Genomic DNA, 57,671 nt, shown 5'->3' on the forward strand with positions numbered 1-57,671 from the left:
TTTGCTGCTGCGATGGCAGGGTCCATCGCGGCAGCTTACGTTTTGAGTGTATCCGGAGATATCGGATGAGGCGCGTCGTCGTTACCGGCCTCGGCATGGTGACGCCGCTTGGATGCGGCGTGGACGTTACCTGGGAGCGGCTTCTGGCCGGGGCAAGCGGTGCACGCCGCGTCGCGAATTTCGACGTGTCGGACCTGCCCGCCAAGATCGCCTGCCAGATCCCGCGTGGGGATGGCACCGAAGGCACCTTCAATCCCGACCAGTGGATGGAGCCGAAGGAGCAGCGCAAGGTCGACGAGTTCATCGTCTATGCGATGGCCGCCGCCACTCAGGCGCTCAATGATGCGGATTGGCATCCCTCGACCTATGAGGACCAGTGCGCCACCGGCGTCATGATCGGTTCGGGCATTGGCGGCCTGCAGGGCATCGCCGAGACCAGCCTCGTGCTGCAGGAGCGGGGCCCGCGCCGCGTGTCCCCTTTCTTCATTCCCGGCCGCCTGATCAACCTTGCCGGCGGCTATGTCTCGATCGAGCACGGTCTCAAGGGGCCGAATCATGCCGTCGTCACGGCCTGCTCGACGGGCGCTCACGCCATTGGCGATGCCTCGCGGCTCATTGCGCTCGGCGATGCCGACGTGATGGTGGCTGGCGGAACCGAATCGCCGATCAATCGTCTGGCGCTGGCCGGCTTTGCCGCCTGCCGCGCGCTCTCGACCGGCTATAACGACACGCCCGAGAAGGCCTCGCGCCCCTATGACAGGGACCGCGACGGGTTCGTGATGGGCGAGGGCGCCGGCGTGGTCGTCGTCGAGGAACTGGAGCACGCGCTGGCGCGCGGCGCCAGGATCTATGGCGAGATCGTCGGTTACGGTCTGTCGGGCGACGCCTACCACATTACCGCGCCCTCCGAGGATGGCGACGGCGCTTTCCGCAGCATGCAGGCGGCGCTGAAGCGGGCGGGCATCACCCCCTCCGAGGTGGACTACATCAACGCGCACGGCACCTCGACCATGGCCGACGGTATCGAGCTGGGCGCGGTGGAGCGCCTGCTCGGCAATTCCGCGGCGACGGTGTCGATGTCCTCGACCAAGTCGGCGATCGGGCATCTGCTCGGCGCGGCCGGGGCGGTCGAGGCGATTTTCTCGCTTCTGGCCATCCGCGACCAGATCGCGCCTGCCACGCTCAACCTCGACAATCCCTCGGTCGAGACGCCGATCGACCTCGTGCCGCACACGCCGCGCGAGCGGTCCATCGATTATGCGCTGTCGAACTCCTTCGGCTTCGGCGGCACCAATGCGTCGCTGGTCTTCAAGCGCTATGCGAACTGAGCGTTCGCGGGAACAGGTGCGGTTTCCCTATCGTACCGATTCCCGCTTTCGCCATATTTGCGGATAGTCTGCCTGTGCGTCGCACTGCCGGCGGACGCCAGGCGAGACCCAGATGACCGATCAGACACCTGAGGAGCGCGCGCTCGCGTCGCCCGCCCCATCCAACGCTCCGCCCGCTCCGGGCGAGGCCATGTCGGCTCACGCGCCACCTCCGCCGCCCCCCGTCTGGAAAGGCAAGCCGAAGCGGGTGCGCAAGCCGTCCCGCTGGGCCAATCATCCCCTTGTCGTCGCCGGCAGCATGGTCTTCACCCTGCTCGTCGTCGGCATCATCGTGGGCGGCGGCGCGCTGTGGTTCGGCCTCAAGCGCTTCCAGTCGCCCGGTCCGCTCGCCCAGGACACGGCCATCGTCATTCCCGGCGATTCCGGGGTGATCGACATTGCCGACCTGCTGGTGAAGCGCGGCGTCATTACCGATAAATGGGTGTTCGTCGGCGCGGCGGTCAGCACCCGTTCCTCCGGGAAGCTGAAGGCGGGCGAGTATGAATTCGCCCAGAACGCATCGATCCGCCAGGTGCTGGACACGATCGTGTCCGGCAAGGTGATCGAATATAACGTGACCATTCCCGAAGGGCTGACCAGCGACCAGATCGTCGAGCGCCTGCTGGCGGTGGCCGAACTGGCCGGCGGCATCCGGCAGGTGCCGCGCGAGGGCAGCCTGATGCCGGACACCTACAAGGTCACGCGCGGCACCACGCGCGAGGACCTGCTGCGCCGCATGGCGCGCACGCAGGATGTGACGCTCAAGGATGTCTGGGCCAGGCGCGATCCCAGCCTGCCGCTCAAGTCGCCGGACGAACTCGTCATTCTCGCGTCCATCGTCGAGAAGGAGACCGGCGTTCCCGAGGAGCGGCCGCAGGTGGCGGCCGTGTTCGTCAACCGCCTGAACAAGAAGATGCGGCTGCAGTCGGACCCGACCATCATCTATGGCCTGGTGCGCGGCAAGGGGCGGCTCGACCGCCCGATCACCCGCACCGACATCACCACGCCGACGCCGTTCAACACCTATACGATTCCCGCCCTGCCGCCGGGGCCGATCGGCAATCCCGGCAAGGCTTCGCTGGAGGCCACGGCCAATCCGGCCAAGACGCGCGACCTCTATTTCGTGGCGGACGGCACGGGCGGCCATGCCTTCGCCGAATCGCTGGACCAGCACAACAAGAACGTCGCGCGCTGGCGGCAGGTTGAGCGCGACCAGAAGATCGACCCCTCGCGCCTGCCCGCGGGCACCTCGGGGACGACCGGGGTAACCCCGTCGGTCGACTGAGCGGACGAACCTTCCATCTTGTCGCCCGTTCCGCTTGAGGGGCGGGCGCCCGCTCGTTATGTTCCGCCCGCCGCGCGCATTGCGGCAGGGGAGAGAGCATGGCGCTTGCCAGCATGACGGGCTTTGCCCGCACCCAGGGAAGCGCCGGCGCGTGGAACTGGGCCTGGGAACTCAAGTCGGTCAACGGCAAGGGGCTCGACATCCGCCTGCGCCTTCCCGGCGGATGGGAGGGGCTGGAAATCGGCCTCAAACAGGTGGCCGGCCGGGCGCTCGCCCGCGGCAATGTCAACGCCACCCTTTCCATGACCCGCACCGATTCGGCCGTGAGCGTGCGCGTCAACGAGGACATGCTGCGGGCTGTGGCCGCCTCGGTCAGCACGGTAGCCGCGGGGCTGGGCGCGCCGCCGGTACATCTGGAGAGCCTCCTCAACATCAAGGGCGTGATCGAGATCACCGAGGCCGAGGACAGCGAGGACCAGCGGCGTATCGTCGAGGCGGCGATCATCGCCGGCTTCGAGACCGCGCTGGCCGATCTCGTCACCATGCGCGCCCAGGAGGGGGCGGCGCTCGGCCTCGTGCTGAACGAGCGGCTGGACGGCATCGCCGCCCTCACCGCGCGGGCGGAGGCCAATCCCACCCGCCAGCCCGAGGCGATCCGCGCCAAGCTCGCCGAGCAGATCCGCGTGCTGACCGAGACAGCCGTGAATTTCGATTCCGACCGGCTGCATCAGGAGGCGCTGCTGATAGCCGCCAAGGTCGATGTGCGCGAGGAACTCGACCGTCTCGTCGCCCATGTCGCGGCCGCGCGTGCCATGCTGGGCGAGGGCGGCGCGGTCGGGCGCAAGCTCGATTTCCTGGCGCAGGAATTCAACCGCGAGACCAACACGCTCTGCTCGAAGGCGAACGACGTCTCGCTGACCGCCATCGGCCTTGAGCTCAAGGGGCTGGTGGAGCAGTTCCGCGAGCAGGTCCAGAACATCGAGTGAGGCGCATGAAGCACTCCCACGTCGCCCGCCGGGGCCTTATGCTGATTCTTTCCTCGCCCTCGGGCGCAGGAAAGTCGACGCTGGCGCGCCTGCTGCTGGAGCAGAATCCCGACATCTACCTCTCCGTCTCGGTGACGACCCGCGGCCGGCGGCCGAGCGAGGTGGAGGGGGTGCATTATCACTTCCACTCGCGGGATCGTTTCGAGCGCATGCGCGATGCCGGCGACCTGCTGGAGCATGCCGAGGTGCACGGGAATTTCTACGGCACGCCGCGCGAGCCGGTGGAGAACGCGCTGGCGTCGGGTCGCGACGTGCTGTTCGACATCGACTATCAGGGAGCGGAGCAGCTCTACGCCAAGATGCGCGAGGATATCGTCGGCGTGTTCATCCTGCCGCCGTCCGCCGCGGAGCTGAAGACGCGGCTGGAGCGGCGGGCCGAGGATGCGTCGGGCGTGATCGAGAAGCGGCTGAAGAACGCCCGCACCGAGATCGCCCACTGGCAGGATTACAATTACGTGCTGGTCAACGAGGATCTGAACAGCACCTTCGCCAATCTGCGCAACATATTGCTGGCGGAACGGCTGCGCCGCGAACGTCAGGTCGGGCTGGCTCCCGTCATCGCGCGGCTCGACGAGGAACTCGCGACGCTGACGGATTGACCGCCCGGTCGTCCGTTTCGTCGAATCGAACGACCTCATCTGGGGCCCGACCCATAAGCGTCCTCATCCCGCGTGTCTGGCGCGTCCTTCCCTCTCCCAGTTGAGCAGAGGTGGCACGCGGAGCGGGTCGGTGAGGGGCTCCAGCGATTGCGAAGCGTCGAAGACCCCTCAACCCCAACCCTCTCCGTCAAACTCGGCTGTTGCCGAGTTTGACCTTCCAAGAGATCGAACCCGGCAACAGCCGAGTTCGATGCGGGGAGAGGGAGGAAAATCATCGTTCCCGTGCACATTTGCAATTGCGAGCGAGATACTGAGGGGCTCGTTCGAGTACACCCGGACGAGCATCCTTCGAGGCCCGGCTTCAGCCGGGCACCTCAGGATGAGGGAGCGTTATCGGTCGGCGCCGTCAGGACGCGCCCGCCCGCATCGCGGCCCAGGTGTTCGCCAGCGCGACGAAGCCCTCGACCGGCACCTGCTCGGCGCGTTCGGTCGGGGCGATGCCGGTTGCTTCGAGCAAGGCCAGCGTGTCGACGCCGAGGCTCTTGAGGCTCTGGCGCAGCATCTTGCGCCGCTGGCCGAAGGCGGCCTCTGTCACCTTCTCCAGCATCTTCAGGTCGCAGGGCAGGGGCGCGGCGTGCGGCACGATGTGCACCACAGAGGATGTGACCTTGGGCGGCGGTACGAAGGCGGAGGCGGGCACGTCGAAAGCGATGCGCGCGCTCGCCCGCCATCCCGTGAGGATGGCGAGCCGGCCATAATGATTGGTGCCCGGCGCGGCGACGATGCGCTCCGCCACCTCGCGCTGGAACATCAGCGTCAGGCTCTCATACCAGGGCGGCCACGGGTCCGACGACAGCCAGCCGATCAGCAGCGGCGTCGCAATATTATACGGCAGGTTGGCGATGATCGCGGCGCGGCCGCCCGCCGGCACCAGCGCGCGGTAATCCGCCTCCAGCGCGTCGCCCTCGATCACCTCCAGCCGTCCGGGATAATGCGCCGCGACCTCGCCCAGCGCTTGGATGCAACGCGCGTCGCGCTCGATGGCGACGACCTTGTCCGGGCCTAGCGCGAGAATCGCGCGGGTGAGCCCTCCGGGGCCGGGCCCGACCTCCACCACCGTCACGCCGTCGAGCCGGCCGGCCGTGCGGGCGATCTTCGAGGTGAGGTTGAGGTCGAGCAGGAAATTCTGGCCCAGCGACTTGAGGGCCGAGAGGCCGTGCGTGCGGATGACCTCGCGCAGCGGCGGAAGTTCGTCGACGGCGCTCATCGGCGGGCCCTCATGCGCAGCGCGCGGCGGCGGCGCGCCGGGGCTCGGCCTCCGCGCGTGCGGGATTGTGCGTGGCCTGGCGCCGCGCGTCGGCATCGGCCAGCCTCCGGGCGAGGCGCAGAGCCTCGATCAGGCTGGAGGGATCGGCCTGGCCGGTGCCGGCGATGTCGAAGGCGGTGCCGTGGTCGGGCGAGGTGCGCACGAAGGGCAGGCCGAGCGTGACATTCACCGCCCGTTCGAAGGCGAGCGTCTTCACTGGCGCCAGCACCTGGTCGTGATAGGCGCCGATGACGACGTCATATCCCGCGCGTGCCCGGGCGTGGAACAGCGTATCGGCCGGGAACGGCCCGCGCGCATCAATGCCCTCGCGCTGCAACGCCGCGACGGCCGGGCGGGTGATTTCCTCGTCTTCGCGGCCGATCGTGCCCTGTTCGCCGGCATGGGGATTGAGGCCGCAAAAGGCGAGGCGCGGGCGCGCCAGCCCGAAGCGCTCGGTGAGGTCGCGCGCGGCGATGCGGCCGGTCTCCATGAGCAACTCGCGGGTGAGCCGGTGGACGATCTCGGCCACCGGAATGTGGATCGTCGCCGGGATCACCGCGAGTTCGGGAGACCAGATCATCATCACCGGCTGCAGCGCCGGGCTGCCCGCCAGATGCGCCAGATATTCGGTATGGCCGGGAAAGGTGAAACCGTCGGCATAGAGCACCGACTTGGCGATGGGGTTGGTGACGATTGCCGCCGCCCGCCCGGCCTGCACGAGGCCCACGGCGGCGTCGATGGCGGCGCGGGCGGCGGGTCCGCTGGTCGCATCCGGCAGGCCGGGCTCGGCGGTGGCGGAAGGGCCGGCTGCGACGACAGGCAGTGCCTCGCGAAAGCACCCGACCGCCTCTTCCGGCGCGCAGGGCTGCACCGGCACGGCGAGACCGAGCCGCGTGGCCCGCCGGCGCAGCACATCCGCATCGCCGGTGACGAAGAAGGCGGGCAGGCCCAGCGCGTGGCGGCCCACCCATGCCAGAAGCACGATATCCGGGCCGATGCCCGCCGGCTCACCCAGCGACAGGGCGAGGGCGGCAGACGGGGGCGCGGTGCGGAGGGGCATCGATGTCTCACGCGGTCGGAGGCGATAGGCGCAGGCAGACAGCCGATCAGCGATACTGGATCATCGAGGATCGGCGAGCTTCTTCCAGCAGGCGTTTGGACAGCGAATCGAACTGCTTGTCCTGCAGTTGCGAGCGAACTTCCTTCTTCTGCGCGCTCTCGCCCACCACTTCGCGCCGATTGCAGATGGCCACCATCTCGATGCCGGCGCGCGTGACTTCCGGGGGCGTGGTCTGGCCGACCGGTGTGTCGCTCATCACCTTGCGCACCGGCGCGCTCATATCCGCCGAGGTGCGGACCACGGGCTCACGGACCACCACTTCGCGCATGCCGCGCGCAACGCCGACGCCGGTGTCGCAATCGGTGAACTTGCGGCGCAGTTCATTCGCCTCGGCAAGACGCTGGCCACGGACAGAATCGGGCGCGGTGCGCGAGACGACCAGCACGATCTGGCGAATGGTGAATTCGGTGGTGCGCTGGGCCTGGGTGATATCCTCGCCCTTGGTCTGCAACTCGGCGAAAATGTCGGAATCGCGCACCGTGGTGGCGGAGGAGAAGCGCCCGCGCACGTAGGAGTTCCACACATAGTCCGCGCGCATCTTCTGCTTCATCGCAGTGGCGGTGATGCCGGACTGGGCGAGGGCCTGGGTCAGCTGGTCCGCCGTGCGGCCACCGCGCGAGGCCATCTGCGTGAACATTTTGTTGATCTCGTCATCATCCGCCGTGATGCCGTAGCGCTGGGCGGTGAAGATCTTCAGCCGTTCGTCGATCAGTTCGTCCAGGGCCTGCTTCTGGCTCGGCGAGCGGCGCTCGGTCAACTGGTCAAGCTTGATGCGCTGCGAGACGTCGAAATTGGTGATCGGCTGGCCTTGCACCATCACGAGGATCTGCTGCGCGGCGGCCGGTGAGGGGGACAGCGCAACGGGAAGGGCGAGCGCGCCGGCCAGCAGCAGCGGGGCGACCACGCGGGCGAGGGTGCCCGAACGGCGTTCAGAGCGGGGCCCGGATATGCCCCGCCGGCAGGCGATCTTCAGCATGTCGCGCATCATCCTCCTCTCGCCGTCGGCGCCGGGCGGTCCTGCGACCATCGGCAGCTCGCGACGAACCCGATCTGCCCGCACTTCTGAGGAGCGCTTGTGGCACCAATGCGACGCGCAGGGCATCCGCGTCGCCAGTTCACGCGGGTTTTAGTTCGAACTCGTTCCCGAGCCAACCCCGGACGAGAAGCCCGCAGAACCCAGCGTGCGCAGGGTGACCGTCACCAGCACGGTGTCGACCCGCTGGCGATTGGTGCTTTCAGTGTAGTCCGAGCGGTAGCTCAGCGCGATACCGAAGCAGTCATCGGCATAGGAGACGCCGATCAGCGAATAATCGATCTCTTCAAGCTGGATATTGTAGCGGGCGCCCGCCATCAACTTCCAGTTGTCGTTGATCTTGTATTCGCCGGTTCCCAGCACGCCTTCGCGCGCCTCGTAATAGCCGAGCAGCGGCTGGGCGGCGTAGAGGCCATAGGTCGCCGACAGGCTAAGCTGCTTCCAGGAAGCGCGGCCCTCAAGCTCGTAGCGCTCGACTTCCCAGTCGTCCTTGTCGAAGCGGAAGCGGTTGATCAGCGCGAAATCGCTGGTGGGCGCGTAATAGAGGCGGGCCACATAATCCGAGGCCGTGTCCTCCAGCCCGGATTCCGCCCCGGTATTGGCCATGTCGAGATAGGCGTAGGAGTTCTGTCCCGCCAGCTGGTACGACTGGCCGAACAGCGCATTGATCTGGCCGGCGCCCTGGATGTTGGCGGTGTACTGGATGCCGACATTGGCGCGGGTGCCGCCCTCGACGCGGTCATAGCCGGAATATTTGTTGATCTCGAACAGGTTCGTGTCGTCGAAGACCAGGCTCTGGGCGTCCTCGTTGGGGAACTTGCCGATATCGGTCTCGTTCGGTCGCACGATGATCTGGGCGATCGGCTCGATGGTCTGCGTGCCCCATTTCTCGACCGAGAGGAAGGGGTAGCGGTATTCGAGGCCCATGGCCGGCATGGCGCGGTACAGCTGCTCGCTGTCCGATTGCAGCCAGGGATAATCGACCGGATCCGCGTTGACCGCGGCAACGTCGAGCTGGACGTTCAGGAACGGCGTCCAGGACTGGCCCAGGTCGTCGATCAAGGTCTTGCGCCAGTTCGCGACGCCCGACAGGCGCGTGTAATTGCCCTGCATGCCGCGCATCAGGCACTCCGCCCGCGCCACCGCCGGATCGGCGCTCAACAGCGCGGTGTTGCAGCCATTGGAGGGGCCGTCCGAGCCATAGGGCACGGCCATCGCCTCGGACGTGGCACGCAGGTCGATCTGGTTGCGGCTGAGGCTGGTCAGGTTGAAGTCGTAGCTGAACTCGCCGCCCATCACCGACTCGCCCAGCGTCTTGCTGTAGTCGATCACCGGCGCCACGACCGGCTGCTGGTCCTGGATGTCGTAGGAGGTCAGGCCCGTGAAGTACTGCAGGCGGGCGTCGAAATAGCTGCGATCGCCCTGGCCCACGAGATAGAGCTGCGAGGTGACGGTCTTCGAACCGTCGTTCACCAGCTTGTAGTTCTGCAGGAATGTCTGGTCCGAACTCAGCCAGCCGTCCCAGCCCCAGTACCATTGCTGGTTCAGGTTGAAGCGGCCATGCGTCTCGATCATGCCGCGCTGTTCGCGATAGCCGGGCTGGCCCTGGAACTCGTCCTTGTCCAGCTGGTCGATGCCGGCGGCGCGGATCGAGTACATGCCGGTATCGAGGCGATGGCGGAATTCGCCGTCCAGCAGCACACCCTGCTTGCTCAGGAACAGCGGCGAGAACGTCACGTCCATGTTGGGCGCGATGTTCCAGAAATAGGGCACGGTCGCGCCGGTGCCGATCTGGCTGGAGCTGACGAATTTCGGGATGAGGAAGCCGGACTTGCGCTTCACCGTGGGATCGGGCGCCGACATATAGGGCACCCACGCCACCGGCACGCCCAGGAACTCAAGCCGGGCGCTCTCGAAATAGATCGTCTGCTCCTTTTCCTTGTGAATGATCCGCTCGGCCCGGATTTCCCACATGGGAGGCTTCGTGGGATCGGTCTTGCAAGGTTCGCAGGGCGTGTAGGCGCCGCTGGTGAGCACGGTCGTGTCCCCGCCCGACCGGTCGGCGCGGGCGGCGGTGAAATGCATGTTGTCGGGCGTGTCGATGCGCAGCGAGTTCACGAAGCCGTCCGTGAACTGCTGGGACAGGTCGAGATTGTCCGCGGCGATGACCTTGCCGTCCTTGTCCTTCAGCCGGACGCCGCCTTCCGCGCGCAGCCGGCTGTTGGCGCGGTCATAGACCACGCGCTTGGCCTCGAGCACGGCACCGTCGAAATAGATCTGGACGTTGCCGTTCGCGATGACCTCATTGCGATTGTAGTCGTAGACCAGCTCATCCGCGGTCACGAGCATCTTCGCATCCGGGTCGACCTCGCGCTGGGCGAGCAATTGGCCCGCCGCACCAGTTCCACCCTGAGCAAGCGCCCGCCCCGCCGGAATCAACGTTCCGAGCGCGCCTGAAACTACCGTAAAGAACAGCCAACAAGCGGAGATGCCCAAACGGCGCTTGTGCCGCTCCACCATCCGGCCCGCTTGGCCGGCCACGACGCCGCCGACCTTCATCCGTCCTCCCGGTGAAGCAGGATGAGAACCCCCATCAATGCCCCAACGACTGCTGGAAACCACGCTGCCATGACGGGGTGAACTGCCCCGACCTCCCCGAGATCCTCGGCGAGCTTGGTGAAAACATAAAGCAGAAACCCGGCGACCACGCCACCGAGAATCGTCTGTCCGATGCCGCCGAAGCGGAATACCCGCAGGCTGACCGAGGCGGCGATCAACACCATCGCCAGCAGCAGCATGGGGCGGGCCAGCAGGCTCTGGTACTGCAGCCGATAACGATCGGCCCCGAAACCGATCCGGGTCGCCGCATCGATGGCGGCCGGAAGATCCCAGAAAGACACCGTCTGCGCCTGCAGCCGGTCCTGGATCTGATTCGGGGTGAGGTTCGTTGCAACCATGTAGGTATCGTACGCCTGCAGTCCTATTTCCGGAGTTAAGACCCGCACGTCGCTGAGACGCCAGGCACCTTCCTCGAGAGTAGCCGTTCGCGCCTCGATGCGCTCCAGCAACTTGCCATCCCCACCAAACAAGAAAACGTTAACGCCGGAGAGCTGGCGGCCGCGATCGCTCTGCGCGGCGGCCTGGATGATCGCCTCGCCGTCGACGCTTTGCTGGCGAATCCAGTAGCCGCCGGTGGTCGAGGCGAAAAGGCCGGTCTGGCGATTGAAGATTTCCGCCTCGATCCGGCTCGCGCGCTCCTTGAACTCCGCCGAAAGCGGATTGTAGACAGTTGTGGAAAACACCCCGAGCAGCAGCGCGAGGATGCAGGCCGGCGCGATGAATTGCCACGCCGAGACGCCGGCCGAGCGCGCCACCACGAGTTCCAGCCGGCGCGACAGCGTGAGGAACGTGCCGATGGCACCGAACAGCACCGCGAAGGGCAGCAACTGCTCGGTGAAATACGGCACGCGATAGAGCACCAGCAGCAGCAGGGTCGCGGAATCGACGTCGCGCTCGCCCACGCGGCGGGAGAGTTCGAGGAAGTCGATCAGCATGATCAGGAAGGCGCAGCCGATGAAGATCCCGAGCACGGAGGTGAGGAAGCGCCGGCCGAAATAGATGGCGAGGGTGCGGCCTATCACGACGGGACCTCCCGGCTGGAGCGCGCGTTGAGGGCTGCCATCAGTTCACCGTGGCCCGCACGACGCGCTGCGCCATCTTGTCGATATAGCGACCGATCGCCCGCGGCATGCGCGGCCTGAACCGCGCGCTGAGCGAAAGCGCCGAGCCGATGATGAACACGACCGGCACGAGATAGACGAACGGCACCAGGCCGGCATTGTTGCGCACCTGGTTGATCAGCCCGAAGCTCACGACCTGTAGCACGATCACGAAGGGCGCCGTGGCCGCGAGAGCGAGCCCGCGTCCCTCGCGGGTCGTTCGCGGCTCGGCCAGCGCGGCCACCGCGATGGCGAAGAACGCCAGCACATAGAGTGGCAGCGACAGCCGGCGGTGGATCTCCTCGGTGAAGCGTCCGGGATCCAGCTTGTAGGCGAGGTCGTTGGGGTCCGGGCTGAGCAGTTCGCGGAACGAGCGCTCCGGCGCCCGGTAGATCGTGTTGTCGCTGTTCGAGGTGAAGGGCGACAGGTCGAAGGCGTAGCGCTGGAACTCCACCACGTTGGTGTCCGGCTTGCCCGTGGAGCGGCGGTGGATCGCCCCATGCTCCAGCACGAGGAAGGTACCTTCGGGGCTGTCCACCACCTGCCCGCGTTCGGCGAGATAGGTGCTGACCTGGTCGGGATTGCGCGCGTCGTTGATGAAGATGCCGCCCAGCACGCCGTTGGCGTTGCGCTCGCGCACGTTGAAGACCATGCCGGGCGCCAGATTGGTGAAGCGGCCGGGCTGGGCGATGAAGCCGACGAAATCGGCCCGCACGCGGCTGATCTCATAGCGGAACTGCCGCATCGCGGCGGGCACCAGCTCCAGCGAGAGCGCCGCACATCCGGCGGCCACCAGCAGCGCGAGGATGACGAGCGGCCGCAGGAATCGCCAGGTCGAGAGCCCGGCGGAACTCGCCACCACGATTTCCGAATCGCTGTTCATGCGGAAGAGCGTGTGCGCGACCGCCATGAACAGCGCCGAGGGCGCGAGGCCGAGAATCAACGCCGGCAGGGCGAGGCTGGTGATGAAGACGAAGGCCAGGATGGTCTGGCCCTGCGTCGTCATGATGTCGAGTTCACGCAGCGCCTGCGTCACCCAGATCATGCCGGCAAGCACGAGAAGGGTTCCAAGGAAGGCGATGAAGGCCGTGCGGAACACGTAGCGGTCCAGTCGGGTCATCGAGCGGCGGTCCTCTGCTGCCTTGCGACATGTCCGCCGCCCCGGCGTGACCATCGTCGCCAGATGAATAATTGGCCTCGGGCTTCCGTGCAAATCGGGCGATCGGGCGGGCGGTTCACCATGTGCGCCGCCGGGCCTCGTCGGCGTGCCCGCATTGGGCTAAAGATGATGGTCCAGAACGTCTCCCGCGCAGAATGACGTCCCGCGCGGACGACGCCAGCCAAGGTGCCCCATGCCCGATACCGTGAAGTTCAGTTTCGCCAAGCTCCCCGCCGCGCTGGAGGGCATCACCGTCCTTCTCGCCGCCGAAGGGGCCGATGGCGTGCCCGCCCTGGCGCCCGCGGTCGAGGCGCTGCTCGCGCCGGCCGGCGACCTGTTCGCGCGGGCGGCACAGGCGGACCGTTTCGACGGAAAGTCCGGCACCTCGCTCGAACTGATCGCTCCGACCGGGCTCGGCGCCTCGCGGCTCATCGTGCTGGGCGTAGGCAAGCCCGCCGAACTGAAGACATTCGACTGGCTGAAGCTGGGCGGGACCGCGGCCGGCAAGCTGCCCGGCTCCGCCAAGGAGGCGGGCATCGTTTTCGCTCTTCCGGGCGGTGAGGTTGCCCCGGAAGCCGCGGCCGAGTTCGCGCTGGGCGTGCGCCTGCGGGCCTATTCCTTTGATCGTTACAAGACCAAGAAGAAGCCGGACGACAGCGCGTCCAAGCTGAAGGTCACTCTTTATATAGAGGACGACGCGGCGGCGAAGCGCACCTTCCGGAAGCGCGAGGGGATCGGCGAGGGCGTGGTCATCGCCCGTGATCTGGTCAACGAGCCGGCCAACGTGCTCACCCCGACCGAGTTCGCCCGGCGCACCGGCGATCTCGCCAAGGTTGACGTCGAGGTCGAGGTGCTGGGCGAGAAGGAATTGCGCAAGCTCGGCATGGGCGCGCTGCTCGGCGTCGGGCAGGGCTCCGTGCAGGAGAGCCGCGTCGTCGTCATGCGCTGGCGCGGCGGCAAGGAAGACGAGGCGCCCGTCGCCTTCATCGGCAAGGGCGTGGTGTTCGACACCGGCGGCATCTCGATCAAGCAGGCCGCCGGCATGGAGGACATGAAGGGCGACATGGGCGGCGCGGCCTGCGTGGTCGGCCTCATGCATGCGCTGGCCAGCCGCAAGGCCAAGGTCAATGCGGTCGGGCTCATCGGCCTGGTCGAGAACATGCCCGACGGCAACGCCCAGCGCCCGGGCGATATCGTCACCTCCATGTCGGGGCAGACGATCGAGATCATCAACACCGATGCCGAGGGCCGGCTCGTGCTGGGCGATGTGCTCTGGTACGCCAAGGAGCGCTTCAAGCCGCGCTTCATGATCGACCTCGCGACGCTGACCGGCGCCATAATGGTGGCGCTGGGCACCGAACATGCCGGCCTGTTCTCCAATGACGACACGCTGGCCGAGCGCCTTGCCTCCGCCGGGCAGGCGACGGGTGAGAAGGTGTGGCGCATGCCGCTCTCGCCCGACTACGACAAGATGATCGATTCGAAGTTCGCCGACATGAAGAACACCGGCGGCCGATTCGGCGGCTCGATCACCGCGGCGCAGTTCCTCAAGCGTTTCGTCGCGGATGTGCCGTGGGCGCATCTCGACATTGCCGGCACCGCGATCAATTCCCCGTCGACCGAGTTCAACCGCAGCTGGGGCGCGGGCTGGGGCGTGCGGCTGCTCGACCAGCTGGTCGCCGATCACTACGAATCCTGACGGGCGCAGGCTGTGGCCGACGGTTTGACCGAGGTGTTCTTCTATCATCTGCAGGGGCGGCCCATGGAGGCCGCCCTTCCGCAATTGCTGGAGAAATGCCTCGAGCGCGGCTGGCGCTGCGTGGTGCAGGCCGCCTCGCCCGAGCGGGTGGACGCGTTGGACCAGCTTCTGTGGAGCTTCGACGAAGCGTCCTTCCTGCCGCACGGCACGGATCGCCAGCCGGATCCGGCCCGTCAGCCGATTCTCCTCACGACTTCCGATTCGAATCCGAACGCCGCGGCCGTGCGCTTCCTCGTGGAAGGTGCCGTCCTTGAAGGGTTTGCCGGCTATATCAGGGTCATTCACCTGTTCGACGGCGCCGATCCCGACGAACTGGAACGGGCGCGCGCGCAATGGCGCGTGGCCAAAAGTGGCGGCCATGCGGTCGCATATTGGCAGCAGACCCCCGAGGGGCGCTGGCAGCAGCGCTGATCACGCCCGCGCCGCAAAAGCGCCGGCCCGCCGCCATCCCGACATCTCATGACATTTCGTTAAGCCTTGATTCACCATGTGTTTTCCGCATGGTGGCTATGGCGTCGCGGCGCTGGCGGAGTGTGTGAGAATTGTGTCTACATGGCAACACTCCCCTGCCGAATGCCCTGAGGGGCCGCTTCTGGGCCACTTTGGCTTTGCACGGACCAGGGCTTTCCAACAATATCGTCTGCGGATGCCGCGGTTGCGGTGGGTCCTGACAAGCGAAAACCCAACATTGGTCCAATTTGGGGGAGAATGAAGTGAAGACGGTCATCAAGAATGTGCTGCTCGGCTCGGTCGCTGGGCTTGCCATGGTCGGGACTGCTGCGGCGGCCGATCTGCCTGTGAAGGCGAAGGCTGCGGAATATGTGAAGATCTGCTCCACCTATGGCGCGGGCTTCTACTACATTCCCGGCACTGACACCTGCCTGAAGGTCGGCGGCTTCGTGCAGGCCGACTACTACTGGCAGGATTACGACTACCTGCCGAGCGGCGACTTCCAGTCGACGTACTTCCGCGCTCGTGGCGCTATCCGCCTCGACGCCCGCACGCAGACCGAATACGGCACCCTGCGTTCGTTCATCGACCTGCGCGCCACCTACGGCGACGGCCTCGGTAACGTTTACGGCGACGGCGGCGATTCGACCGCGATCAACCTCGACAAGGGTTACATCCAGTTCGCTGGGTTCACCTTCGGTAAGGTTCAGTCGTTCTTCGACTACTACGCCGACAACAACGTGTGGGGCTTCGACTCGGTCTACCTGACGGCCGACACGAACGTCACCGCTGCTGCCTACACCGCGGACTTCGGCAACGGCTTCACCGCCACGATCTCGGTGGAAGACGACTCGAACCGCTCGAACGGCGACAGCCTCGGTCAGACCGCTCAGCCGGATATCCCGGCCCTGATCGGTAACATCAACTACGAAGGCGAGTGGGGCGGCTTCCAGATTTCGGGCGCGGTCCGTCAGCTGGACGACAGCTACTACAACACCCAGGGCATCACGACCGCCGACTCGGTTGGTTGGGCTGTTCTCGGTGGCGTGAAGTTCAACCTGCCGATGCTCGGCGAGGGTGACACGCTGTACCTCGAAGGCGCCTATGGCAGCGGTGCTACCGGCTACACCGGTATCAACGGCAACTACTCCTCGATCTATTCGATCCAGGACCTCTACTACAACCCGGTCACCAACGAGCTCGAGTCGTCTGACGTTTGGACGATCGCTGCCGAACTGACCCACTACTTCACGCCCCAGGTCTTCGGCGTGCTGTACGGCAACTACGGCGAAGCGGATGTCCCGGCTGCCAACACGGCTGCTTACGGCACTCCCGGCCTGAACATGTGGACTGCTGGTGCCAGCCTGAACTGGACGCCGGTCAAGAACCTCCTGTTCGTGGCGCAGTACACCTACGGCGCGTCTGATTACAACGCTCCCGTCACCGACGCTTTTGGCAACCTCACCAATTCGTCGAACTTCAATCAGGTGCTGCTCTCGGTTCGCCGCACCTTCTGATCTCTTCCGAGATCGGATTGAATGGAAACCCCGGCCTTGTGCCGGGGTTTCTTTTTGCGTTCAGTTTTGTGCGTTGGGACGTTCGATGGTCATCGTCGATCCACCCGAGGCAAGCGTCGCGCTCGTTGGCGCGGACGACCCTATCGGCCATGCCGATGATGCACCGCCCCTCGTCGCCAGCCATGGATGGGGGACAGATATCGCGGAGCGAGACCGCACCCGGCGCCCCGCGCCAGACGGCCGGCGCCCGAGGCGCCGCAAGCTCTGTCCGCGCGCAAGCGCGATACGCTCCCGCGCGCAAGCGCGACACGCTCATGTGTGGGGGAGGGGAGGCTCCGAGCCTGTCCGTGGCCGCGCCTCCTCCGGCAGGCTTTCTCCGGCAGTCTCTTGCTCCCGCGCCACGCGCTCGATTGCGGCCGCGAGACCAGACCACGCCTGCCAGGGCGGGTACGGAAACATCCGATCAGTTTGTTGAGTGCAGGTTTGCATCGCGGCGCCCGCCGCGACAGGCCAAGCGGCGTGGCTTCGGGGGCCGTATCCAGCCGGCGCTTTCGCGGATGCCGACCACGTCCGGCGAGCCGCCGTTCCGTGGCACCCTCCATCGCCGAGCTTTTGCGTGCCTTTATGTGGAGCCGGCGCTTTCCGGCGCTGGCCGCGAAGAGTCAGGCGCCGCCGGCCTCGATCCGCTCGACCTCGCCCGAAAGTGCGATCCAGCGCTCCTCTTCGCTGGCCAGCTTGACGGCAAGTTCCGCGCGGGTGGAGGAGAGCCGCGCCGCCTCGCGCGGGTCCTTCTCATAGAGGCCGGGGGCGGCGAGCTTGGCGTCCAGTTCGACCAGCTGGCGCTCCATCTTGGCGATGGCGCTCTCGGCTTCCTTGATCTGCTTGCGCAAGGGGCCGAGCGCCGGTCGCTTCGAGGCTCCATCGCGCGAGCGCGTATCGGAAGCCGTCTTGTCGCCGCGCGACTTTTCCGGCCCGCGCCGCAGCACCAGTTGCTGGTATTCGTCGAGATCGCCCTCATAGGGCCGCACCGTGCCATCGCCTACCAGCCACAGCCGCTCGGCGGCGGCGTCGAGCAGCGAGCGGTCATGGCTGATGAGAATCACCGCGCCGGGAAAATCATTGAGCGCCTCGACCAGCGCCTGACGCGCGGCAATGTCGAGATGGTTGGTCGGCTCGTCGAGAATCAGCAGATGCGGGCCGCGAAAGGCGGCAAGGCCGAGCAGAAGCCGTGCCTTTTCACCACCCGACAGGCTGGAAATCCGGGTATTGGCCGGCTCGCCCGAGAAGCCCATTTCCGCGGCGCGCGAGCGCACCCTGGCTTCCGGCGCGTCGGGCATCAGCCGGCGCACATGGTCATAGACCGTGTCCTCGGCCACCAGTTCGTCCAGCTGGTGCTGGGCGAGATAGGCGATTTCCAGGCCGGGCGCCCGCACCACCTGCCCGCCGAGCGGGGCCAGCCGGTCGGAGATCAGCTTGGCGAAGGTTGACTTGCCATTGCCGTTCGGGCCGAGCAGGGCGATGCGATCGTCATGGTCGATGCGCAACGTCAGATTGCGCAGCACAGCGCGCCCGTCATAGCCGGCGGACACCCCGTCGAGGGTGAGGATGGGCGGGGAGAGCAGGCGCTCGGGATGCCGGATGGAGATGGCGGCCGCCGCCTCGCCGACCACTTCCGCGATCGGCGCCATGCGCGCCAGCGCCTTCAACCGCGACTGCGCCTGCCGCGCCTTGGTTGCTTTCGCGCGGAAGCGCTGCACGAAGGATTCCATGTGCTTGCGCTTGGCATCCTGCTTGGCGCGCGCCTTCTGGTCCAGCGCCAGCTTTTCCGTGCGCTGCCGCTCGAAGGAATCATAGCCGCCGCGCCACAAGGTCAGCTTGCGCTGATCGAGATGCAGGATGAACGAGACCGACTGGTTCAGCAACTCGCGGTCATGGCTGACGATCAGCACGGTGCGCGGATAATGGGCGAGATAATCCTGCAACCACAACGTGCCTTCGAGGTCGAGATAATTGGTCGGCTCGTCGAGCAGCAAAAGGTCGGGCGCCGAGAACAGCACGGCGGCGAGGGCTACGCGCATGCGCCAGCCGCCGGAAAATTCGGCGCAGGGCCGCTGCTGCGCGGTCTCGTCGAAACCGAGCCCGGCAAGGATGCGTGCCGCGCGCGCCGGCGCGGAATGCGCGTCGATATCGACCAGCCGCAGTTCGATATCGGCGATCCGCCCGGGATCCTCCGCGCTCTCGCGCTCGCGCAGCAGGGAGGCGCGCTCCACGTCCGCGGCCAGCACCACGTCGATCAGCCGCTCCGGCCCGGCGGGTGCCTCCTGCGCCACCTGGCCGATGCGCGCATTGCCCGGCATGCGGATATCGCCGCTTTCCAGAGCGAGATCGCCGGTGATGGCACGGAACAGCGTGGTCTTGCCGGTGCCGTTGCGGCCGACGAGGCCAACCCGGCCGCCCTCGGGAATGAAGACCGAGGCATGCTCGATGAGAAGCCGCCCGGCGACGCGCAGCGAGATATCGTCGAAAGTGATCATGCGTCGTCTTCTGCCGCGCATGCGCCGGGCCGGCAAGAGCGATCACGCCTTCCGCGGGCGCATGTGGCGCGATCCGCTCCCCATCGATCGGTTCCGGCCATGGTCCGAGCCGGGGAACCGCGCGCCGGCCCACGACTGGCGCGGGAAGCGGCCTATGCATTACCTTGGGGTAGAGGCGGCGTCATACGCGTGCGAAATAATACACCATGTGAGTAGAATATAGAATCGACACAATGGAGAGGTGGAAGCCATGTGCGTGCCCGGATGTCAGGAAGCGGTTGCCCAGCGCCTCTCGCGGCGTGGTCTTTTCAAAGGGGCGGCGGGAGCGGCGGCGCTGGCCGCCTTTTCGGCGGCGCCCGTGGGAGGCGCCTTCGCGGCGCCGGTGAGTTTCACCCGGGTGGTCGACCTCACCCATGTGCTGGACCCGGCCTTCCCGACCTTCTTCGGCAAGCCGCAGCTGGAAGTGCGCAAGCTGTTCACCTTCGACAAGGACGGCTTCAACCTCAACGAATGGGTGGTGAACGAGCATACCGGCACCCATCTCGACACGCCCTTCCACTTCAGCAAGGACGGCCCGAGCGCCGACGCGCTGGCGATCGAGAATCTGGTCGTGCCGCTGGTGGTCATCGACGTCTCGGCCAAGGCGGGCGGCGATCCAGATTATCAGGTGACAGCCGCCGATATCGCCGCCTACGAGGCGGTGAATGGCGCCGTGCCGCCCGGTGCGGCGGTCGCGCTCTATTCGGGTTGGGAGAAGCATCTCGGCACCGACATGTTCCGCAATGCCGACGCCGCCGGCACGATGCATTTTCCCGGCTTCCATCCCGATGTCGCGGCCGTGCTGGCGGAGAAGGGGGCGTCCGGCGTGGTGGTGGATACGCTCTCGCTCGACCACGGCGCCTCGAAGGATTTCGGCTTCCACTACAAGTGGCTCGGCTCCGGGCGCTGGGGCGTGGAAGCGGCCGCCAATCTCGGCACGCTGCCGCCGAAGGGCGCGACGCTGGTCGTGGGCGGGCCGAAAATCAAGGGTGCCTCGGGCGGGCCCAGCCGCGTTCTGGCGCTGGTCTGAACGCGGTGCAGGGGCGAGGCCTCACGCCGCGGCGGCGAGGCCCGTTTCCCGCTGATACTGGATGAGGTCGAGCGAGGGTGCGGCGCCCTTGCCGAGAAAGCCGCTGATCAGGCAATGAACCTGCCCGCGATGGTGGGTCTGGTGGTTGAACAGGTGGTCCAGGACGGTGGCGAGCGGCTGCTCGAATAATTGCCCGGCCGTGTTGGCATAGGCGAGCGGCGCCACCAGATCGGCCTCGCCGAGCCCCATGATGAACGCCAGAAGACGGGTATCCTCGGCCTCGCGCGCCGGGGTCAGCGCAGCGAGTGTCTCGAACAGGATCGTGTCGAGCCGGGAGGGCGACTCGCCCGCGCCGGTGAGGCGGCGCATCCAGATCCGGTCCGTCACCAGAAGATGATTGAGCGTGCCGTGAACGGAGCCGAAGAAGGCGCCGCGCTCCGCCTGGTATTGATCTTCCGCGAGGCCGGCGGCGGCGGCATACAGGCGCTGGTTGGCCCAGCCATTATAGCCGGCCATCTGGCGATATCGCGCAATGAAAAGGCCCACAGCTGTGGATGGAAGGGGCATGAGCGCGGCTCCGGCGGTCTCTGGTGCGGGCTATCATGCGCGCCGCGCTGCGCGCCCGCCAATTCCCAATGGTGATGGGCGACACCACGCGGGCCGATCGATGGCGCCCGTCCTTGCTGCGTCGCACAACCCTTGACTGTGCTTGACGGCGCCGGGTTGTGGGTATGTCCTCCACCTGCGGCGCTTTGGCGCAATGGATGCGTCGAGACGCGTCCGCGTTGGGGTGGGTTATGAAGAAGTACGTTGCGGAATGTCTAGGCACCGCCGTGCTGGTGCTGTTCGGCTGCGGCTCGGTCGTCGTCACCGGCTTTGCCGAAGCGTCTCCCGTCTGGTTTCTCGCCGTGGCTTTTGCCTTTGGCCTCTCGGTGACGGCCATGGCCTATGGCATCGGGCCGATTTCGGGATGCCACATCAATCCGGCCGTGAGCATCGGCGTCTGGGCCGCCGGGCGGCTGCCGGCCGGCGATCTCCTCGGCTACATCGTCGCGCAGGTGATCGGCGGCATTGCCGGCGCGGCCCTGCTCTACCTCATCATGTCCGGCAAGATCGGTGGCTATGACGTCGCCGCCTCCGGCCTCGGCCAGAACGGGTGGGGGGAGGGCTATGGCCGCAATTTCGGCATCAGCACCGCCATCATCGCCGAACTGGCCGGTACTTTCGTGTTCCTGGTCGTGATCCTCGGGGCGACCAGCGCGGCGGGAACGGCGCCCGTCGCCGGGCTCGCCATCGGCCTCACCCTGGTGCTGATCCATATCGTGTTCATCCCGGCGACCGGCGTATCGGTCAATCCGGCGCGCAGCATCGGGCCCGCACTGTTCGTCGGCGGCACGGCGATGGAGCAACTCTGGCTGTTCGTGGTGGTGCCGCCCATCGGCGCCCTGGTCGCCGGCCTGCTGTTTCGCGCCAAGGTGCTGGAAGACTGAAGCAGGCCCCCGGCCCCACGACATGGCGGGGCCGGGGATGCCGAACGCGGCGCCGGGTCGGCGGGAACGGGCCGGTTCAGGTGTTCCGGAAAAGCCGGAGCGAGGTCAGCTTCGCCCATGCCGCCGCAATCCCGGCTGAACGGCTCGTTGGCCGCCATTCATCTCGCGCCTGCCGGCGGGTCGTTCATGCCGCCTGTGGCCGGAAGACCCGGCAACCAGCGGAGCGGGCAAAAAAATGCCCCGGCTCCTGGGGAGGGAGCCGGGGCGCTATGGGCTCGCGTGGGGCTTGGGGGAGTGGGGATGCCGCGAGCCTAAGTCCTGAAAACGATAAAACCCTGAAAACGATAAAGTCCTGAAGTCACGCAGCCTTCGATTTCGACAGTCCGGATCGGCGGGACGGGTGAAACCGACGGAATTTCATCGAAGTCCATCGCCGGGAACTGCCGGCGGGCACTCAGTAGCAGACCGGGCGCTCGACCCGGACCATGCGGCCCGCATCGCTCATCCACCGCGCCTGCATCACGCAATCGCCCGCCACCGGCTCCGCCGGAATTTCCACGGTCGCCACCGTCGGCTGGCGCTTGAAGTAACCCGTCGCCGAGGCCGCGCCGCCGAACAATGCGCCGAAAGCCATCAAGGCGGCGATCATGCTGAGAGCGATTGTCTTCGACATATCCGATCCCCTTTCCACCTTCCGGTGAAAAGTCACCGGACAGTTAGACCGTCATCATTCCATTCTCTACTCTGGATACACGACGCCACCTGTCATCCCGCTGTCGGGACGACCTTGCAGAACGTTCCAAAACGCGTTCCTGCATCCGTGGGAGCCTCATGCGATCCGTTAACGTGGTCTTAACGTATGTAGTGCCGATAAAGTTCCAAGCGCCACTCATGAAGTCGTGAAGATACCTATTCATCGAATACACAGCGGCGGGCCATCTCGATCCGCGGCTGGCCAGTCGACACCAGACGCCGCTCCATGAAGCAGGTGCGGTAACCTTGTCGCATCGCAGCATCCGCACTTGCCGCCACCGCCGAGGTGTCCGACAGCACCACCTGGGGAAGCAGCATCGCCGCCGCCAGAACGAAGGCCGCTGCACCGGCCGTGAGGATCAGCTTGGACATGTTCGACTTCCGTTGCGGCTCGGCCGGGCGTTGCGACCCCATCGCCATCAACCAGATGCGCCCGCCGCGGTTCCGCCACAAGTGTGGTTCGAACGCTCCTTGCGCAGGAGCACGCTGACGTGATCGGGCCTCGCTCTCCCGCGGGCGGGGGAAAACCTCGCGGGCTTCATCTTGTCGTGATGGGGCGCCACCGTTATAAGCCGCAGCGAATTCGCCCCCTCACAACTTCAAGGAACGAACGCCATGGCGCTCGAGCGTACCTTTTCGATCCTCAAGCCCGACGCGACCCAGCGCAACCTGACGGGCGCCATCAACAGCTACATCGAGAAGGCGGGCCTGCGGATCGTCGCCCAGAAGCGCATCCTGCTGACCCGCGGCCAGGCCGAGGCCTTCTACGCCGTGCACAAGGAGCGCCCCTTCTTCGGCGAGCTGGTCGAGTTCATGATCTCCGGCCCCATCGTCGTGCAGGTGCTCGAGGGTGAGAACGCTGTCGCCAAGCATCGCGAAGTGATGGGCGCCACCAACCCGGCCAATGCCGCCGAGGGCACCATCCGCAAGGACTTCGCCCTGTCGGTGGGCGAAAACTCGGCGCATGGCTCGGACAGCCTTGAGAACGCGCAGATCGAGATTGCCCAGTTCTTCGCGGGCAACGAGATCGTCGGCTGATCGCCGAGGTCCCTCGCCGGGCCTTCGCCGCAGTCTTTCACTGCGGCTTCCGCTGAGTTCACACCCCATCTGGGTAGCCAGGTGGGGTGTTCTGTTTTTGCACAGCGGCGTAAGCTCACGCAGCGCAGCACAGTCAATTCAACAAAATGCGAGCCATGGGGTTGGCTGCCTCATGGAATATTATGTATGTTGTCGTCTTGGGCGCTGCGGGGGTCCGGCCACGGAGAAGTGGCCCGCAGCGGGGAAGCCGTTATGGCGCGCCAAGAGCGCCCGGGAGTGGGCCCGCCGGAGCCACCTCCTCTTGCCTCACCGTTTCACGGCGCGCCAACGCCGAACGAGCCACAAATGAATCCCGTCCGCACGTGCGGACGGGGGTGAGGGAAAATCAAGCCGATGAGCTACCTTGAGCCGCTATTCTGGCTAGCGCTGCTGAAAATCATCTGGATCAACGTCCTGCTGTCGGGCGACAACGCCGTGGTGATCGCCATGGCCTGCCGCTCGCTGCCCGACCGCATGCGCAGGACCGGCATGGTGCTGGGCGCGGCTGTCGCCGTCGGCATGCGCATCGTCTTCACGGCCATCATCGCCGTGCTGCTGGGCCTGCCGTGGCTGCGGGTCATCGGCGCGCTTGCGCTTATGTATATCGCCGTCGACCTCGTGGTTCCCGAGGCGGAAGGCGAGGAGGGCGGCGTCACCGCTCATGACAGCCTGTGGCGCGCCGTCGGCACCATTGCGGTGGCCGATCTCGTCATGAGCCTCGACAATGTCGTCGCCATCGCCGCGGTGGCGGATGGCAACTGGGTGCTGATCATCATCGGCCTGGTCATTTCCATCCCGATGATCATCGCCGGCGCGGCCCTCATCATGAACCTGCTGTCGCGCTTCCCCTTCCTGGTCTGGGCCGGCGCGGGCCTGCTGGGCTGGGTGGCCGGCGAGATGTTCCTGTCGGACATCAAGGTGGTCGAGTTCCTCGGCGAGGCCTCGGTGCACAGCCTGGAATATGTGGCCGCCGCCGCCGGTGCGGCGCTGGTGCTGCTCATCGGCTGGACGATGACGCGGCTGCGGCGCCCGAGCCAGCCGCACGCCTGATCGCTTGAGGCGTTCCCTCGCCTGAAGGCGCCCGCGACCTCGTTGAGGCGCGGGCGCTTTCAGTTTGGCAACACCGGTCTGGAGTACATTATAAAGTATTCCAGACAAAAACCGCGATCCTCGTGAGGGGAGGCGGGCGGGGCGCGCGTGCCGTATCCTGTCCCGCATCCCGCTCGCCGCCGGGCTCTCGCCTGATGTTCATGTGCGTTATCATGCCGGCCGGTGCCCGCCGCGCCCGAAAACGCCGTTACGCTGCTGTCATTTCGACGATCTGAGAGGACAAGATGGATTTCACCAGCCCGATTTTCTGGGTGGCGCTGCTGCAGATCATCTGGATCGATCTGCTGCTCTCCGGCGACAACGCCGTCGTCATCGCCCTTGCCTGCCGCTCGCTGCCGGAGAAGCAGCGCAAATGGGGCATCCTGCTCGGCGCCGGCGCGGCGGTATGCCTGCGCATCGTCTTCGCGCTGGCGGTCTCCTATCTGCTGGGCGTGCCGCTGCTGAAGGTGGTGGGCGCGCTGCTGCTGTTCTGGATCGCCGTCAAGCTGGTGCTGGACGAGGGCGGCGAAGCGCATCACATCGAGGGCGCGGACAGCCTGTGGAAGGCCGTTCGCACCATCGCCATCGCCGACGCGGTAATGAGCCTCGACAATGTGGTGGCCATTGCCGCCGCGGCGCGCGGCCATGCCGAGCTGTTCATCTTCGGCCTGCTGCTGACCATTCCGCTGATCATCTTCGGCTCGCAGCTGATTCTGAAGCTCATCTCGCGCTTCCCGATCCTCATCTGGTTCGGCGCGGCGCTGCTCGGCTGGATCGCCGGCGAAATGCTGGTGGGCGACAAGGTGGTGCTGGAGACGCTGCAGGGCTTCGCGCCGGCAATGGTCGAGACGATCGAGGATCCCGCCGATCCGATCGGGCTGAAGCCCGCGGCGCTGCCGCATTACCTCATGGCGGTGCTGGGCGCGGTCTTCGTGGTCGGGTTCGGCTGGATCGTGAAGAGCCGCCGCGCGACCGCCACGGTCGGCTCGCACTGAGCGCTCGACGCGCCGACGACTGTCAAATGAAGGGGCGCTCCGCTAGGATACTGGCGGAGCGCCTTTTTCATGAATCAGCACATATCCCCGACCGGCACCGGTTATTCCGCCTGCCCGCATGATTGCCCCTCGACCTGCGCGCTGGAGATCGACATTTCCGGCGGGCGTATCGGCCGGGTGCGTGGATCGAGCGGCAACAGCTACACGGCCGGCGTCATCTGCGCCAAGGTGGCGCGCTATGGCGAGCGGGCCAACCATCCGGATCGGCTGACCCAGCCGCTGCGCCGCATCGGGCCGAAAGGCGAGGGCGCCTTCGCTCCCATCTCCTGGGACGAGGCGCTGGACGAGATAGCCGAGCGGTTCAAGGCGGCCGAGAGCCGCCATGGCGCGGAGAGCGTGTGGCCCTATTACTATGCCGGCACCATGGGGCTGGTGATGCGCGATGGCATCAACCGGCTGACCCACGCCAAGGGCTATTCGCGCTTCTTCTCCTCGATCTGCGTCAACCCCGCCTGGGGCGGCTTCATGGCCGGCACCGGCAAGCTCGCCGGGCCGGACCCGCGCGAAATCGGCAAGGCCGATCTCGTGGTGATCTGGGGCACCAACCCCGTGGCGACGCAGGTCAACGTGATGACCCATGCCATCCGCGCCCGCAAGGAACGCGGGGCGAAGATCGCCGTCATCGATGTCTATCGCTCGCCCACCATGGAATTGGCCGATATCCCCGTGCTGATCCGCCCCGGCACGGATGGCGCGCTGGCCTGCGCCATCATGCATGTGCTGTTCCGCGACGATCTTGCCGATCGCGCCTATCTCGCGCGCTATGCCGACGATCCGGCCGGGCTGGAGGCGCATCTGGCGACGCGCACGCCGGAATGGGCGGCGGCGATCACCGGCCTGCCGGCGAACGAGATCGAGGCCTTCGCCCACGCCATCGGCCGCACGCCGCGCACCTTCATCCGTGCCGGCTACGGCTTCACCCGCTCGCGCAACGGCGCGGTGAACATGCACGCGGTCAGTTCGATCGCCACCGTCGCCGGCCTCTGGCAGCATGAGGGCGGCGGCGCCTTTCACACCAATGGCGCGATCTTTCGCTGGAACAAGCAGATGATCGAGGGGCTGGACATTCCCGGCATCGCCGCCCGCCGGCTCGACCAGTCCCGCATCGGCGACATCCTCGCCGGCGATGCCGATGCGCTGCTCGGCGGGCCGCCCGTCTCGGCCATGCTGATCCAGAGCACCAACCCGGTATCGGTGGCGTCCGATCAGGACAGGGTGCGGGCCGGCTTCGCGCGGGAGGACCTGTTCGTCGCCGTGCACGAGCAGTTCATGACCGAGACCGCGCGCATGGCCGACATCGTGCTGCCGGCGACCATGTTCACCGAGCATGACGACCTCTACCAGGGCGGCGGCAACCAGTATGTGATCCTGGGCCCCAAGCTGGTGGAGCCGCCGGGCGAATGCCGCTCGAACCATGATGTGGTGTGCGCCCTGGCGCCGCGCGTGGGTGCCGAGCATGCGGGCTTCCACAAGTCCTCGCGCGAGATCGTCGACTGGACCCTGCAGGCGACCGGGCGCGGCACGGTGGACGAACTGGAAGCCGCGCGCTTCCTCGACGTGCAGCCTGATTTCGAAACCGCGCATTATCTCAAGGGCTTCAACTGGCCGGACGGCAGGTTTCACCTGAAACCGGACTGGGCCAGCGTGCCGTTCTCCCGGCCGGACAAGGCGTGGGCACACGCGCCGATGCCGGAATGGCCGGACCATTGGGATGTGATCGAGGAGGCGACCGCGGAATTCCCCTTCCGGCTGGTGACGTCGCCGGCCCGCTCTTTCCTCAATTCCAGCTTCACCGAGACGCCCAGTTCCACCAAGCGCGAGAAGCGGCCGGAACTGATGATCCACCCGGAGGACGCCGCCGCGCTTGGCATCGCCGACGGCGATCTGCTGCGCGTGGAGAGCCCGCGCGGGGCGGTGCTGTTGCATGCAAGGCTGTTCGACGGGGTGCGCCGGGGCGTGGTCGTCGCGGAATCGATCTGGCCGAACCGCGCGCATGAGGGCGGGCGCGGCATTAACAGCCTCACCGGCGCCGATCCGGTGGCGCCGTTCGGTGGCGCGGCGCTGCACGACAATCGGGTGCGGATCACGCGGCAGGGTTGAGCAGCGCCCCCTTTCGGCCGGCGTTCGCGCGAAAGAGCGGGCAGCTGCGGTATCGGAGGGAACCGATTGCCGGCCGGCGCGTCATATCGGCGACGCCGCCCATCAACCGGATCCCCTTGCCATGAAATTCTCCGTCGCCGCCCGGCTCGCCTATGAGGTGCGCGAGACCACCGTCTTCATCCTCAACATCGAGGCGGCGGCTCTGCGCAACCAGAAGATCCTCTCCGAGACGCTCGATCTCACGCCCGCCGTCGCGGTGGATCGCCATGAACTGGAGGGCGGCACGCGGCTGGTGCGCGTGGTGGTCGAGCCCGGCACGTTCGAGGTGGCCTATGACGCCGAAGTCGAGCTCGCCATGCATGATGCCGATCCCTCCAGCGTCGGCGAGACGCCGGTGGCGCAGCTGCCGCTCGATGTCGTGCCCTTTCTCAACCCCAGCCGCTACTGCCAGTCCGACCGGCTGGCGCGCTTCGCCTATCGCGAGTTCGGTGCCCTGCCGCCGGGCCATGCGCGCGTGACCGCGATCTGCAACTGGATCCACGACCACGTCGATTATCTCAGCGGCAGTTCGACATCCGAGACCTCGGCCTATGACACGATGGTGCAGCGCGCCGGCGTCTGCCGCGACTTCGCCCATCTCGGCATCGCCTTCTGCCGGGCGCTGGCCATTCCCTCGCGCTTTGCCAGCGCCTATGCGTGGCAGCTCGATCCGCCCGATTTCCACGCCGTCTTCGAATGCTATCTCGACGGCGCCTGGTATCTGTTCGACCCGACGCGCAAGGCCGCGCTGCAGGGGCTGGTGCGCATCGGCGTGGGCCGCGATGCCGCGGACGCCGCCTTCGCGACGATCTACGGCAATGCCGAGATGAATTCGATGGCGGTGACCATCGCGCCGCTTGACGAGGTGGCGGAGGAGGAGCCCACCGTGCGCGCGGTGGGCATTGCGTGAGCGCGCCCGATCAGGCGTTCTTCCGGCGCGCCAGCACGTACAACACCGGCAGGAGCACGGCATAGATCAAGGTGATGACCAGCAGGAGCCCGAAATTGTTCTTCGAGGTGTCGCCCGCTTCGAAGGCCTCGCGAAAATGCCCGTAGGCGACGCCGAAGGAAAACAGGCTGTAATAGCCGACGACCGGCGCCTTGAAATCCAGCGGGCGCCAGAACGACAGGATCGCGACGATGCCGATGGCGGCGTCCGCGACGCCGATCTCGAACTGGAACGGGCTGACCTCCCAGCCGATGCTCGCCGCCGCCATATGCGGGAACACGATGTGGAAGAAGCCGGCCCACACATACGCAATGCCGGCCGAGAGCAGCAGCCATCCCAGCAGCCGGGCGGGATAATAGGCTGGGCTCTTCGTCAGCGCCGCCGCAAGGAAGGCCGACACGAACAATATTTCTGGCAGATTACCCAGAATGAACGCGATCACCGCCTGAATCATGAACTTCCCCCTGCCACAGATTGCATGTCGATGACCCCCCTCCGCCTGGGGGAGAGCCTTGGACGTCCCCATGCACCCGGCGGAGCCGTGCATGAAAGCACGATGTCACTCTCGGTTGCCTTCGCGACGACGGGTCTTGTCCGCGATCGCGAGGCAAGCCTGGTGTTCTGCAAACGACCTTGCCGCTTCGGCCGGAACGCGCCGGCACAGTTGCCCGCCTCAGCGGGCGCCCTTTTCCGCCGCCGGCGCGTCGGATTGAAATGGTATTGACGTAATTCTCGTGTGACGCAAGCCCCGGCGCGTTTCAGCCCGCCGGCGGCACGACCAGCGCGGGCGGTGCCAGCATGAATTCGTCGATCACGACCCGGCCCTCGCGCAGCATGGCGCGGCGTTCCACCACGAGGCGCAGCGCGGCCGGATAGATCACGTGCTCCTGCGCCAGCACGCGGGCGCCCAGCGTGTCGGGCGTGTCGGTGTCGAGCACCGGCACGGCGGCCTGCATGAGGATGGGGCCGACATCCATTTCCGGCGTCACGAAATGCACGGTGCAGCCATGGATTCGCACGCCCTCCGCAAGGGCCCGCTCATGCGTGTGCAGCCCCTTGAAGCTCGGCAGCAGCGCCGGGTGGATATTGATCATCCGCCCCCGCCAATTCTCGACGAAGGGCCCGGTCAGCAACCGCATGAAGCCGGCGAGACAGACAAGGTCGATCTGCTCCTCCACCAGCACGGCGTGGAGCGCGGTATCGAAGCTGGCGCGGTCGGCATGGGCCTTGTGATCGACCATGCGCGTGGGGATGTTGGCCGCCTGCGCGCGGGCGAGGCCGTGGGCGTCGGGGCGGTTGGAAATGACCACGGCGATTTCCGCCGGGAAGTCCGGCGCGGCGGCCGCCTCGATCAGCGACATCATGTTGGAGCCGCGTCCGGAGATGAGAATGGCGACGCGCGGCCGTGTCATGGTGTCGGGCCCTCAGAGCGGGGTGTCGAGGCCGAGCATGCCGTCATACACGACATGCGCCGGGCCCTCGCCCGGCTCGATGGAACCCAGATGCACGACCTCTTCGCCCGCGTCGGCGAAGGCATCGGCCACCGTCTCGGCATCTTCGGCCGCGACGACCACCACCATGCCGATGCCGCAGTTGAAGGCGCGCAGCATCTCGTCCGGCGCCACCTTGCCGACCTGCGCCAGCCAGCGGAACACTGGGGGCACGGGCAGGCCATCAAGGTCGATGCGCCCGATCGTGTGCTTGGGCAGCACGCGCGGCAGGTTCTCGGTGAGGCCGCCGCCGGTAATATGGGCGAGCGCCTTCACCTTGCCGGTCGCGCGGATGACCGACAGCGCCGACTTCACATAGAGCCGGGTCGGGGTGAGCAGCGCTTCGCCCAGCGCATGGCCGCGGGCGAACGGGGCGGGCTCGTCCCAGCCGAGGCCGGACAGTTCGACGATGCGGCGCACCAGCGAATAGCCGTTGGAATGCACGCCCGAGGAGGCGAGGCCGAGCAGCACGTCGCCCGGCCGCACATTGGGGGAGGGCAGCAGTTCGCCGCGCTCCACCGCGCCGACCGAGAAGCCGGCGAGGTCGTAATCGCCCTCGGCATACATGCCGGGCATTTCGGCGGTCTCGCCGCCGATCAGCGCGCAGCCGGATTCCCGGCAGCCCTTGGCGATGCCGGCGACGATCGTCGCGCCAACCTCGGGGGCCAGTTTGCCGGTGGCGAAATAATCGAGGAAGAACAGCGGTTCGGCGCCCTGCACCACGAGATCGTTGACGCACATGGCGACAAGGTCGATGCCGATGGTCTCGTGCCGGCCGGTCTCGATGGCGATTTTCAGCTTGGTGCCGACGCCATCGGTGGTGGCGACGATCAGCGGATCCTTGAAGCCGGCGGCCCTAGGGTCGAATACCCCGCCGAAACCGCCAATATCCGCGTCCGCGCCGGGCCGGCGGGTCGCCTTGACCAGCGGCTTGATGAGATCGACCAGCCGGTTGCCGGCGTCGATGTCGACACCCGCGTCGCGATAGCTGAGGCCTTTTTCCGTCCCGGTCATCATGCATCCTCGAACAATGCTCGCGGATTAGCCGCTAATGAGCGCCCCCGCAAGCCGAAGCGGAGCCGGCGCGCGGGTCAGCGCCGCCCCGCATGGTCGATGCCGAGCGCCACCAGCCCGGCCACCAGCCCCCAGAAGGCGGAACCGATGCCGAGCAGCGAGACCCCCGAGGCCGTCACCGCCAGCGTCAGCACGGCCGGAAAGCGGCGCGGCGCATCGGCCATCGCCGTGCCCAGCGCATTCACCAGCGGCCCCAGCAGGGCGAGGCCGGCGAAGGTGGCCACCAGCCCCGGCGGCAGCGCGGCGATCAGCGCCACTACCGAGGCGCCGCCCGCCGCCAGCACCAGATAGGACAGCGCGTAGAAACTCGTCGCCGGCCAGCGTTTTGCCGGGTCGGGGTGGGTGTCCGGGCCGGTGCAGATCGAGGCGGTGATGGCGGCGAGGTTGGAGGTGAGCGAGCCGATCGGCGCCGTCACCAGCGAGGCGATGGCCGTCACCGCGAGGATCGAGGGCGCCGGCGGCTTGTAGCCGGCCGCCTGCAACACCGCGAAGCCGGGCAGGTTCTGCGAGGCCATGGTGACGACATAGAGCGGCAGGCCGATGCCGATCAGCGCCTGCAGTTCGAAGCGCGGCATCACCCATTCGACGGTCGGCAGCGGGATGCCGGCGGGCAGGGGGCCGACCCGCCCGAGGAAGAAGGCCAGCGCGATGCCGATCACCAGCACCGCCAGCACCGCGCCGAACGGGCTGATGCGCCGCGCGACGAGGAAGAGCAGGACGAGTGGCAGCACCAGCAGCGGATCGACCTGCCCCGCGGTGAATACTGCCGTGCAGAAGCGGAACAGCACGCCCGCCAGCATGGCGGCGGCGATGGCGACCGGCAGCCGCTGCACCAGCGCGCCGAGCGGCTTCACCGCCGCCGTGACGAGCAGCAGCACGCCGGCCAGCAGGAAGGCGCCCACCGCCGTTTCGATGACCAGCCCGTGCGAGCCGGCGATCAGCGCCGCGCCCGGCGTCGACCACGCGGTGATGATCGGCATGCGGTGGCGCCAGCCGAGGAAGGCCGAACTCGCCGCCATCGACAGGCACAGCCCGATGACCGCCGAGGAGGTCTGCGCCGGTGTGGCGCCGACCGCCTGCGACGCCGCGACGATGAGGGCAAGAGTGCCGCCAAAGCCCACGAGGGCGGCGACGACGGCGGAGGTGATGACGGAAGAGCGCATGGGAGGGTCACGCTTGGCAGGGTCACGCTTGGCAGGGTCGCGCTTGGCAGGATCACAGGGCCGGCAGATCAGGACACCGCCTTGTGCCACGCCAGCCTGTGTTTCGCTATGGCCCGCGCGTCACGCTCCCTCGTACGCGGGCCCGGGATCTGCCCGCCCGCCGGCCGCGAGATGGCCCAGCGCAATGATCTCGGGAGCCGTCTCGGTGAAGGGGCGCCCCGTCCAGTCGCCGAGCCAGCGCTCGACCGCGAGGCCCGCCTCCGCCAATCGTCCGGCGAGTTCCGCCCGCTCGGTGAAGCGGATGCGGCTGGAGGCGCTCAATTCGCGGCCATCGGCGAGGCGATAGAAGGTCTGGTAGGTGACGATGCCGCTCGCGGCCGCGTGCTCGGCCGCGTTCCACGCCTCGACCGCGCCGTGCTGCGGATGGTCGATCCGGCGCCGGGAATTGTGCGGCTGCCACTCCTCCCATTCCCGGCAGGCCGGGTTCCGGCTGTCGAAGATGAAGCGTCCGCCGGGGGCCAGATGGCGGGCAATGGCGGCGAGCGCGGCGCGCTGGTCGTGCGCGTCGAGGAAAACCTGGAAGGCATGGCCGGTCATCACGATGAGATCGAAGCGCCGGCCGAGATCGAGATGGCGGGCATCCGCCTCGATCCATTCGACGCTCTCGCCGCCGGGCCGGGCGCGCGCCACATCCAGCATGGCGCGCGCGGGATCGACGCCGACCCGCACGGGCGCAGCGATCCCCGCGAGGAAGGCGCCGGTACCGCAGCCCAGATCGAGCACCGAGCCGACGCCGCGGGCAAGGGCGGCGCAACAGGCGCGATCCTCGCCCCAATCGTTCTCGGCGTCATAGAACGCGACCAGCGCCGCATCGGTGTAGAGCGGGTCCTGCTGCTGCATGTTGTCTTCCTCCGCGCGGAGGGCGAAGGGGAGGTCGCGGCGGCCGCGATGTCAATCGCCGCAGGGCGCGCGCGGCCATGTTGCTTTTTGCGGATGCCGAAGCGGCAGTTCGGCCGTTGAATTGCGGGGAGATGCAATCGCCCCGCCAGAATTTTCCTGTATCTATGGATGCGTGACGCGGATGGTTCGCGCGAAGAGGTTTGGATGGCCTGGCACAAGCAGGTGACGTTCTGGGTGGTGATGCTGGCGGTGTTCGTCGCGGCATCCTGGCTGCTGTCGAGCGTGCTGCTGCCGTTCGTCGCCGGCCTCGCGCTGGCCTATTTCCTCAACCCGGTCACGTCGCGGCTGGAAGGCTGGGGCGTCAGCCGGCTGGTCGCCGCGCTGGCCACGATCAGCTTCACCCTGCTGATAGGCATCCTCCTGATGCTGCTGGTGGTGCCGATCTTCGGCTCCCAGCTTGCCGCCTTCATCCAGCGGCTGCCGGAATATATCGTCAAGCTGCAGCATCTGATGACTGGCGAGCGGGCGGAATGGCTGCGCGACTTTGTCGGTGATCGCATGCCCTCCATCCAGCAGGGGCTGGGCGACCTCGTCTCGCAGGGCGCGGCCTACATGCTGACCCTGATCCAGGGGCTGTGGACCGGCGGGCAGGCGCTGATCTCGCTGTTCTCGCTGCTGGTCATCACGCCGGTGGTGGCCTTCTACATCCTGAACGACTGGAACCACATGGTGGTGAAGGTCGATTCCTGGGTGCCGCTCAAGCACCGCGAGGTGGTGCGCGGCCTCGCCCGGCAGATGGACCAGGCCATTTCCGGCTTCGTGCGCGGCCAGTCGATGGTGTGCGTCATCCTCGGCAGCTTCTACGCCATCGGCCTCACCATGACCGGGCTGAATTTCGGCTTCGTCATCGGCTTTGTCTCCGGCATCATCACCTTCATTCCCTATGTCGGCTCGCTCACCGGGCTGGTGCTGGCGGGCGGCGTCGCCATCGTGCAGTTCTTCCCGGACTACTCGATGATCGGGCTGGTGATCGGCATCTTCGTTCTCGGCCAGTTCCTCGAAGGCTACGTGCTCTCGCCCAAGCTGGTGGGCGAGAGCGTCGGCCTGCACCCGGTCTGGCTCATGTTCGCCCTGCTCGCCTTCGGCTATCTCCTGGGCTTCCTCGGCCTGCTGCTGGCCGTGCCGCTGGCCGCCGCCGGCGGGGTGCTGGTGCGCTTCGCCATCGACCAGTATCTCGAAAGTCCGCTCTATACCGGCGAGCCGGAACAACCCGTAGCGGTTCCGCCGCCGCAGGTGCCGGCCGTGCCGTCCCGGCAGCTTCGCTGAAGCTGCGCTGAAAGGTTCGCCGAGCATGCCCGCCCCTTCTGCAGCCAAGGTTGCAGCGCCGTCTGCGCCGCTCTCCGCCGTCGCCCCCGAGGCGCGCCAGCTTGCCCTCGACCTGCCGCATCACGACAGCCGCGCGCGCGACGATTTTCTGCCCGGCCCGGCCAATGAGGCCGCGCTGGCGCTCATCGATGCCTGGCCGCGCTGGCCCGCGCCGGTTGTGGCGCTGGTCGGCCCGGAAGGTTCGGGAAAATCTCATCTCGCCGCCCTGTTCGCGCAGGCGAGCGGGGCGAGCGTGGTCGAGGCCCGCGCGCTCGACATTGCCGCGCTGCCGGGCCTGCTCGCGGGTGGCGCGCTGGTGGTGGAGGATCTCGGCGAGGGCGCGGTGCCGGAAGCCGCGCTGTTCCATCTGCTCAACCTCGCCGCCGAGCAGCGCGCGCATGTGCTTGTCACCGCGCGCCGTTCGCCGGCCGCGCTGGCTGAGCATTGCGCCGTCCGCGACCTTGGTTCGCGCCTGCGGGCCATGCCCGCCGTCGCGCTCGGCGCGCCGGACGATGCGCTGCTCGCGGTGGTGGCGCTGAAGCTGTTTGCCGACCGGCAGATCGTGCCCGACGAAGGGCTGCTGAGCTATCTCCTGCCACGGGTCGAGCGCTCGATCGCCGCGCTGCGCGAGGTCATCGCGGCTTTGGACCGCGAGGCGCTGGCGCGCAAGCGGCCCTTGACGCGGACGCTCGCTTCCGAGCTCCTGCGGGCCCGAGAGGAAGCGGCAAGCGGTCCGCTCGATTCGCCCCGCGACCACTCGGCAAGTTAAGGTAATTCATGTCATCCAGCCGTCACGATGCCCAGCGACCTTCCCGCCGACCCAAACGCGCCAGCCGCAGCAAAAATGGAGTGCCGTCGGTGACCGAGAATGAGAACCAGCTGGTCGCAGAGAGCGAACTCGGACAGTTGCAGGCACGTGAGCCCGTGGTGCTCCGTCCTCTTGAAGAGGAACTGATGGCCTCGCCCGAGCGCTTCATCAACCGTGAGCTCTCCTGGCTGCAGTTCAACCGCCGCGTGCTGGAGGAAGCCTCGAATCGCGAGCATCCGCTGCTCGAGCAGCTGCGCTTCCTGTCCATCTCGGCCAATAATCTCGACGAGTTCTTCATGGTCCGCGTGGCGGGCCTGAAGGAGCAGGTGCGCGAGGGCTATAGCGGCAAGAGCCCGGACGGGCTGACGCCGGCCGAGCAGCTGCCGCTCATCGGCGCCGCCGTGGTGGCGCTCGGCGAGGACCAGCAGGCGCGCTGGCGCGAGCTGCGCATCGAGCTGGTCAAGGTCGGGCTGGTGCTGGTGGACGGTGCCGACGTCCAGAAATCCGACCGGGCCGTGCTGGACGAGTTCTTCCTGAGCCACGTCTTCCCGGTGCTGACGCCGCTCGCCATCGACCCCGCGCATCCCTTCCCGTTCATCCCCAATCTCGGCTTCTCGCTGGCGCTGCAGCTGTCGCGCATCAGCGACGGGCGCACCATGAACGCGCTGATCCGCGTGCCGGCCAAGATCGATCGCTTCATCCGGCTCCCGGACGGCGAGAACGGCGTGCAACGCTTCATCACGCTGGAGCAGATGATCGGCCTGTTCATCGGCCGCCTGTTCCCGGGCTATCAGGTGAAGGGGCAGGGCGGGTTCCGCGTCATCCGCGACAGCGACCTGGAAGTGGAGGAAGAGGCCGAGGACCTGATGCGCCAGTTCGAGCGCGCGCTGAAGCGCCGCCGCCTCGGCCAGGTCATCCGCCTTGAGATCGACAGTTCCATGCCGGAGGAACTGCGCAACTTCGTCGGCCGCGAACTGGGCGTCGCCGGGGACGAAATCTTCATCGTCGACGGTCTGCTGGCGCTCAACGAGTTCAGCCAGCTGGTCGGCGTCGACCGGCCGGACCTCAAGTTCAAGCCGTATAATGCGCGCTTCCCCGAGCGCATCCGCGACCATGCCGGCGATTGCTTCGCCGCCATCCGCGAGAAGGATCTGGTGGTTCACCACCCCTATGAATCCTTCGACGTGGTGGTTCAGTTCCTGCGGCAGGCGGCGCGCGACCCCAATGTCGTCGCCATCAAGCAGACCCTCTACCGCACCTCTTCCGACAGCCCGATCGTCAAGGCGCTGGCCGAGGCGGCCGAGGCCGGCAAGTCCGTCACCGCGCTGGTCGAGCTGAAGGCGCGCTTCGACGAGGAGGCCAACATCCGCTGGGCGCGTGATCTTGAGCGCGCCGGCGTGCAGGTGGTGTTCGGCTTCCTGGAGCTGAAGACCCACGCCAAGCTCTCGCTGGTGGTGCGTCGCGAGGGTGGCTCGCTCGCCAGCTACTGCCATGTCGGGACGGGCAACTACCACCCCATCACCGCCCGGATCTACACCGACCTGTCCTTCTTCACCGCCGATCCGGTGATCGGCCGCGACGTGGCGCGCATCTTCAACTTCATCACCGGCTATGCCGAGCCGGCCGAGATGGAGGCGCTGTCGATCGCGCCGCTGACGCTGAAGAAGCGCATTCTCGACCACATCGCCGCCGAGGTCGAGTTTGCCAAGGCCGGCAAGCCGGCTGCGATCTGGCTGAAGATGAATTCTCTGGTCGATCCGATGATCATCGACGCGCTCTATCGCGCCAGCCAGAGCGGCGTGCCGGTGGACATCGTGGTGCGCGGCATCTGCTGCCTGCGTCCCGGCGTGCCGGGCCTCTCGGAAAACATCCGCGTGAAGTCGATTGTGGGCCGCTTCCTGGAGCATGTGCGCATCTACGCCTTCGGCAATGGCCACGGCCTGCCCAATCCCGGCGCGGCTCTCTACATCTCCTCCGCCGATCTGATGCCGCGCAATCTCGACCGCCGTGTCGAGACGCTTTGCCCGATCACCAACCCGACCGTGCACGAGCAGATCATCAACCAGATCATGGTGGCGAACCTGCAGGACAACCAGCAGAGCTGGCTGGTGTTGCCGGACGGCTCGGCGCAACGCATAGTGCCGGCCGAGGGTGAGGAGCGGTTCAACGCCCAGAAATATTTCATGACCAATCCGAGCCTTTCCGGGCGCGGCAAGTCACTGAAGGAATCTCCTCCCCGCAACCTCGTCCGTCGACGTGAGCGTACCTAAAGCATGAATGATGTTTCCCACGAGGCCCATATGGGCCTCGTTTCCGGCGCGCCGATCGCCGTCATCGATATCGGCTCGAACTCGGTCCGCCTTGTCGTCTATGAGCGCCTGTCGCGCAGCCCGACGCCGATCTTCAACGAGAAGGCGTCCTGTGGGCTGGGTCGCGAAGTGGCGACCACCGGGCGGCTGAACCCGGATGCGGTGGCCAAGGCGCTGTCGACGCTCAAGCGCTTCCGCGTTCTGTGCGATCGGATGGGTGTCGGCCGGCTGTTCGTGCTGGCCACGGCCGCCGCACGCGATGCCGCCAACGGCCCGGAATTCGTCGCCGCCTGCGCGGACATCTGCCGCACCGAGGTCGGCCTGCTCTCCGGCAAGCGCGAGGCGCAGCTTTCCGCGCTCGGCGTGCTCTCGGGCGTGCACCATGCCAATGGCGTGGTGGGCGATCTGGGCGGGGGCTCGCTGGAGCTTGCCGACCTGCACGGTCAGCGCATCGGCTCCGGCGTCACCTTCCCGCTCGGCGGCCTCGCCCTGCAGGACACGTCCGGCCGCTCGCTGAAGAAGGCCGCCAAGATCGTCAAGGATGCGCTCGCCAGGGAGACGCATCTCGAACATCTCAAGGGCCGCACCTTCTACGCGGTCGGGGGTACCTGGCGCGCGCTGGCGCGCCTGCACATGTTCCAGCGCGGCTATCCGCTGCATGTGATGCACGGCTACATCATTCCCGCCAGGGAGGCGCTGGAATTCGTGCGCCTGGTGCAGCGCGTGCCGGTCGATACGCTGTCGCGCATCGAGACGGTGGCGGAGGGCCGCCGGCAGTTGCTCGCCTATGGCGCGCTGGTGCTGGAGCAGATCCTGCGCGTCGGCAAGCCCGCCAATGTCTTCATCTCGGCGCAGGGCGTGCGCGAGGGCCTGCTCTACGAATTGCTCGACGAGGAGGAGCGGGTGATCGATCCGCTCGTCGCCGCCACGGCCGAACTCAACGAGGTGCGCTCGCGCTCGCCGAAGCACGGCTGGGAACTGGTGGAGTGGACCGACCGCTTCATGGCCTCCAGCGGCATCGACGAGGGCGTGGAGGAAAAGCGCCTGCGTCACGCCGCCTGCCTGCTGTCGGATATCAGCTGGCGGGCGCATCCCGATTATCGCGGCGAGCAGAGCCTCAATCTCATCACCCACGCGGCGTTTATCGGGGTGGATCATCCCGGGCGGGCATTCCTCGGCCTCGCCATCTATTACCGCCATGTCGGCCTGATCGACGAGGACCTTTCCCCGCGCATCCGCGAGCTGGTTTCCGCGCGCATCCTCGACCGCGCGCGCATCCTCGGCGCGGCGCTGCGGGTGGGCTACATCCTCTCTGCGGCAATGCCGGGCACCTTGCCCACGGCGCCGCTGGCGGTGGATCACGGCAAGCTGGTGCTGAAGCTGCAGGGCGACCTCGCCCCGCTCGGCGGCGAGCGCGTGGCCAACCGCCTGCGCACGCTCGCCCGGCTGATCGGCCGCGAGCCGCTCATCGTCACCTAGAAGCGGCGATCACTCGGTCGCCGTCCGCTCCAGCGCGATCACCCGGCCGCGCTGCATGGCGAGGGCGAGGCGGCCGGCTTTCAGGGCCAGCGCCCGCTCGCCGAACAGCTCGCGCCGCCAGCCGTGCAAAGCCGGCACGTCCGGCTCGTCATCGGAGGCGATCATTTCGAGGTCGTCCATGGTGGCGATGACCTTGGCGGCAACGCCATGCTGCTCCGATGTCATGCGCAGCAGAACCTTCAGCAGTTCGACCGTCGCCGAGGCGCCGTTGGAGAGCGGCTTGTCGCGCTCGATGCGCGGCAATGTCTTGGGGTCGAGCGCGAGCCCGGCCTTGACCGCCTCGATGATCTGCTCGCCTACGCGGGAGCGCTCGAACCCCTTGGGCATCGAGCGCAACTGGCCGAGCCGTTCGATCGTGGTCGGGTGCTGCGAGATGATCTCGGCGATCACGTCGTCCTTGAGAATGCGCGAGCGCGGAATGTCGCGCGACTGCGCCTCCTGCTCGCGCCACGCGGCGACCGACATCAGCACGGCGAGGTCCTTGGGCTTGCGCGCGCGCGAGCGCAGGCGCTCCCAGGCCCGGCCGGGCTCCTGCCGGTAGGTGTCGGGCGAGGTCAGCACCGCCATTTCCTCGCCCACCCAGTCGGCGCGCCCGCGCTTGGTGAGGTCGGCATCGAGCTTGAGGAACACGTCGCGCAGATGCGTGACGTCGGCTTCGGCATAGGCGATCTGGGCGGCGGAGAGGGGACGGCGCGACCAGTCGGTGAAGCGCAGCGACTTGTCGAGCAACTGGCCGGTGAGGCGCTGCACCAGCTGGTCATAGGAGATGGAATCGCCATGGCCGAGCACCATGGCAGCGACCTGCGTGTCGAAGACCGGACGCGGGATGATGCCGGCGAGGTGCCAGACGATCTCGATGTCCTGCCGGCCGGCATGGAACACCTTCAGCACCTGTTCATTCGCCATGAGGGCGAAGAACGGGGCAAGGTCCAGCCCGTCGGCAATGGCGTCGATCACGATCGCCTCGTCCGGGCTGGCGATCTGCACGACGCAGAGTTTCGGCCAGAACGTGGTCTCGCGCAGAAATTCCGTGTCGACGGTGATGAAGCGATGGCGGGCGAGCCGCTCGCAAGCCGCAATAAGGGCGTCAGTTGTCGTGATCATGTTCATGTCCGACGTTTCATAACGGAGTCGGAGCCGCGAGACGACACAGAATCGTGACGCAATTTGCAGCAAGCGTTACCCCTGTGTCGTCACGGTCGCGGTGTGATTCGCCCGGACCGGATGGACGGCAGGATTTGCTCGGCCGGCGTGGCCGGCCATAAGGGGGTTTCATGAAGAACACGCTCTTCGCGATCGCGGCCATCGCTCTTGCCGGCTCGGCTTCGCAGGCCGGCGCGGCCGATCGGTTCAATGCCGGCGTTCTCGTGTGCAATGCCGGGTCGAGCATCGGCATGATCGTCGAATCCAAGCAGGAACTCGCCTGCACCTTCACGCCTTCCGACAATTCGGCGGTGCAGCACTATGCCGGCACCATCACCACCATCGGCATCGATCTCGGCGTGACCGGCAGCGGCGTGATGACCTGGGGCGTGCTCGCCGTGACCAAGGATCCGGTGGTGGCTGGCGCGCTGGCGGGCCCTTATGGCGGCGTCACCGGCAATGTCGCCGTCGGCGTCGGGGTGGGTGCCAACGTGCTGGTCGGCAATTCCAACTCCTTCGCGTTGAATCCGATCTCGGTCGAGGGCAATGTGGGTGCCTCGCTCGCGCTCGGCGTCGCCGGCCTGACGCTGGTGTCCAAGCCGTGATGTAGAGACGGTCCCCCGCGCGGGGGACCGGGAGTGACGGCCCGGTCCTTCTGGCCGGGCCGCATCCATCGGGGGATGCGCATGTTCTCGCTTGCCATTCCCTCGTTGGCCATTCCCTCGTTGGCCATTCCCTCGCTTGCCAGTCCCGCGCTTGCGATCGGCCATGACGGACTGTCGATCGCGCCGAGCCTGCTGCTGGCGGTGGCGCTCGGGGCGCTGGTCGGGCTTGAGCGGCAGTTTCGCCAGCGCTTCGTCGGGCTCACCACCCATGCGCTGGTCGCCCTCGGGGCGGCGGCCTTCAGTTCGCTCGCCCTCCTCATCGGCGATGGGCCCGAGTTGCGCATGGGCGCGCAGATCGTCACCGGCATCGGCTTTCTCGGCGCCGGCCTCATCATGCGCGATGGGCTCAGCGTGCGCGGCCTGTCCAGCGCGGCCACGGTGTGGGCGACGGGGGCGATCGGCACGCTGGCGGGATACGGCCAGCCGATCGCGGCGATCGAGACCGCCGGCCTCGTCATCGCCATCAATCTGGTGCTGCCACGGTTGGGCGGCATGCTGGAGCGCTTCGCCCCGCAGCGCGAAGAGGTGGAGCGCTTCTATGTGATCGAACTGAAATGCGCCGCGCAGGACGAGGCCGATATCCGCGCCCGCCTGCTTGCGGCGATGCAGGTTCATGAGCTGCGCCTGCACGCGCTGGAGAGCCACGCCCTTGCCGCCAGCGGCTCCGTGGAGGTGGAGGCGATCGTCTATTGCGCGCGGGAGGAGGACGAGCTGGTGGAGCGGCTGGTGGGCGAACTCAGCGCCTCGCCGCAGATCTTCGCCGCGAAATGGACATCGACCGCGCCGCCGGAATAGTCCGCATGCCCCGTCCGGGACGCGGGGGCATTGCCGCTTGGATCGACGCTTGGACAGACGCTTGGACATTGACAAAACGCCTGCCTGCATGCACCCCTCCGCGCGCCCCGCGAGAGGGGTGTTGACCTTTGACGGCCCGGCAAGGGCCGGAAGCAGCCTCGGGAATAAGCCATGCATCGCTATCGCACGCACACCTGCGGGGCCCTTCGCGCGAGCGAAATCGGCGAAACCGCCCGCCTCTCGGGCTGGTGCCACCGCATCCGTGACCATGGCGGCGTGCTGTTCATCGATCTGCGCGACCATTATGGCCTGACGCAGGTCGTGGTCGATCCCGACAGCCCGGCCTTCAAGCTGGCCGAAACCGTGCGCGCGGAATGGGTGATCCGCGTGGATGGCCGCGTGCGCTCGCGCCCCGCCGGCACCGAGAACCCGGACCTGCCGACCGGGCAGGTGGAAATGTATGCCACCGAGATCGAGGTGCTGGGCCCCGCCGCCGAGCTGCCGCTCCCGGTTTTCGGCGATGTCGAGTACCCGGAAGAGACGCGGCTGCGCTACCGCTTCCTCGACCTGCGCCGCGAGAAGCTGCACAAGAACATCATGACGCGCGGCGCCATCATCGACGCCATGCGCCGGCGCATGAAGACGCAGGGCTTCTTCGAGTTCCAGACGCCCATACTCACGGCGTCCTCGCCGGAAGGCGCGCGCGACTTCCTGGTGCCGAGCCGTCTGCATCCCGGCAAGTTCTACGCGCTGCCGCAGGCGCCGCAGCAGTACAAGCAGCTGATCATGATGAGCGGCTTCGACCGCTATTTCCAGATCGCCCCGTGCTTCCGCGACGAGGACCCGCGCGCCGACCGCCTGCCGGGCGAGTTCTACCAGCTCGACCTGGAGATGAGCTTCGTCGAGCAGGAAGACGTGTTCGCCGCCGTCGAGCCGGTCATCACGGGCGTGTTCGAGGAATTCGCCGAGGGCAAGCCGGTCACGCAAAACTGGCCGCGCATTCCCTATGCCGTGTCGATGCAGAAATACGGCACCGACAAGCCGGACCTGCGCAACCCGATCGAGATGCAGGACGTCTCCGAGCATTTCCGCGGCTCGGGCTTCAAGGTGTTCGCGCGGCTGCTGGAAGACCCGAAGAACCGCGTCTGGGCGATCCCCGGCACCGGCGGCGGCTCCCGCGCCTTCTGCGACCGCATGAATTCGTGGGCGCAGGGCGAAGGCCAGCCGGGCCTCGGCTACATTATGTTCCGTCGCGAGAAACTCTCAGACGAAGCGATGACTGATCCGACTCATATACAGTCGCAAATTGCGCTTCGTCAGCTTCATCCCGATCCTAAGAATGCAGACTACAAGCATGGCGGACTGGACTACGTCGCCGGTGGTGGGCCTGTCGCAAACAATATCGGGCCTGAGCGAGTTGAAGCCATTCGGCTGCAGCTCGATCTTAAAGAAGGCGACGCCGCCTTCTTCGTTGCCGGCAACCCGGAAAAGTTCGTCAAGTTTGCCGGTAGCGCCCGCACCAAGGTGGGCGAGGAACTGAAGCTGGTCGATTTCGACCGCTTCGAACTGGCCTGGATCGTCGACTTCCCGTTCTATGAGTGGAACGAGGACGACAAGCGGGTCGATTTCTCGCACAACCCCTTCTCCATGCCGCAGGGCGGGATGGACGCGCTGAACGGGCAGGACCCGCTGACCATCAAGGCGTTCCAGTACGATATCGCCTGCAATGGCTATGAGATCGCGTCGGGCGGCATCCGCAACCACCGCCCGGAGGCCATGGTGAAGGCGTTCGAGCTGGCCGGCTATGACGAGGAGACGGTGAAGGAGCGCTTCGGCGGCATGTACCGCGCCTTCCAGTATGGCGCGCCGCCCCATGGCGGCATGGCGGCGGGCGTGGACCGTATCGTCATGCTGCTCTGCGGCGTGACCAACCTGCGGGAAATCTCGATCTTCCCGATGAACCAGCAGGCGCAGGACATCCTGATGGGCGCGCCCAACGAGGCCAGCCCGAAGCAGCTGCGCGAGCTGCATATCCGCACCAACATCCAGGAAAAGTGAACCGCGCGCGGGGGTGAGGCCAGGGCCCCACCTCTCGCCCCGGCCTTACTCAGCCTTACGATATCACCCCAAGCTCACGGCTTCGCGGGCTTGGCCGGCAGCGCGGGCTTCGCCGGCTGGGCCGGTTTGGCGGGCGGCACGCCCGGCTGCGCGGGCTTGGCCGTGTGCACCGGCGGCGCGTCCGGCGCGATCACCGTGACGTTGATCTCGTCGATCAGGTCGAGCGGATCCTCGCCCTGCAGGGTCTCGATGATCATGCCGACCGGCAGCGCATCATTCCCGCGCGGAGTGATGCGCAAGGCCAGCGTGCCCAAGGGCCGTTGCAGGAAGCCGATGAAGCTCTGCGATGCCGCCTCCAGGTCCGGCCGGTCGGCGAGCGTGGCCGAGAACAGCAATTCGGCGAAGCCGGCCAGCAACTGGCGGGTTCCCTCGGGATCGAGGCCCTGTTCCCTAGCCGCCTCCTCCAGCTTGCGCTGGTAGATGCCGGCATCGATCGCGGTGATGTCGATCGACTGCAGATTGGCGGCCATCGCGCCGGCCAGCGCCTCGTCGGGCTGCGGCGAGAACAGCGAATCGTCGACATCCCTCAGCCTCACCTTCACCGAGAGGGCGAAGGCATCCGACACTTCGGCATAGAGCGGGGCGAGGGTGAGCGTGCTGCCGGCCTCGTCCCACTGCCCGCCAATGTCCAGCGCCACGCTGGCCCGCTTCAGGCCGTCCGGCACCAGCGCGAAGAGCGGCCCGTCATCGTGAAAGGCCGAGGTCGGCCCGGAAAGCCGCAGCGTCGCGCTCACATGCGTGGGGATGGCGTCGGTCTCGCCCTTCCAGGAAAGCGCGAACCTGTCCACCACCACGGGCTCGCCACCGGAGGGCGCCGGCGCCTCCGCACCCTCGATGGTCACGCTGTCGAGCAGGCCGAACAGCCGCATGATCCAGCCGATCGCCCGGGCGTTGCCGGGGTCCTCCGCCACGTCGGCGGCCACGTCCATCAACGCCCCGGGGCGCAGGCCCCCGATCTTCAGTGTATCGATGCGAATGACCTTGCCGGACGCATCCACGCCCTTGAGACGCTCCAGCGCGAGGCTTTCCAGGCGCCCACCCGCCAGCGGGCCGGCGGTCAGCGCGGCAAGCTCGGCCTTGCTGCCATCCGGTTCGCCTCCGGCGAGGTCGCGGAAGGCGACGGATTTGAAGCTGATGCCGTCATAGGTGGCGGCGACGGCGCGCAGCAGGTCCACTTCGAGTTCCGGCGGCGCCTTGCCGCCGGCCTGCTGCAGGCGCGTGCCGAGGGCGAACAGGTCTTCCGCCGGGATGGAGGCCGGCCGGATGGCCACGTCGCGAATATCGGCCGCGCTCCAGCTTTGGGTGATGCCGTTCTCCGCCGTGACGGTGTAGCCATCGATCATGACGGAACCATAGACGGTGCGGAACTCGGTCGCCGCCTCGCGGCTCTGCGGATCGAGCAGGGTGAGCAGGGCGCCGACATCGATGGCGCGGCTCTCGACCCGCCCGAGCGTGCCCTTGGCCGCATAGGCCGGCGCGCCGCCAATGGTGAAGCGGGAAGGCTCCACGCTTGCCTCGGCGAGGATGCCGTCCTTCAGCTGGCGAAAACTCGCCGCGCCATGGGCGATGTCGGTCTCGACACGGCTCTCGCCGGCGCCCGAGCGGGTGCTGGCGAGCGATTCGGGGATGCTGATCCGGTCGGCCTGCGTCTGTTCCAGCGCCAGCCGGGCAACCAGCCAGGGGCGCCCGGGGCTCTGGGGCGGGGCGGCCGGCAGTTCGACGCCCTCCGCCTCGATCTTCGGCGCGCGATAGCTGCCCTCCATGCCCGGCGCCAGCGGCAGCGGGCCCTCGAAGGCGAGGTCGACAAGCTCGACATGGCGGGCGAACAGGCGGGCGGCCGGGCGTTGTTCCAGGCCCTCGGCGCGGAACGAGGCAAGGGTCAGCTTGCCCTGGCCGGGCGCCGAGAAGGACAGCCCGCGAACCTCGAAAGTGCCCTTGAAATAATCATAGTGCAGTTCGCCGCGCCTTGCCTCGATCCCATCGACGCCGAGCTGGGCAAACAGCGCGTCGAGCTGGCGCCGGGCCAACTGGTCCACAATGAGGTTGAAGCTGAAAAAACCGCCGATACCGACGACGCCAAGAGCGACCAGAGCGATGATAAGTGGCTTGCGCATGCCGTTTTGACCTGAAAGCGAACGATGGCGACCCTGCAGCTCCGGGCCGCATCCGTGCAGCCAGCTTAGACGAACCGCCCAAGTGCAGGCATCAGAAAATGGGAAAGACGTTGTACGGCGGAGCAGAATCCCTATTCTCCGCCCGCCGTTTCGGGGAAGGACATGCCATGGCTTCGTATATTTCCGATGATCTGCGCTCGGGAGCGATGATCTATCACCGGCTGCCGCGCCCGGGTAAGCTGGAAATTCAGCCCACCAAGCCGCTGGCCAACCAGCGCGATCTGGCGCTCGCCTACACGCCCGGCGTCGCCGCCGTATGCGAGGCCATCGCCGCCGACCCGGCACTTGCCGCCGAGCTGACCGCCAAGCAGAATCTCGTCGCCGTGGTTTCCAACGGCACCGCCGTGCTTGGCCTGGGCAATATCGGCCCGCTCGCCTCGAAGCCGGTGATGGAAGGCAAGGCCGTCCTCTTCAAGAAATTCGCCGGCATCGATGTGTTCGACATCGAGATCAACGCGCTTGAGGTCGACCATGTGGTCAGCGTCGTGGCGGCGCTGGAGCCGACCTTCGGCGGCATCAATCTGGAAGACATCAAGGCGCCGGAATGCTTCGAGATCGAGAGGCAGCTGCGCGACCGGATGAACATCCCGGTCTTCCATGACGACCAGCACGGCACGGCGATCATCGTCGCCGCGGCGATCGTCAATGCGCTGCATATCGGGGCTAAGAAGATCGAGGACGTGAAGATCGTCACCTCGGGCGCCGGCGCCGCCGCCATCGCGACGCTGAACCTGCTGGAGTCGATGGGCGCCCGCCGCGCCAACATCTTCGTCACCGATATCGAAGGCGTGGTCTATGAGGGCCGCGAGAAGCTGATGGACCCCTACAAGGGGGTCTTCGCGCAGAAGACCGAGCTGCGCACGCTGGCCGAGGTGATCGCCGGCGCCGACATCTTCATCGGCCTCTCGGCCGGCGGCGTGCTCAAGCCGGAAATGCTCAAGGCCATGGCCGACCGCCCGCTGATCATGGCGCTGGCCAACCCCACGCCGGAGATCATGCCGGAACTGGCGCGCGAGGCGCGGCCCGACGCGATGATCTGCACCGGCCGCTCGGACTTCCCCAACCAGGTCAACAATGTCCTGTGCTTCCCCTTCATCTTCCGCGGCGCGCTGGATGCTGGCGCGACCACGATCAACGAGGAGATGAAGATCGCGGCGGTGAACGCCATTGCCGAACTGGCGCGCGACACGCCCTCCGATGTCGTGGCCCGCGCCTATGGCGGCGAGACCCCGATCTTCGGTGCGAACTCGCTCATTCCCTCGCCATTCGACCCGCGCCTCATCCTGCGCGTCGCTCCCGCGGTGGCCAAGGCGGCGATGGATTCGGGCGTCGCCAAGCGGCCGATCGCCGATTTCGAGGCCTATCAGGAGCAGCTCGACCGCTTCGTGTTCCGCTCCGGCCTGGTGATGAAGCCGATCTTCACCCTCGCCAAGCAGGCGCCCAAGCGCGTGATCTATGCCGAGGGCGAGGATGAGCGCATCCTGCGCGCGGTGCAGGTGGTGATCGAGGAGGGCATTGCCCGCCCGATCCTGATCGGCCGCCCCAGCGTCATCGACACCCGCCTGCAGCGCTTCGGCCTGTCGATCCGCCCCGGCGTCGATTTTGACCTGATCGACCCCGAGGACGATCCGCGCTACCGCGACTATGTGCAGACCTATGTCGAGCGCGCCGGCCGGCGCGGCGTGACGCCCGAGCTTGCCCGCACGCTGGTGCGCACGACGCCGACGGTGATCGCCGCGGTGGCGGTGATGCGCGGCGATGCCGACACCATGATCTGCGGCGTCGAGGGCCGCTTCATCCGCCACCTGCGCCACATCCGCACCATTATCGGGCTGGCGCCGGGCGTGCGCGATGTCGCCGCGCTCTCCATGCTGCTGACGGCGAAGGGCGCCTTCTTCCTGTGCGACACGCAGGTGACGCTCGATCCCGCCGCCGAGGATCTGGCCGAGATGGCGCAGCTGGCAGCCGCCCATGTGCGCCGGTTCGGCATCGAGCCCAAGGTGGCGCTGCTGTCGCATTCGGATTTCGGCAGCCGCGACGACGACAGCGCAACCAAGATGCGCCGCGCGCTGGAACTCATCCAGGAGAAGGCGCCCGACCTGATGGTCGATGGCGAGATGGAAGGCGACAGCGCGCTCATTCCGGAAATGCGCGAGCGTGTGCTGCCCGGCAGCCGGCTGCAGGGCGTGGCCAATATTCTCGTCATGCCCAATCTCGATGCGGCCAATATCGGCTACCAGATGGTGAAGGTGTTCGGCGATGCGCTTCCGGTCGGGCCGATCCTGCTCGGCCCGGCGCGCCCCGCCCACATCCTGACGCCGTCGGTCACCGCGCGCGGCGTGGTCAACATGACGGCGATCGCGGTGGTCGAAGCTCAGGAGCACTGAGTCGCCGCACGTTGCCGCCGCACGTCGCCGCCGCACGATGCTGCGGTGTTGGGTCGGGCGCTCGTCGCGGGTGCCCGACCGGCCGCGATGAGGGGGCCCTCGCGCGGATTCGTTGCTCGACGGCCCGTTGCGAGGTGTAAGCTCCGGCAGGGCCGACATCTCGCGCGTCCCATGTCTCGCGCGTCCAACACTCCGGCCCGCCCGCGCGGCGTATCACAGGGAATGCACGCATGATCCGCCTCCCGGCCGCCGCGACACTCGCGGCTACTCTCGCGACCTCCCTGGCCATCTGCGCGGCGCAGCCGGCACTGGCCGGCAACAAGGCGGTTACCGGCGCGATCATTGGTGGCGTGGCGGGCGCGGTGGTCGGTGGCGCCGTCACCGGCAATGCCACCGGCGCGGTGGTCGGCGGCGCGGTCGGTGCCGGCACGGGCGCCGCCATCGGCGCCAGCCAGAACCAGAAGAGCTCGAATTATTACTGGCGTGGCGGCACCTGTTACTATCGTCAGCCGAACGGTTACGTCGTCCCCACCAAGAACAGCCGCTGCCGCTGACGGCGTGCGCCTGGCCTCTGGCAAGCCGGCGCTTGCCTCGAGGGCGGCCGATGATGGCCGTGACGCATCGGTGACAAATCATCCTAGGACGGGACTATCTGCCTTATCGACAAGCGGGCGGCGGGGGCAGAGGATCGCTGTCCGTCTCGCCTGCGCACCCCCCGGGATTTCCGACATGCTTCGCCACGCCTGCGCCGCCGCCCTTCTGGCCCTTCTGGCGTTCTGGGTCGCGCATCCTGCCGCCGCGCAGAACAGCACGGCGCGCGGCGCCCTCATCGGCGGCGCGACGGGTGCCGTGGTCGGCGGCGCCGTGACCGGCACGGGCCGCGGTGCGCTGGTGGGTGGCGCCCTCGGCGCAGGCACCGGCGCGGCGATTGGCGCGAGCCGCAACCGCAACAGCCGCTCCTACCATTTCTGGCGCAACGGCAATTGCTACTACCGCCAGTCCAACGGCCGCGTGCTGCGCTCGAATCCGCGCCATTGCCGGCGCTGAGCCGGCCCGCCGTAGCCCCTCGCCGGGCTTTCCCGGCCCCGTGTGAGCGGGGCTCCGCACGCTCGAACTTTGCGGCGGGAATGCGGTGAAATGTGCCGTGCAAAAGCCACAATTTTGACCAAGCTGTGCGCAGCACGGATTTGACCGAACGACTGGCCGGTCCTTGATGGGGCGACCCGTTGCTTTCGCGAGAATTGGCTGCAAGCGGCGGTCCCCTGAGGGGTCGTTGACCGAAGATTCTGGCCTCTAAGGTTTCGTTCTATGGCTGATACCGGCACCGTTAAGTGGTTCAATGAGCAGAAGGGCTATGGATTCATCCAGCCCGATAACGGCGGGAAGGACGTTTTCGTCCATATCAGCGCCGTGCAGCGTTCGGGTCTTCAGGGCCTGCGTGAGGGCGAGAAGGTGTCCTTCGAACTCTCGACCGACCAGCGCTCGGGCAAGACCTCGGCGGTCAACCTGCGCCCGCTCTGAGTGAGGGCTGAGCCCGTCCTGCGGGCTGGAAACTCTGTCTGGAGCCAGTATATTGTCGCCATTCCCTTGCGGCATGGCGACGTTCCCCCTTGCTTGCGGAAGCCTTGCCATCGGACCTTGGCTGGCCTTCTTGAACGTGTCATCCGGCCAAGCCGGTGCACGATCAGCTTTCTACCCGATTTGACCCGGCAGTCAGGGGCGAGGTGCCTCTTGAATGCCTCACCTTCACACATGAGACCACCTTTATGGCGAAGCTGACCGGTACCGTTAAGTGGTTCAACGATCAGAAGGGCTACGGCTTCATTCAGCCGGATGGCTCGGGCAAGGACGTATTCGTCCATATCAGCGCCGTGCAGCGTTCGGGCCTGCAGGGCCTGCGCGATGGCGAAAAGGTGTCCTTCGAACTCGACACCGACCAGCGCTCGGGCAAGACCTCGGCGGTCAACCTGAGCGTCGGCTGATAAGCCTCCGGGTCGCACCAGGCGTCCCGCATGAAGCCGCCGCTCCCGCCGGAGCGGCGGTTTTTTTGTGCTGGAGAAGGGGCGGGCGCGGACCGGACCGGCCGTCACCCCGCCCCGTCGGGCCGTGCGCGACGCCGATGACGGGGCGTCGCGCGTCGTTGCCTGCGGCCCTGCGGAGGCCTCAGAACTTCACGATCAGGCTCACCTGAAAGGCGTTGACGGTCGTGTTGTCGGCGAACTGCCCGATATAGGCGGCGCCGATCCGCGTGGTGGCGTTCACCACCATGTCGAGCCCGGCTTCCACCAGCGCGGTGTTCTCCGCCAGCGGCAGGCCGGACACCGCGAAGGACGCCGCCGGCAGCGCCGAGAGCGCAAGCTGCGAGGTCGGCATGGTATCGCCGAAGGCATATTGCCACGCGATTGTCCCATGCGGCGCGAGCACCATGCCGTTCTCCAGCGTCATGGTGGTGGCAACCCGCAGGCCCAGCGTGCTGTAGCCGACATCCTCAGACGTCGAATCCACCGTGAGCCCGGCGGAAGAAGCGCCGGTCTCGGTGAAGTTGTCGGTATTCAGATGAACCCAGGCCAGGCCGGCATAGGGCTCCAGCGCCAGCGTGTTCCAGGTGAAGCCGTAGCCCACCTCGCCGAAGACCTGCGTCGTGCCGCCATTATAGTCGGCATCGGCGGTTTCCGCGAAGCCGGGGAAGGCGATGGTGCGGTCGGCGCTGATGTCGTTGAAGGCGTAGGTGGCGCCGAGGCGCAGCTTTACCTGCCCAAGGTTGGTGCCGGCATAAAGGCCGAGCAGCAGCGAATTGACGGTGCTGGAGGCGTTGAGGTCGTCGACGCTGGTGTCGGACTGGGAATAGCCCAGCGCCGCACCGACGCGCCAGCCGCCGACCGCCACGTCGGCGCCGGAGAGGATCCCGCCGATGGAGGAATCCGCCGCGGAGGTGTTGCTGGTACCATCATAGTTCGTCCAGCCGCCGAAACCCTCGGCCCAGAAGACCGGCCCCTCGGTGGTGGCGACGACCGGGGGTGCCGCCGGAGCCTTGGTGACATAGGCGAGCGCCCCGGAGGCGGTGGCCGGTGTGGCCCCGGTGCCGGGCTGCGCGGTCGTCGGCCCGCCAAAGGCAAGGGCTGCCGCCGGGCCTTCCTCTCCGGCATAGGCGTTCTGGCGCAGGCGTCCCAGCACCGATTGGCGGCTGTAATAGCCATCCGAGATCAGCACCGACTGCTGGCTGGCATAGGACTGGCCGGAGAGGGCATCCAGCGCGCCGGGGATCTGGCTCGCCGAGAGGTCGTAGAACGGCGCCAGCCCGGCCGGCAGCTGGCCAAGGGCGGCGCCCGGCGCGTTGTTGAGCGCGCTGTCGATGGCGACGCCGACCGAGGTCTGGTTGGCGGAGAGGCCGGGCAGGGCGGCGAGGGAGGATGCGACATTGAGCGCCACGTCATTTGTCGCGTAGCCGAGCGTCGCGCTGAAGAAGGACGGCAGCCCCTCGGTATCGAGGCTGGCGAAGCTGCCGGTGACGCCCTCGGTGGCGGTCACGACGGTGTAGCTCTTCAGCAGCGACGGGGTGTCGGTGAAGCTCGTCGCCAGCGTGCCGTTGAGCCGCGCGGCGCCGTCCACGGCCAGCAGGTCATGGCTCGCGCCGTCGATGCGCAGCGCCAGCGTGCCGGAAGCGGTCTGCGCGAACACACCGGCGATCTGCTGGGTTGTGCCGGCCCCGGCGGCGGTGATGCCGAGCCAGCCGCTATTCTCGAAGCGGCCCTGCGCGCGGGGCAGGAACGCCACCTGGCCGTCAATGATGCCGGTGTTCACCACCATGGTGCCTTCCGCGTCGGCGGCCGTGGTGATGGCATAGCTGCCCGGCGCGGCGGTGAGGGTGCCGACGTTCAGCAGCGTCCCGTCGAGCCCGCCGAGTTCCACGCCCGAGGCGCCGGCGCCCGTCACCGTGATGGCGCCGTTATTGGTGACGACGCCATAAGTGTCCGGATGGATGCCGACCGCGCCGGCTCCGCTGACGGTGATGGTGCCATCATTGACGATGTCGTCGCCGCTTATGCCGGCGATGCCCGTGGCGCCATTGGCGGAGACCGTCAGGTCGTTGATATTGCGGATGGGATCGTAGACGCCCGGCACGGCCACGAAATAGTTCAGCATCGTGCCGTTGGCGTCGAAGTAGAAGCCTACCGCATTGCCGGCATAGATCGAATCGATGGAGGTCGTGAGCGAGCCGGGAACGTCCAGCTCGGTCCATTCCGTCGAACCGTCGGGATTGATGTGCAGTATGGCGGCGTGCAGGCCGCCCTGCGCATCGATCCAGTCGGCGGCGAGGTTATAGGAGCCGTTGCGCCCGCCGCCGGCGATGCCCTGGAAATGGGTGGCGATGGCGTCGGGGTGGTCGTAGCTGGTGTAGGTATCGGTGGTTATGTCGTAAAGGAAACCGTGCTGGGCATTCGAACCGCCGGAGTCCGTGTAGCCGCCGATGACCTTGTCGCCATAGATGCCGTAAGCGGTGGTGACGACGGCGCCGGGGCCGCTCAGCTGCGTGTAGGTCTTGCTGACCATGTTGTAGAGGAAGGCGCCGCCTTCGCCCTCGGAAGTGTCGAAGCTACCGACGACATTATTGCCGAAGGTGCTGTGCGGGATGGTGTTGATGACCGTCAGGCCGGGTGCCGAGGGCATGAACAGATCGGTATATTGCTCGCCGGGCGCGGCGGCGGCGTCATAGATGTAGCCGGTGTCGCCGGAGGACGAGGTCAGCTTGTAGGAGCCGACCACCCGGAACACGCCGCCATCGGGCGAACCGAAGGTCGGGCCATAGGGCGAGGCGCTGAAGACACCGGGATAGTTGACCCCCGACGCCGTCGCGGTGGGAATGGCTTCCCATGTTTGCGTATCCGTGCGGTAGAGAATCCCGCCGGACGCGCCGTTTCCGTCCGGAATGAGGTAGTTGCCGACGATATTGGCGCCGCGAATACCCGTGAAATTCGCTTCAGCGAGAGGATAATTGAGATTGATATAGTCTAGGTTATTGTCGGCATGCGCGATCTGTGCGCCAACAGGAAGCAGAAGCCAGGCACAACTTGCCATCAGGTACCCGCGAAGGCGCCTTCTTGTAGATTTCATGATGTATCCCCCAGCCCATTGGGCAAGGGAAACTATAGAGAGCTTGGGTAGCGAGGTAAGCCGGTCGACGGGATGCGATCAAAAAAAGTCAGTAAGCTATGCTGACCTATGGCGGTCCGCCCATGGACCTGCCCGCCGACCTGCCTGTGCTTGCCCTCGCGGGCATCGTGATGGGCCGGGCCATGCGCCCGAGCGCGTCAGCGCGTGGGGGCGGCCTCTCCCGCGCCATCACGCAGGCGTTCCAGCAGCACCATCTCCCGCCCGCCATAGCTCGCTCCGGCGAAGCGCGTGAAGTCGAGCGTGCCGGCGATGTGTAGCGAGGCGGCGTGGCTCTCCTCGATCATCGCGGTGATGCGCCGTGTGGGGTGATGCGCATCCGCCCAGCCGAGCGCCGCGCCCATCGCCTCGCGCGCATAGCCCTTGCCATGCGCCGCGTCGGCGAACACCCAGCCCGCCTCCATCGTCCCCTCCAGCGAGGGGGAGAGGGCCCGGCGGAAATCATGAAACCCGACTTCCCCGATGAAGGCGCCGCCGGCGCGCTCCTCCACCGCGAAATGGCCGAAGCCGAGGAATTGCCAGAGGCCGGGATGGCGCAGGAACCGGTTCCACGCCACCTCGCGCGCGAAGGGCTGTCCGCCGATGAACCGCACCACCGCCGGCTCCGCCCACATGGCGGCATAAGCCTCGAAATCCTCGCGCCGGTGCGGGCGCAGGATGAGGCGGGGCGTGGTGAGGGTGGGGGGCGTCATGGCCGGGTTCCGTTCGTGTCGTCGCAAACGAAAACGGCCGGGGGTGAACCCGACCGTCCGCCGCCATCCGGGTCTGCTTACACTCAATAGATCACTTGTCCCAGTTCTCTGGAGACTTTCGTGTATCCCGCCCATCGGGCTCCTTCGCTACGCCTTTATACGGCCCATCGGATTGTTTCACTTGCATTACGCGACCAGTGTGTTCGTCACGCTTCTGCCAGAGACCGTCGGGGCGCTGAAACTGCGTTCTTGCGCTGACTGCTCCGCGCCGAAAGCCATCGCCGGTGTTCTTAGCCATCAGATGCTCCTATTCTCGCCATGAGAGGCGTGATGCTTGTTCAGGCTACTAAAGCTGGGCGTCGTTTGATCGCGCATAACCGTCCAGCTTCACTTTGCTCGCTTTAGTCGTCTAGTCACTCCAAGTGCCTGTTATTTCAGCCACTTTTACGATGTCCACAGGCATGGCCTTAGTGTTTCAGTTTGCGCAACTTCTTGGTGGACGACTCAAATGAGTGTGCTATGTATTCGCTACTAACAGATTCATATGCCTACGTGACGACGGTAAATGGGAACAAAATTAATGGCTCCATTTATTGTCTGAAAGTGCCCGCACCACCCATCATCTGTCCATACACTGGCGTTTTGATGCTGCGGTGAGTTAATGCTTTCGTTATCATTTTTTGGGATGATACGATTGTGTTTGGTGCGACCTTGTCCTAGGTGTTTTCGGTAGATATTTATATCAATTATATTCATGCTGTGTCCTTCCGACGGGGCTAGCGTGATAGCAGGGCGCTGCACCGGGCCAACGGTGCGGCGCCCTTTATTTTTACATCATTTCGGCGATAACCACGCCGTTTGTTTTTGTTTCGTATTTGTTCTCCCCACAATTCTCGCTGTTATCAGTTGAATACATAAGAGGCCCGCTCGTGTGAGCGGGCCTCTTTGCGCCGGTGTTTAAGAGCAGCCCGTCGTGCTTCCGCAGGTCTCGCATTTCAGGCAGGTGCCGTTGCGCACCATGGTGAAGTTCTGGCACTCGGGGCAGGATTCGCCCTCATAGCCCTTGGCGCGGGCGATGGCGCGGGCTTCCGCCTTGGTCGGACCCGCCGCGGCGGCGGCCGGGGTCGGGGCGGACCAGGGCAGGGCGCTGGTCTCGCCGAGCGCGGCGTCCTCGTCCTCCTGCGGCTCGGCCTTGAGCGCGGTGGCTCCCTGGATGCCCGCCCCTTGCATGCCGCCGCGCAGCGCGGTGACGTTGGAGCCGGTGGGCGCCACGGTCGTGCCGGCGGGCACCACCATCAGCCCGACCGAACGGCCGCGCGTCAGCCCCTTGGAGACCATGCGCGAGGCGGGGGTGGCGGTCGGCGCCTTGCCCTCTTCCACGCCCTTGCCCAGCGCGTCGAAATTCGACTCGCCCGGATCGACATGGCCGAGATCGTTGCGGCCGAGATAGGACACGGCGAGTTCGCGGAAGATGTAGTCGAGGATCGAGGTCGCGTATTTGATCGTGTCATTGCCCTGCACCGGGCCGGCGGGCTCGAAGCGGGTGAAGGTGAAGGCGTCGACATACTCCTCCAGCGGCACGCCATATTGCAGGCCCAGCGACACCGAAATGGCGAAGTTGTTGATGAAGGAGCGCAAAGCCGCGCCTTCCTTGTGCATGTCGATGAAGATCTCGCCGAGGCGGCCATCATCATATTCGCCGGTGCGCAGATAGACCTTGTGGCCGCCGACAACGGCCTTCTGGGTATAGCCCTTGCGGCGGTCGGGCATCTTCTCGCGGTCATGCACCGCGACGATGCGCTCGACGATCTTCTCCACCACCTTCTCGACGATCTGCGTGGTGCGGGCGGCGGCGGGCTTGTCCAGCAGCGCCTCGACCGCGTCCTCCTCGTCGTCCTCATCGGAGATGAGCTGGGAGTTCAGCGGCTGCGAGAGCTTGGAGCCGTCGCGGTACAGCGCGTTGGCCTTGAGCGCCAGCCGCCAGGAGAGCAGGTAGGCCTCCTTGCAATCCTCGACGGTGGCGTCGTTCGGCATGTTGATCGTCTTGGAGATCGCGCCCGACAGGAAGGGCTGCGCCGCCGCCATCATCAGGATGTGGCTCTTCACCGAGAGGTAGCGCTTGCCGATGCGCCCGCACGGATTGGCGCAGTCGAATACCGGGTAGTGTTCCAGCTTCAGGAAGGGGGCGCCCTCAAGGGTCATCGCGCCGCAGACGTGAACATTCGCCGCCTCGATGTCCTTTTTGGAGAAGCCGAGGAAGGACAGGAGATCGAAGGCCGGGTCGACGATCTTGTCGGCCGGCACGCCGAGCCGGGCCAGCGTCTCGTCGCCCAGCGTCCAGCGGTTGAACACGAACTTGATGTCGAACGCGGCCTTCACGCTGCCGTCGATCTTCGACAGCATGGCGTCGTCGAAGCCCCTGGCGCGCAGCGAGCCGTGATTGATCGCCGGGGCCTGGGTGATCGAGCCGTGGCCGACCGCATAGGCCTCGATCTCGGCAAGCTGGCTCTCGGAATAGCCGAGCGTGCGCAGCGCCTCCGGCACGGCGCGGTTGATGATCTTGAAATAGCCGCCGCCGGCCAGCTTCTTGAACTTCACCAGCGCGAAGTCGGGCTCGATGCCGGTCGTGTCGCAATCCATGACGAGGCCGATCGTGCCGGTGGGCGCGAGCAGCGTGGTCTGGGCGTTGCGATAGCCATGCGCCTCGCCAAGTTCCAGCGCGAGGTCCCAGGTGGCCTTGGCGCGGGCGACCAGAAGCGGCTCGGGCACCTTGGCGTGATCCAGCGGCACGGGGGCGGTCGACAGCCCCTCATAGCCGGCCCGCTCGCCATAGGCCGCGCGGCGGTGGTTGCGCATGACGCGCAGCATGTGCGCGGCATTGGGCTTGTATTCGGGGAAGGGGCCGAGCTGCGAGGCCATTTCCGCCGAGGTGGCATAGGCGACGCCGGTCATGATGGCGGTCAGCGCACCGCAATAGGCCCGGCCCTCCTCGGAATCATAGGGGATGCCCGAGGTCATCAGGAGGCCGCCGATATTGGCGTAGCCGAGGCCGAGCGTACGGTAGTCGTAGGAGAGCTTGGCGATTTCCTTGGAGGGGAACTGCGCCATCAGGATCGAGATTTCGAGTACCACGGTCCACAGGCGGCAGGCATGCTCATAGCTCTCGACATCGAACGTGCCGTCCGCGTTGCGGAACTGCAGCAGGTTCAGCGAGGCGAGGTTGCACGCCGTGTCGTCGAGGAACATGTATTCCGAGCACGGGTTGGAGGCGCGGATCGCGCCGCCGGCCGGGCTGGTGTGCCAGTCATTGATGGTGGTGTGGAACTGGATGCCGGGATCGGCGCAGGCCCAGGCGGCGTGGCCGA

General features: G+C 66.8%; 47 protein-coding genes (1 of these 47 cut by a window edge). 26 read left to right on the forward strand and 21 right to left on the reverse strand.

What is annotated here, in order from left to right:
• Positions 1-65: 65 nt before the first annotated feature.
• The 4 genes from fabF to gmk all read left to right on the forward strand — a co-directional run bounded on the left by fabF (position 66) and on the right by gmk (position 4,297).
• Entirely contained in the window at positions 66-1,328 is a 1,263-nt protein-coding gene (gene fabF, locus QOZ99_RS05165; protein ID WP_306888892.1) for a beta-ketoacyl-ACP synthase II, read from the forward strand.
• 112 nt (positions 1,329-1,440) lie between these two features.
• Positions 1,441-2,652: an endolytic transglycosylase MltG gene (mltG, locus tag QOZ99_RS05170; protein ID WP_306888893.1), complete on the forward strand. Its 1,212-nt coding sequence runs from the start codon at positions 1,441-1,443 to the stop codon at positions 2,650-2,652.
• A 98-nt stretch (positions 2,653-2,750) separates the two neighbouring features.
• Entirely contained in the window at positions 2,751-3,638 is an 888-nt protein-coding gene (locus tag QOZ99_RS05175; RefSeq protein WP_306888894.1) for a YicC/YloC family endoribonuclease, read from the forward strand.
• Between the two features lie 5 nt (positions 3,639-3,643).
• Entirely contained in the window at positions 3,644-4,297 is a 654-nt protein-coding gene (gmk, locus tag QOZ99_RS05180; protein ID WP_306888895.1) for a guanylate kinase, read from the forward strand.
• Between the two features lie 406 nt (positions 4,298-4,703).
• Here gmk and rsmA read toward each other — a convergent pair whose 3' ends face one another.
• The 6 genes from rsmA to lptF all read right to left on the reverse strand — a co-directional run bounded on the left by rsmA (position 4,704) and on the right by lptF (position 12,595).
• Positions 4,704-5,564, reverse strand: coding sequence for a 16S rRNA (adenine(1518)-N(6)/adenine(1519)-N(6))-dimethyltransferase RsmA (gene rsmA, locus QOZ99_RS05185; RefSeq protein ID WP_306888897.1), 861 nt, complete (start codon positions 5,562-5,564; stop codon positions 4,704-4,706).
• Positions 5,565-5,574: 10 nt separating this feature from the next.
• On the reverse strand, positions 5,575-6,663 hold the full coding sequence (gene pdxA, locus QOZ99_RS05190; protein WP_306888899.1) for a 4-hydroxythreonine-4-phosphate dehydrogenase PdxA: 1,089 nt from the start codon (positions 6,661-6,663) through the stop codon (positions 5,575-5,577).
• A 46-nt stretch (positions 6,664-6,709) separates the two neighbouring features.
• A complete protein-coding gene (locus QOZ99_RS05195) occupies positions 6,710-7,750 on the reverse strand; it encodes a SurA N-terminal domain-containing protein (RefSeq protein WP_306888900.1) in 1,041 nt (346 codons plus the stop codon).
• Positions 7,751-7,849: 99 nt separating this feature from the next.
• Positions 7,850-10,105, reverse strand: coding sequence for an LPS-assembly protein LptD (locus tag QOZ99_RS05200; RefSeq protein WP_306888901.1), 2,256 nt, complete (start codon positions 10,103-10,105; stop codon positions 7,850-7,852).
• Between the two features lie 206 nt (positions 10,106-10,311).
• Positions 10,312-11,397 (reverse strand): LPS export ABC transporter permease LptG, encoded by a 1,086-nt coding sequence (gene lptG, locus QOZ99_RS05205; protein WP_306888902.1) that lies wholly within the window; start codon positions 11,395-11,397, stop codon positions 10,312-10,314.
• 40 nt (positions 11,398-11,437) lie between these two features.
• Positions 11,438-12,595, reverse strand: a complete 1,158-nt coding sequence (lptF, locus tag QOZ99_RS05210) for an LPS export ABC transporter permease LptF (RefSeq protein ID WP_306888903.1) — start codon at positions 12,593-12,595, stop codon at positions 11,438-11,440.
• Positions 12,596-12,827: 232 nt separating this feature from the next.
• Here lptF and QOZ99_RS05215 point away from each other — a divergent pair, with 232 nt between their 5' ends.
• The 3 genes from QOZ99_RS05215 (at position 12,828) to QOZ99_RS05225 (ending at position 16,360) form a co-directional block, all read left to right on the forward strand.
• Positions 12,828-14,333 carry a leucyl aminopeptidase gene (locus tag QOZ99_RS05215; protein WP_306888904.1) on the forward strand — a complete coding sequence of 502 codons (1,506 nt, stop codon included), beginning with the start codon at positions 12,828-12,830 and terminating at the stop codon, positions 14,331-14,333.
• A gap of 24 nt (positions 14,334-14,357) precedes the next feature.
• On the forward strand, positions 14,358-14,804 hold the full coding sequence (locus QOZ99_RS05220) for a DNA polymerase III subunit chi (protein WP_306888993.1): 447 nt from the start codon (positions 14,358-14,360) through the stop codon (positions 14,802-14,804).
• A 302-nt stretch (positions 14,805-15,106) separates the two neighbouring features.
• Entirely contained in the window at positions 15,107-16,360 is a 1,254-nt protein-coding gene (locus QOZ99_RS05225; protein ID WP_306888905.1) for a porin, read from the forward strand.
• A 662-nt stretch (positions 16,361-17,022) separates the two neighbouring features.
• Here QOZ99_RS05225 and QOZ99_RS05230 read toward each other — a convergent pair.
• Entirely contained in the window at positions 17,023-18,894 is a 1,872-nt protein-coding gene (locus tag QOZ99_RS05230; RefSeq protein WP_306888907.1) for an ABC-F family ATP-binding cassette domain-containing protein, read from the reverse strand.
• A 250-nt stretch (positions 18,895-19,144) separates the two neighbouring features.
• Here QOZ99_RS05230 and QOZ99_RS05235 point away from each other — a divergent pair, with 250 nt between their 5' ends.
• Entirely contained in the window at positions 19,145-19,963 is an 819-nt protein-coding gene (locus tag QOZ99_RS05235) for a cyclase family protein (RefSeq protein ID WP_306888909.1), read from the forward strand.
• 21 nt (positions 19,964-19,984) lie between these two features.
• On the opposite strand, the gene QOZ99_RS05240 is transcribed toward QOZ99_RS05235, so the two are convergent.
• Positions 19,985-20,479, reverse strand: coding sequence for a DinB family protein (locus QOZ99_RS05240; protein ID WP_306888910.1), 495 nt, complete (start codon positions 20,477-20,479; stop codon positions 19,985-19,987).
• Between the two features lie 281 nt (positions 20,480-20,760).
• On the opposite strand from QOZ99_RS05240, the gene QOZ99_RS05245 reads away from it, so the two are divergent.
• Positions 20,761-21,453, forward strand: a complete 693-nt coding sequence (locus tag QOZ99_RS05245) for an aquaporin (protein ID WP_306888911.1) — start codon at positions 20,761-20,763, stop codon at positions 21,451-21,453.
• 454 nt (positions 21,454-21,907) lie between these two features.
• On the opposite strand, the gene QOZ99_RS05250 is transcribed toward QOZ99_RS05245, so the two are convergent.
• Both QOZ99_RS05250 and QOZ99_RS05255 read right to left on the reverse strand, forming a co-directional pair.
• A complete protein-coding gene (locus QOZ99_RS05250; RefSeq protein ID WP_306888913.1) occupies positions 21,908-22,126 on the reverse strand; it encodes a hypothetical protein in 219 nt (72 codons plus the stop codon).
• 236 nt (positions 22,127-22,362) lie between these two features.
• Entirely contained in the window at positions 22,363-22,578 is a 216-nt protein-coding gene (locus QOZ99_RS05255; RefSeq protein WP_306888914.1) for a hypothetical protein, read from the reverse strand.
• Between the two features lie 243 nt (positions 22,579-22,821).
• On the opposite strand from QOZ99_RS05255, the gene ndk reads away from it, so the two are divergent.
• The 5 genes from ndk (at position 22,822) to QOZ99_RS05280 (ending at position 28,476) form a co-directional block, all read left to right on the forward strand.
• Positions 22,822-23,244, forward strand: a complete 423-nt coding sequence (ndk, locus tag QOZ99_RS05260; protein ID WP_306888915.1) for a nucleoside-diphosphate kinase — start codon at positions 22,822-22,824, stop codon at positions 23,242-23,244.
• A gap of 393 nt (positions 23,245-23,637) precedes the next feature.
• Positions 23,638-24,333: a TerC family protein gene (locus tag QOZ99_RS05265; protein ID WP_306888916.1), complete on the forward strand. Its 696-nt coding sequence runs from the start codon at positions 23,638-23,640 to the stop codon at positions 24,331-24,333.
• Between the two features lie 284 nt (positions 24,334-24,617).
• Complete coding sequence (locus QOZ99_RS05270; RefSeq protein ID WP_306888919.1) at positions 24,618-25,367, forward strand: TerC family protein; 750 nt, start codon at positions 24,618-24,620, stop codon at positions 25,365-25,367.
• Positions 25,368-25,436: 69 nt separating this feature from the next.
• Positions 25,437-27,527 (forward strand): molybdopterin-containing oxidoreductase family protein, encoded by a 2,091-nt coding sequence (locus QOZ99_RS05275; protein WP_306888920.1) that lies wholly within the window; start codon positions 25,437-25,439, stop codon positions 27,525-27,527.
• A gap of 121 nt (positions 27,528-27,648) precedes the next feature.
• The gene (locus QOZ99_RS05280) at positions 27,649-28,476 is read left to right on the forward strand and encodes a transglutaminase-like domain-containing protein (RefSeq protein WP_306888921.1); all 828 of its coding nucleotides are present in this window, start codon (positions 27,649-27,651) and stop codon (positions 28,474-28,476) included.
• Positions 28,477-28,486: 10 nt separating this feature from the next.
• Here the strand turns inward: QOZ99_RS05280 and QOZ99_RS05285 are convergent, their stop codons facing one another.
• The 5 genes from QOZ99_RS05285 to QOZ99_RS05305 all read right to left on the reverse strand — a co-directional run bounded on the left by QOZ99_RS05285 (position 28,487) and on the right by QOZ99_RS05305 (position 33,142).
• Positions 28,487-28,969, reverse strand: coding sequence for a DUF6790 family protein (locus QOZ99_RS05285; protein ID WP_306888922.1), 483 nt, complete (start codon positions 28,967-28,969; stop codon positions 28,487-28,489).
• Positions 28,970-29,273: 304 nt separating this feature from the next.
• The gene (purN, locus tag QOZ99_RS05290) at positions 29,274-29,927 is read right to left on the reverse strand and encodes a phosphoribosylglycinamide formyltransferase (protein ID WP_306888924.1); all 654 of its coding nucleotides are present in this window, start codon (positions 29,925-29,927) and stop codon (positions 29,274-29,276) included.
• A gap of 12 nt (positions 29,928-29,939) precedes the next feature.
• Positions 29,940-31,022, reverse strand: coding sequence for a phosphoribosylformylglycinamidine cyclo-ligase (purM, locus tag QOZ99_RS05295; protein ID WP_370876793.1), 1,083 nt, complete (start codon positions 31,020-31,022; stop codon positions 29,940-29,942).
• Between the two features lie 74 nt (positions 31,023-31,096).
• Positions 31,097-32,242 (reverse strand): benzoate/H(+) symporter BenE family transporter, encoded by a 1,146-nt coding sequence (locus QOZ99_RS05300; protein ID WP_306888925.1) that lies wholly within the window; start codon positions 32,240-32,242, stop codon positions 31,097-31,099.
• A 120-nt stretch (positions 32,243-32,362) separates the two neighbouring features.
• The gene (locus tag QOZ99_RS05305; RefSeq protein WP_306888927.1) at positions 32,363-33,142 is read right to left on the reverse strand and encodes a class I SAM-dependent methyltransferase; all 780 of its coding nucleotides are present in this window, start codon (positions 33,140-33,142) and stop codon (positions 32,363-32,365) included.
• A gap of 204 nt (positions 33,143-33,346) precedes the next feature.
• Between QOZ99_RS05305 and QOZ99_RS05310 the strand changes: the two genes are divergently transcribed.
• Genes QOZ99_RS05310 through QOZ99_RS05325 form a run of 4 tightly spaced genes read left to right on the forward strand, consistent with a single transcriptional unit; the run spans position 33,347 to position 39,103 of the window.
• Positions 33,347-34,468, forward strand: a complete 1,122-nt coding sequence (locus tag QOZ99_RS05310) for an AI-2E family transporter (protein ID WP_306888928.1) — start codon at positions 33,347-33,349, stop codon at positions 34,466-34,468.
• 25 nt (positions 34,469-34,493) lie between these two features.
• On the forward strand, positions 34,494-35,276 hold the full coding sequence (locus tag QOZ99_RS05315; protein ID WP_306888929.1) for a P-loop NTPase family protein: 783 nt from the start codon (positions 34,494-34,496) through the stop codon (positions 35,274-35,276).
• A gap of 8 nt (positions 35,277-35,284) precedes the next feature.
• Positions 35,285-37,585, forward strand: a complete 2,301-nt coding sequence (locus tag QOZ99_RS05320) for an RNA degradosome polyphosphate kinase (protein ID WP_306888930.1) — start codon at positions 35,285-35,287, stop codon at positions 37,583-37,585.
• 3 nt (positions 37,586-37,588) lie between these two features.
• The gene (locus QOZ99_RS05325) at positions 37,589-39,103 is read left to right on the forward strand and encodes a Ppx/GppA phosphatase family protein (protein ID WP_306888932.1); all 1,515 of its coding nucleotides are present in this window, start codon (positions 37,589-37,591) and stop codon (positions 39,101-39,103) included.
• A gap of 9 nt (positions 39,104-39,112) precedes the next feature.
• On the opposite strand, the gene rnd is transcribed toward QOZ99_RS05325, so the two are convergent.
• Positions 39,113-40,273 carry a ribonuclease D gene (rnd, locus tag QOZ99_RS05330; protein ID WP_306888933.1) on the reverse strand — a complete coding sequence of 387 codons (1,161 nt, stop codon included), beginning with the start codon at positions 40,271-40,273 and terminating at the stop codon, positions 39,113-39,115.
• A gap of 164 nt (positions 40,274-40,437) precedes the next feature.
• Between rnd and QOZ99_RS05335 the strand changes: the two genes are divergently transcribed.
• The 3 genes from QOZ99_RS05335 (at position 40,438) to aspS (ending at position 43,824) form a co-directional block, all read left to right on the forward strand.
• Positions 40,438-40,911 carry a DUF992 domain-containing protein gene (locus tag QOZ99_RS05335; protein ID WP_306888934.1) on the forward strand — a complete coding sequence of 158 codons (474 nt, stop codon included), beginning with the start codon at positions 40,438-40,440 and terminating at the stop codon, positions 40,909-40,911.
• 81 nt (positions 40,912-40,992) lie between these two features.
• On the forward strand, positions 40,993-41,766 hold the full coding sequence (locus QOZ99_RS05340) for an MgtC/SapB family protein (protein ID WP_306888935.1): 774 nt from the start codon (positions 40,993-40,995) through the stop codon (positions 41,764-41,766).
• 171 nt (positions 41,767-41,937) lie between these two features.
• Entirely contained in the window at positions 41,938-43,824 is a 1,887-nt protein-coding gene (gene aspS / locus QOZ99_RS05345; protein ID WP_306888936.1) for an aspartate--tRNA ligase, read from the forward strand.
• Between the two features lie 74 nt (positions 43,825-43,898).
• On the opposite strand, the gene QOZ99_RS05350 is transcribed toward aspS, so the two are convergent.
• Positions 43,899-45,998 (reverse strand): aq_1923 C-terminal domain, encoded by a 2,100-nt coding sequence (locus QOZ99_RS05350; protein WP_306888937.1) that lies wholly within the window; start codon positions 45,996-45,998, stop codon positions 43,899-43,901.
• A 167-nt stretch (positions 45,999-46,165) separates the two neighbouring features.
• Here QOZ99_RS05350 and QOZ99_RS05355 point away from each other — a divergent pair, with 167 nt between their 5' ends.
• From QOZ99_RS05355 to QOZ99_RS05375, 5 genes are all read left to right on the forward strand, one after another.
• A complete protein-coding gene (locus tag QOZ99_RS05355; protein WP_306888939.1) occupies positions 46,166-48,445 on the forward strand; it encodes an NADP-dependent malic enzyme in 2,280 nt (759 codons plus the stop codon).
• Positions 48,446-48,675: 230 nt separating this feature from the next.
• On the forward strand, positions 48,676-48,999 hold the full coding sequence (locus QOZ99_RS05360; protein WP_306888941.1) for a YMGG-like glycine zipper-containing protein: 324 nt from the start codon (positions 48,676-48,678) through the stop codon (positions 48,997-48,999).
• Positions 49,000-49,174: 175 nt separating this feature from the next.
• Complete coding sequence (locus QOZ99_RS05365; protein ID WP_306888943.1) at positions 49,175-49,492, forward strand: YMGG-like glycine zipper-containing protein; 318 nt, start codon at positions 49,175-49,177, stop codon at positions 49,490-49,492.
• 261 nt (positions 49,493-49,753) lie between these two features.
• Positions 49,754-49,966: a cold-shock protein gene (locus QOZ99_RS05370; protein ID WP_183188421.1), complete on the forward strand. Its 213-nt coding sequence runs from the start codon at positions 49,754-49,756 to the stop codon at positions 49,964-49,966.
• A gap of 245 nt (positions 49,967-50,211) precedes the next feature.
• Positions 50,212-50,427 carry a cold-shock protein gene (locus QOZ99_RS05375; protein ID WP_183188422.1) on the forward strand — a complete coding sequence of 72 codons (216 nt, stop codon included), beginning with the start codon at positions 50,212-50,214 and terminating at the stop codon, positions 50,425-50,427.
• Between the two features lie 181 nt (positions 50,428-50,608).
• Here QOZ99_RS05375 and QOZ99_RS05380 read toward each other — a convergent pair whose 3' ends face one another.
• The 4 genes from QOZ99_RS05380 to QOZ99_RS05395 form a co-directional block, all read right to left on the reverse strand.
• The gene (locus tag QOZ99_RS05380) at positions 50,609-53,521 is read right to left on the reverse strand and encodes an autotransporter outer membrane beta-barrel domain-containing protein (RefSeq protein ID WP_306888945.1); all 2,913 of its coding nucleotides are present in this window, start codon (positions 53,519-53,521) and stop codon (positions 50,609-50,611) included.
• Between the two features lie 233 nt (positions 53,522-53,754).
• A complete protein-coding gene (locus QOZ99_RS05385) occupies positions 53,755-54,306 on the reverse strand; it encodes a GNAT family N-acetyltransferase (RefSeq protein WP_306888947.1) in 552 nt (183 codons plus the stop codon).
• A 91-nt stretch (positions 54,307-54,397) separates the two neighbouring features.
• Positions 54,398-54,604, reverse strand: a complete 207-nt coding sequence (locus QOZ99_RS05390; RefSeq protein ID WP_306888948.1) for a hypothetical protein — start codon at positions 54,602-54,604, stop codon at positions 54,398-54,400.
• Positions 54,605-55,263: 659 nt separating this feature from the next.
• A protein-coding gene (locus QOZ99_RS05395) for a vitamin B12-dependent ribonucleotide reductase (RefSeq protein ID WP_306888950.1) crosses the window boundary here: on the reverse strand, positions 55,264-57,671 show its 3' portion. The gene runs 1,318 nt beyond the window's last position; the window shows 2,408 of its 3,726 coding nt (coding positions 1,319-3,726); its start codon lies off the right edge, out of view — the gene reads right to left on this strand; the stop codon is at positions 55,264-55,266.

Origin of the sequence: Ancylobacter amanitiformis, assembly GCF_030814815.1 — a bacterium.
Taxonomy (GTDB): domain Bacteria; phylum Pseudomonadota; class Alphaproteobacteria; order Rhizobiales; family Xanthobacteraceae; genus Ancylobacter; species Ancylobacter amanitiformis.

Bases quoted from the DNA above. Each gene is read 5' to 3' on its own strand.
- fabF (WP_306888892.1), top strand. From the start codon at position 66: ATGAGGCGCGTCGTCGTTACCGGCCTCGGCATGGTGACGCCGCTTGGA.
- mltG (WP_306888893.1), top strand. From the start codon at position 1,441: ATGACCGATCAGACACCTGAGGAGCGCGCGCTCGCGTCGCCCGCCCCA.
- QOZ99_RS05175 (WP_306888894.1), top strand. From the start codon at position 2,751: ATGGCGCTTGCCAGCATGACGGGCTTTGCCCGCACCCAGGGAAGCGCC.
- gmk (WP_306888895.1), top strand. From the start codon at position 3,644: ATGAAGCACTCCCACGTCGCCCGCCGGGGCCTTATGCTGATTCTTTCC.
- rsmA (WP_306888897.1), bottom strand. From the start codon at position 5,564: ATGAGCGCCGTCGACGAACTTCCGCCGCTGCGCGAGGTCATCCGCACG.
- pdxA (WP_306888899.1), bottom strand. From the start codon at position 6,663: ATGCCCCTCCGCACCGCGCCCCCGTCTGCCGCCCTCGCCCTGTCGCTG.
- QOZ99_RS05195 (WP_306888900.1), bottom strand. From the start codon at position 7,750: ATGGTCGCAGGACCGCCCGGCGCCGACGGCGAGAGGAGGATGATGCGC.
- QOZ99_RS05200 (WP_306888901.1), bottom strand. From the start codon at position 10,105: ATGCTCGTGACCGCGGATGAGCTGGTCTACGACTACAATCGCAATGAG.
- lptF (WP_306888903.1), bottom strand. From the start codon at position 12,595: ATGACCCGACTGGACCGCTACGTGTTCCGCACGGCCTTCATCGCCTTC.
- QOZ99_RS05215 (WP_306888904.1), top strand. From the start codon at position 12,828: ATGCCCGATACCGTGAAGTTCAGTTTCGCCAAGCTCCCCGCCGCGCTG.
- QOZ99_RS05230 (WP_306888907.1), bottom strand. From the start codon at position 18,894: ATGATCACTTTCGACGATATCTCGCTGCGCGTCGCCGGGCGGCTTCTC.
- QOZ99_RS05235 (WP_306888909.1), top strand. From the start codon at position 19,145: ATGTGCGTGCCCGGATGTCAGGAAGCGGTTGCCCAGCGCCTCTCGCGG.
- QOZ99_RS05240 (WP_306888910.1), bottom strand. From the start codon at position 20,479: ATGGCCGGCTATAATGGCTGGGCCAACCAGCGCCTGTATGCCGCCGCC.
- QOZ99_RS05245 (WP_306888911.1), top strand. From the start codon at position 20,761: ATGAAGAAGTACGTTGCGGAATGTCTAGGCACCGCCGTGCTGGTGCTG.
- QOZ99_RS05250 (WP_306888913.1), bottom strand. From the start codon at position 22,126: ATGTCGAAGACAATCGCTCTCAGCATGATCGCCGCCTTGATGGCTTTC.
- QOZ99_RS05255 (WP_306888914.1), bottom strand. From the start codon at position 22,578: ATGTCCAAGCTGATCCTCACGGCCGGTGCAGCGGCCTTCGTTCTGGCG.
- ndk (WP_306888915.1), top strand. From the start codon at position 22,822: ATGGCGCTCGAGCGTACCTTTTCGATCCTCAAGCCCGACGCGACCCAG.
- QOZ99_RS05265 (WP_306888916.1), top strand. From the start codon at position 23,638: ATGAGCTACCTTGAGCCGCTATTCTGGCTAGCGCTGCTGAAAATCATC.
- QOZ99_RS05270 (WP_306888919.1), top strand. From the start codon at position 24,618: ATGGATTTCACCAGCCCGATTTTCTGGGTGGCGCTGCTGCAGATCATC.
- QOZ99_RS05275 (WP_306888920.1), top strand. From the start codon at position 25,437: ATGAATCAGCACATATCCCCGACCGGCACCGGTTATTCCGCCTGCCCG.
- QOZ99_RS05280 (WP_306888921.1), top strand. From the start codon at position 27,649: ATGAAATTCTCCGTCGCCGCCCGGCTCGCCTATGAGGTGCGCGAGACC.
- QOZ99_RS05285 (WP_306888922.1), bottom strand. From the start codon at position 28,969: ATGATTCAGGCGGTGATCGCGTTCATTCTGGGTAATCTGCCAGAAATA.
- purN (WP_306888924.1), bottom strand. From the start codon at position 29,927: ATGACACGGCCGCGCGTCGCCATTCTCATCTCCGGACGCGGCTCCAAC.
- purM (WP_370876793.1), bottom strand. From the start codon at position 31,022: ATGATGACCGGGACGGAAAAAGGCCTCAGCTATCGCGACGCGGGTGTC.
- QOZ99_RS05300 (WP_306888925.1), bottom strand. From the start codon at position 32,242: ATGCGCTCTTCCGTCATCACCTCCGCCGTCGTCGCCGCCCTCGTGGGC.
- QOZ99_RS05305 (WP_306888927.1), bottom strand. From the start codon at position 33,142: ATGCAGCAGCAGGACCCGCTCTACACCGATGCGGCGCTGGTCGCGTTC.
- QOZ99_RS05310 (WP_306888928.1), top strand. From the start codon at position 33,347: ATGGCCTGGCACAAGCAGGTGACGTTCTGGGTGGTGATGCTGGCGGTG.
- QOZ99_RS05315 (WP_306888929.1), top strand. From the start codon at position 34,494: ATGCCCGCCCCTTCTGCAGCCAAGGTTGCAGCGCCGTCTGCGCCGCTC.
- QOZ99_RS05320 (WP_306888930.1), top strand. From the start codon at position 35,285: ATGTCATCCAGCCGTCACGATGCCCAGCGACCTTCCCGCCGACCCAAA.
- QOZ99_RS05325 (WP_306888932.1), top strand. From the start codon at position 37,589: ATGAATGATGTTTCCCACGAGGCCCATATGGGCCTCGTTTCCGGCGCG.
- rnd (WP_306888933.1), bottom strand. From the start codon at position 40,273: ATGAACATGATCACGACAACTGACGCCCTTATTGCGGCTTGCGAGCGG.
- QOZ99_RS05335 (WP_306888934.1), top strand. From the start codon at position 40,438: ATGAAGAACACGCTCTTCGCGATCGCGGCCATCGCTCTTGCCGGCTCG.
- QOZ99_RS05340 (WP_306888935.1), top strand. From the start codon at position 40,993: ATGTTCTCGCTTGCCATTCCCTCGTTGGCCATTCCCTCGTTGGCCATT.
- aspS (WP_306888936.1), top strand. From the start codon at position 41,938: ATGCATCGCTATCGCACGCACACCTGCGGGGCCCTTCGCGCGAGCGAA.
- QOZ99_RS05350 (WP_306888937.1), bottom strand. From the start codon at position 45,998: ATGCGCAAGCCACTTATCATCGCTCTGGTCGCTCTTGGCGTCGTCGGT.
- QOZ99_RS05355 (WP_306888939.1), top strand. From the start codon at position 46,166: ATGGCTTCGTATATTTCCGATGATCTGCGCTCGGGAGCGATGATCTAT.
- QOZ99_RS05360 (WP_306888941.1), top strand. From the start codon at position 48,676: ATGATCCGCCTCCCGGCCGCCGCGACACTCGCGGCTACTCTCGCGACC.
- QOZ99_RS05365 (WP_306888943.1), top strand. From the start codon at position 49,175: ATGCTTCGCCACGCCTGCGCCGCCGCCCTTCTGGCCCTTCTGGCGTTC.
- QOZ99_RS05370 (WP_183188421.1), top strand. From the start codon at position 49,754: ATGGCTGATACCGGCACCGTTAAGTGGTTCAATGAGCAGAAGGGCTAT.
- QOZ99_RS05375 (WP_183188422.1), top strand. From the start codon at position 50,212: ATGGCGAAGCTGACCGGTACCGTTAAGTGGTTCAACGATCAGAAGGGC.
- QOZ99_RS05380 (WP_306888945.1), bottom strand. From the start codon at position 53,521: ATGGCAAGTTGTGCCTGGCTTCTGCTTCCTGTTGGCGCACAGATCGCG.
- QOZ99_RS05385 (WP_306888947.1), bottom strand. From the start codon at position 54,306: ATGACGCCCCCCACCCTCACCACGCCCCGCCTCATCCTGCGCCCGCAC.
- QOZ99_RS05390 (WP_306888948.1), bottom strand. From the start codon at position 54,604: ATGGCTAAGAACACCGGCGATGGCTTTCGGCGCGGAGCAGTCAGCGCA.